The sequence below is a fragment of the Microcoleus sp. T3_D1 genome, from assembly GCF_036700405.1.
Classification (GTDB): domain Bacteria; phylum Cyanobacteriota; class Cyanobacteriia; order Cyanobacteriales; family Microcoleaceae; genus Microcoleus.
Genome location: NZ_JAUBOV010000037.1, coordinates 1 through 56715, shown reverse-complemented (window position 1 = coordinate 56715; position 56715 = coordinate 1). Strand labels below are relative to the sequence as shown.

Sequence of the window (56715 nt, the reverse complement as noted above, 5' to 3'; positions counted from 1 at the left end):
GGCTTTCCCACCCGGCTTTTTTCATGAGGGTGCGAATCACGATCGTCCGACGTTCCCGTTGGTTTTCTAGAGCGTCGATCGCATTGCTGATAATATTTAGGAATACCTGGTTTAACTGACCCGCACAACAGTAAACTTTGGATATTTTTCCGTATTCTTTAATAATTTCAATCCCGTTTTTTATACTTCCCTGATGCAATCTGTGCTGCAATATTAACAGTGTACTGTCAATTCCTTCATGAACATCTACCAACTTCATTTCAGATTCATCCAGTCGCGAAAAGTTCCGCAGCGACAACACAATCTTACTGATTCTTTCTACTCCTACTCTCATGGAATTTAGCATTTTTGGCAAGTCTTCCTTCAGAAAATCCAACTCTAACTCCTTGACTTTTTCAGCAATCTGAGGCACTGGAGACGGGTAGCATTCCTGGTAGAGACTTAACAGTTCAATTAAATCGTGAAAATAGGTGTAAGTGTGAGAAATATTGCCGTTAATAAAAGTGGCAGGATTGTTTATTTCGTGGGCAATCCCAGCCACCATCTGACCGAGACTCGACATCTTTTCGGATTGAACTAATTGGATTTGAGCGTTTTGTAGCTGTTCGTAGGCTTCTTGCAATTGGGCGGCTTGTTTTCTTAATTGAGATTCGGAAGCTTGGAGTGCGGCGGCGGAAATTTTGCGGTTGGTTATATTTTCAATCATCCCTAAATTGTAAATGGGTTTTCCTTCGCCGTCTCGAATCAAAGTAGCTGTCACGTTTACCCAAACAATTTTACCGATAGCGGTAATCTGGCGGAGTTCGATTTGATAGTGAGTAATTTCTCCCCGCTCCAGAGAATCGGCAACTTGGAGATTTTTTGGAGAATCTTCGGGATGTCCAAGTTCAATAAATGTTTTGGCGAGCAATTCGGCTGCGGTATATCCCAGCATATCGCAGTAAGTTTTATTGACTCGCACTAACTTGTTATCATCTAAATTAGCTAAGTAGATAGCGATGGGTGCATCTTCAAAAATTGTGCGAAATAGTTCCTCGCTGGCCCGGACTTTAGCTGCTAGGGAAAGCCTATCGGTGATGTCTTCAAACGTAGACAAAATGCCGACAACATTGCCGGAATTGTCGTGTAAAGGTATTTTATTTGTATCCAGACAGCACTGCGTGCCGTCGGCTTGCATTTTGGATTCTATGATGTGATATTCCGGGGTGTTGGTTGCCATGATGCGGCGGTCGCAGGCTCGAAAAAATTCTGTTTCTTCGGGCTTCCAGGGCATATCGAAGTCGGTGAGACCGGCGATTTCACTGGGGTGATTGAAACCTGCAACTTTGGCAAAGTTTTTGTTGCCTCCCAAGTAAACTAAATCTCGATCTTTCCAGGCGATTAACTGAGGGATGTTATTGATTACCAACCACAGCATATTTTGGGATGTTTCCAAGGCTTCCGTGCGTTCTAGGACGCGCTTTTCAAGTTCTTGATTGGCTTGTTGCAGGGCGATTTTTGACTGGCCCAGGGCGATTTCTGCTAGCTTGCGATCGCTGATGTCGATTGTCACTCCCTCCCACAGTATATCGCCCCCCGGCTGCATTTCGGGGCGGGCAATGCCGCGAATCCATTTCAGTTTTCCCGATCGGGTTACGATCCGCCCTTCATATATCCAAGGTTTTAAAGTTTGGCCGGAAATTGCGATTGATTCTAGCATGGGTTTTAGGTCTTCTGGATGCACCGTTGCCCAAATTAAAGCGGAGTTTTGTTGAAGTTTTTCTGGCTCTAATTCGTAGAGTTCCCAACAGCCTGAACTCACATAAATCAATTCATCGGAACCGTCGGGATGCAGCAAGTATTGATAAATCATTCCCGGCAGGTTGGCGGCCATTTTTTGGAATCTAGCTTCGCTTTGGATCAGTGCTGATTCTGCAAGTTTGCGATCGCTAATGTCAATCAACAAGCCGTCCCAAATAATGTTATCTTTTTCGCCCGGTTCTGGTCGGGAAGCCCCGCTAATCCACTTAATCCGATCGCCCGGAAAAACAAATCTGCCTTCCCACCGCAAAGGTTCTAAAGTTTTAGCTGAGATAGCAACTGATTCATGGAAGCTGGGCGCATCGTCTGGATGAATCATTTCGATCGCGGGCATAGCTGAATTTTGGAGTACAAGAGGTTCTAATTCCCAGAGTTCGCGGCAGCCGGAACTGACGTAGGGGAATGACATAGTGCCGTCTGCTGCTAACTGAAATTGATAAATCATTCCCGGAACGTTGGCTGCTAGTTTTTGAAACCTCGCTTCGCTTTGCCGTAGTGCGGTTTCTACTTCTACGCGATCGGTAATATCGTAAAATGCCGATAAAATTGCTGCTTCGCCGTTAAAATTAATCGCTCGCATCGACATTTTTACCCAAAACAAACTGCCATTTGCTTTCTTGAGACAGATTTGTTCGCTGTCGCTAAAGCCGTTTTGTTTTACTAATTCTATCAATTGACGGCGGTCATTGATATTGGCATAAAGTTCATTTTTTTTGCGTCCTATAAGTTGTTCGTAACTCACACCTAAACTTTCTCCGAGGGCTGGATTTGCATACAAAATTACGCTATCTTGTAGGCGCGTAATTGACAGGGGAACGGGAGTCACAGTGGCGATCGCCCGCAATCTTTCTTCGCTTTCTTCCCTGGCTGTTTCGGCTGCTACTCTTTTGCTAATATCGTTCTGAACTCCGATAAAATGAGTTAATTTTCCCTCATTGTCTAGGATGGGGGAAACCATTAATTCGTTCCAAAAAGGAGTTTTGTCTTTGCGATAATTTTTGAGAACTACCTGAATTTCCGTTCCCGATCGTAAACTGCTGCGGAGTTTATCTAATTCGCTCCGATCGGTATCGGGGCCCTGCAAAAACCGGCAGTTGCGTCCAATAACTTCTTGGGTACTGTAACCGGTCAGTTTCTCAAAAGCAGGATTGCAGTAGATTATAGGTGTGTCAGGCTTGCGAGCATCCGCGATGAGGATGCTGTTGCTCGACGCTGCGATCGCCCGTTCTAGGAGAGTCAGGTTGAAAGAGTCTGTTGTCATCGGTGGCAATATTCACGCTCCTGCGGAGCGGACAGAAGAATAAAAAACTATACACACCTTAAGCTATTCTTATTCTATAATCTTATTTTTAATTTAGCTTTGTTAACAAAGTCAGCAGCCCAAAAAAGTCGGCGAGGGAGACGACTAATACCATTTTAGATGTTAGATTTTGGATTGGCAATGACTGATTCCATCATGGTTTAGATGATGGGTCTACAGTTGCCTTCTTTTGGGAAATTAGTATCACCGAAGGCATTAGGCACTTATCCAGAAAACAGAAGGTAAAAATACCGAATTCCCAAAGAAAATAGAAGGTGAAAATACTGATATGTTAAACTTTTTTTCTTCTCCTCCTTCCATCCGGTTCGTCAACCCTTTTAAATAGACAAGCTGATGCAAGAACCCTGAGCAGTTTTGCTTACTTCAATCCTGGCTTGAAAAGCTTCTTTCAGGTGGGGCATATGGGTAACGGTGAGAATGCAGGCGAAGTCGGAGGCGATCGCATTAATTGCAGCAATCAGCCGATCGCACCCTTCAGCATCCTGAGTGCCGAACCCCTCATCAATAATCAACATTTGCAAAGCCGTGCCCGCCCGCTGAGACAGCAGTCTCGCCAGCGCCAGCCGAATCGCAAAATTAATCCGAAAAGCTTCACCGCCAGAGTAAGTTTCGTAGGCGCGAGTACCGCGAGCATCAGCAATTAAAATATCTAAAGTGTCAATCAATTTAGTTGCTTTTTTAGAAGCAGCAGCCCGCTGAGTAATAAATTGAACGTGCAATTGATTCGCGCTCAATCTCGACAATATCTGATTTGTTTCAGCTTCGAGTTGAGGCAAAACATTTTCAATCATTAAAGCTTGAATGCCGTTTTTACCAAAGGCTTGACCCAACTCTTGATAAACTCGCTGCTGGCGTTTAGCAACTTGCATTTGCTCTTTTTGAGCTACTAGCTGAACTTGCAGATTTTCCAGATTTTGCTGCTGCTGCTGGAGGCGTCCGAGACTTCCCAAATGTTGGTCTAGCTGCTGGCGGCGGCGACTGATTTGCTGTTCGATCGCACTTATGCGGGCTGTGGGATCGGGATGTTCTTGCAACTGCTGGTTCATCGCGGAAGTTTGAGCGCTGACAGCTTGCAAATCTCGATCGCGCACTGCGATGGAATTTGCTATTTCATTAACCCGCTGCTGCACTTGCGGGTACTGCACAGTTGCCGATCGCAATTTTTCGGCGCGGGCGATCCACAACTGCGATCGGCGCATTTCGCTCCGCACGTGTTCGTGCTGTTCCAAATTATAGCCAATTTCCGCAATGTATCTATCTAAAGATAGAATTTCCTGCTGTATTTCCGAGCTATTTTTTTGCTGTTCTAACTGTTGCTGTACGGTGGCTAATTGAGTTTGCAAATCCGGGCGGCGGGCATTAATTTTATTCAGTTTCTGCTGAGCGTCTTTGATTTGAGCTTGCTTAATTTCCGCCCACCGCAAGCGCTTTTCATCGCTGCGGGCGAGGGAGTGGCTGCGATCGCTATAATTGAGCTGTTGCAGTTGCTGTTCGATTTGCTGGAGTTCGCCCAAATCCTCGGCTGCATACTCGCCAGTCCGTAGCAACCGCTCTATTTCTGCAGCGTCTTGACGCATACTTTGCAGTCGGTTTTCATCTTGGCTCAGACTATCTAATTGTGCTTGTAAATGACTGCGACGTTCCCGCAATTCTTGATAGGGCGCTAATTCCTCTTCTAGTTCGCGGTATTCATGTCTGAGAACTTGAATTTCGCGCTCAGAGACGGCCAACTGTTCGCGGACAACCCACAGTTGGTTCCAGATTTCCTGCTGTTGGGAGTGGTGTTTTGTGACTACCAAATTCCAGTAGTGTTCGTCTAAAGGTCGATCGCACAAAGGACAATTGCCAAAATTTGCATCCCGCACCATTAAATGCGAATTCGATGGCTCGTTTTCCGCAAAATTCGAGGATTTACCTTCGCCTGCGGTTTTTTCTCCTTCATGTTTCCGCAGCAGTTGCAGTTTTTGGTCGATTTCAGCGAGTCTGGTTTGATAGTCGCGGCTTTTGGCTTGCAGGTTTCCTAGAAAGTCGTGCCTTTCTTGACCTTTTTCGCGGACTCGCTGCTGATAAACTCGCTTGTTTTCCAACTGCAAAATTTGATTGGCGATGGCCGAGATTTCCTGCTGTAATTGCGGCTGTCGCTGCTGCTGCTGAACTTGCACCTGTCGGTTGATTTCCTCTAAGCGGGCGGTTAAACCGGCGCGGGCGCGATCGAGCTTTTGTTGCTTTTGCTGCTGCTGTTGTAGCAGCGGCGAAACTTGCAGTTGCAGTTGCTCTAGTTCGTTGAGGCGCGATCGAACTGCTTGCAACTGTGCGAGTCCTTTGTCAACATCCGGCTGCTGTTTGAGAATTTCCAGAACATCTTTTTCATCTTGTTCTAAAACCTCTAATTGAGCTTGCAACTGCTGAATTTTGCTTTGCAAAAAGCTCAGTTCTTGCCGCTGCTGTTCTTGCAATTGCTGGCGCTGATTTTGGGCTTGTTGGTTAGCTTTGAATTTGCCAGCCAGACTTTCTTCTGTGGCTTGCAAGCTGTGGAAATACGCGATGCCTGCTGTTATTTCCTTTTCTTGTTCTAGGAGGGCTTGCAGCTCATTTTGCTGCTGTTTGGCTGCGCTGAGTTCTTGCTGCAAGCGGCGGCATTCTTGAGTGATATTGTAGTGCTGTTGCTGGTGGCCGGCGAGGAGTTTTTGCCAAGTTTGGCGGTTGTGGTGCTGGAGTTGCAGTTGCTGTAACTCGGTTGTGTCGGCTTGCTGCTGCTGCTGAAGCAAATCGGTTGCTTGCTGCAATTGAGTTTGTTCTGAGGCGAGAGCCTCTTTTTGTTGGAGTTGCTCTTGTACGGTTAGCAAACTCTGTTTGAGCACTTCGACTTGAGCTTTAAACTGTTTGGAGGTATCCTTGGCTTGGTCGGATAAAGTATCGTAGGAGTCGAGTTTGAGCAGGTTGGCTAAAACTTGTTTGCGTTCGATCGGCTTTTTGAGCATAAATTCATCAGCTCGCCCCTGCCGCAAATACGCCGAGTTGATGAAAGTATCGTAATCTAGTTTGATGTGTTCGAGGATTTTTTGCTGAGTTGTTCTCAGCCCCTTGTCTGTGAGCGTGCGAAAATTAAGTTTTTCCTCACTCTCGGCAGAATTCAAGCTGACTTGAAATTCCAAACTTCCCGATTGTCCGCGTCGGCGGTTGCGAATCACCCGGTAGATTTGGCCGCCGGTGGAGAAAGTGAAATCAACGCGCACATCAATTTCGCCGATATGGATGATATCGTCTTCCGTATCGCTGCGGCAACAGCCCCAAAGTGCCCAGGATATGGCTTCTAAGAGGGAGGATTTGCCAGCACCGTTAGGCCCGCAAATGCAAGCGGTGTGCAGGCCGCGAAAGTCTAAAGCAGCTTCGCGATAGCTGAGAAAATTTTTGAGTGTAAGTTGTATAGGAATCATTTAGGCCGCCGCGCCGTACAATCTATCTATAAATAACATTATTTGTACGCTGTTGCCTAGTTATTCAATCTAGATCCAGAACTATTGTCAGTGCTTCGGAAATGTCTTCCATAATTTTCTCGGACAGGGTTCCGAGTTGTCGGACAAATCTTTGTTGGGAGACGGAACGGACTTGAAAAGTATCGGCGGCGGAGAGTTTCGCCAAGCCATTTTCTGATGTCGGTTCGAGCTGCACCATCCAATCAAGCGGGGAAAAAAGATCGTTCCATGCTGTAATTGGAACAATTACTTTGAGCCGCAAATTTCCCACTTCATCATCGCTGACAACCACAACAGGTCTAGTTTTGCCAATTTCATCTCCCACCGTTGGATCTAGTCTGACAAGCCAAATTTCGCCCTTACGCATTAGTTTCTACCCCTGCGCTCAGATATTCTTCCTCTGAATCGAAATACGGTTCGCTGTCGGGCGACCACAAATCGTGCAGCGGCCCTCCTGGTTCATACAAAGGAACTGCTGCTTCTGCTGCGGCTCTGAGTCTCCGCTTTCTCTCAACTTTGCGCTGGGCTTTTTCTTCTATTTCTTCGCGCATCATCCGCGAAGCTGTTTCGATGATTTCTAGGCGTTCTTCTGCTGTCAGATTTTTGAGTGCTGCTAAGATTTCTGTTTTGGTCACGGTTTTTTCGGGTGGTTGGTGAGAAAGTGCGATCGATCTCATATGTTGCACCATTTTCAAGAACAGGCTTTTCGGCCTGTTCCACAAAGAGTGAATTTGATTGTGGGATGGGCATCCTGCCCGTCCATAAAAAGCTTATTGAAAATGGTGCAAGATATAAGATCGATCGCACCATCATTATATCTTTCACAAAAATCAATATCGCCGCTCTGTGCTGATGACGCACCCTACATTACCGGTCTGTGCTTATGGCGCACCCTACATATCGCATAGGCAGATTTTCCATCATCAAAAAGGGTTGACTGTATTCCTACAGCCAACCCCGCGCTTATTTATTTGTCCTGCGTTTGCTCAAACAGCAACACTACCGGGCAATATTCGGGAACGTATAGCCGACACCGACCAACAATCCCACTTCAGCTCCGTCTACAAAACCAATATTCAGTCCGGCTGTGGCTGTAAAATTTCTCGTCAGCGGCACATCTACACCCCCCGAAATCAGGAAGCCCAAAGTACCGTCATCCCCGGTAGAAATTATCACGCCAGCACCTGCATAAGGAGCAGCAGTAATCACAAAATCCTCGCTGACTTCGACGGTATTTTGAGATACAAAATCGAAGGTAACGGGAACTAGAAAAGCTAAGTCGTCCTGGAACAAAACAGTCGGTCTCACCGACAAATTGTTTGTCAAACCGATTTTGCTAATGATGGCAAATGAACCGTCGCCTAAGGCTGAATCTCCGCCAAAACCTAGATTGCCGCCAATCCCGATGTAGCTGGGCCCAGAACGGGTAGCTCGGCCTGGTCGGATTTGAGTTCCTTGAGCTACTTTTTCAGTTTGTTCCGAGACAGTTGCCGGTTTTTCAGCAACTTTCGGTTGGTTTGTCAAAGCTGAGGCGGAAGTGCTGACAGGATTGCTCAACAATTCTTGTGCTGTTTGGACTTCTTTTTCTTCCTTCGTTGCTGTTACTTCCAGATTATTGGTCTGGGCAACAATTGAGGTAGGTCGATCGCTCTTTTTGGCAGCCTCGACTTTTGGCTGCACTTTGACACCATTATCAGCAATTTTAGCGGTTTCTTCCGACTTTTGGGTCTCAGCAGCAATGGATGTATTTTGCGCTGTTTCTGTCTCAGCAATTTCAGATGTTGCTGCTTCCGATTTTTCGGGTGCAGCCATAGATACTTGCGAGTTGCCGGCCGGTTCAGAGGCTGCTGGCTCTGCCGCTTCTGTTAGTTCGCTCCAAGTGATTGAATCAATTTTTTTATTACTAGCCGTTGTTTCGGCGTCGGGTTTAACTGCTGAAGTTGCCGTCGGCTCAGAAATTTGGTCAATATTTTGAGCAGCTATTGTTGCAGTTGTAGCGACATCGGGCAAGTTGCCAGTTTCAGCTTTCGCTGACATGGTACTGCAACAAACAGCTAAAGCTGCAAGATTTATTAACGCAAAAGTAGACTTGGAAAATAGACTATTCATAGAAACTCCTCAATGAAGGGGGTGTTAAAAGTGTAAGTGTTTGAGGGCGAACATCGAGAGCTTTGCTCAAAAAAGACACAAATATGAGTTGTGTTGTTCCTAGATTCCCATTTTACTGTTGAATAGTCAACTCTCAAGCTGATTAGATTCAAGAACGGACGGCGGGTTTAGAGGCTAATTTTAATTTACCGATCGAGCGCCAAAAAATCAATCCTAGGGATGATTTCATCCTTAATCCTGTTTAATTGATGGGTCGATCGCGCGTCTCGCTTGCATTCTACAATACTGTACTTGGGGGCGCTGCACTCGCAGCCACGCCGGAAAAACCCGGTTTTTGAGGGCGCACCAGCTCGAAACCAAGAGACAGCAAGCTTTCAAAACAGTTTTGGCAACCCCGCCGTCCCAAGCAAGTGCAGTTAATACAACGCGATCGGCTGCTGCAGGGTTTATGACAATTAATGTAGAATAATACCACCGATCCGAGAAATATTTGTGGCTCGATCGTGTCAAAATTACTGAATATTGTCAGGAACCTCAGCCCTGACGGCATGAGGCTTGAAAGAGAAATCTAACAAGCCATCCTGACGGGCTTAAGTCTTTACTGACTACGTTTTTTGGGTCACGATACCGGAGAATGCGAAGCTAGTTTTCCGCTCTATCGCTTGCAACTAAACAGTCTTAAGGTCACGCTCGACGGTGTTGCTAGCTGGCGCAAGCTCACTAAACATTAGCGAAGCTAACTTTACCCCAGAAATGGGAGTTTGAGGCAACCATACCTCATGGGAGGGGCAACCATACCCCTCCACCCCGCGAGGGGATTCAAATTAAATGTAAAGCCGTGCTAAAAGCACGGGGTTTCTACCCATTTTTAGGATGAAAATTGTGTAAAATTTAGTCTTCTATTCGTAAAGTTTAGCCTTCGCTTTCGCTCAGGGTCTGACCATCTCACAACAGCACGCAACTAAACAAGTAAAAAAATACAAATTATCTCATCTCAACCTGACTTTATGAGCAAAGTTCTAGTCATATTAGGCGAATTGAGCGATCGCGACATCGATTGGATGCTCGCCAACGGCACCCGCACCCAAGTCCTCCCCGGCACAACCCTGATCACCGAAGGTAAGCCCTTAGACGCCCTCTATATAGTTCTGGAGGGAACTTTGAGCGTTTCTGTATCATCTTTAGGCGACAAAGAAATTGGAAAAATTATTTCCGGGGAAGTGTTAGGCGAAATGTCTTTTGTAGACGGGAGACTTCCTTCTGCTAGCGTCACGGCAATTGAAGAGTGCCTCATCCTGTCAATTCCCCGCCGGCTGCTAACGGAAAAACTCGAGAAAGACGTGCTTTTTTCCCTGCGGTTTTATCGGGCGATTACCAAATTTTTGTCGTCGAGACTGCGAGGTACAGTCAAACGCTTCGGCGATGATAGTGAGGGTTTAATATATGAAGATCCCGACGGCGAGGACGGCAGCCCGCAAAATGTCGAAAATCCAGATTTGGCGGCATCGAGATTTCAATGGCTGTTGGAGCGTTTGAAGGGGAGTTGAAGTTGGGAGCATCTCAATGAAAGCAGGCAAGCTAGAAGTTGGAGGCAGGAGGCAGGAGGCAGGAGGCAGGAGGCAGGAGGCAGGAGGCAGGAGGAAACAGGCAGAAGGAAGGGGGCAGAAGAACTGTTTTTACAACTATGAGATGCTCGCTTGAAGTTCGGCAACAAGCAGTGTACAGGACTTAATGGATTTAACACCAATTCCCAGTTACCAATTTCTAGTTACCATTTCCCAATTACAATTAGAAAACATATTTTTCAGCGACGCGCCAATAGCGAGAAAAACGCTTCAAATCAATGTAACCATCGTAGCGGACAAAGGGTTCGGGTGGCAAAACTTCTACGGGGTGCGATCGCTTAATTTCCCGGCAAATATCCTGAAACCGAGGACTGGGACTTTCGGTAGTTACCACTTGATTAGCGCCGGATTCGATCGCAAAAGCGATAACTTCTGCCGCCACATCGCCCCGCCGAATAACTACCGGCAACTCCAGCAAACATTCGTAAATAAACACCATTCGTTTGAGACTCAACTGCCATTCATCAATGAGCGCATCATCCCAAACCCAGATTGCCGGTGCCTCTGGGTGCGCTTGAAAAGCCGGGCCTTCAGGACTCAAGCAGTCACCGTGCAGCCAAATAATCGGATTGTTCATAAATTGCGAATTGTTGACTGTTAACTGTTGACTGTTGACGGTTGACGGTTGATTGTTGACGGTTGATTGTTGACTGTTAACTGTTGATAACTAATGACTAATGACTACTGACTAATGACTACTGACAACTGACTTTTTAATTTCTGCTACCTTTTTTAGGCCGATCCCAACTTTTAGAACCGCCGCTACGATCGACCTTTTCTCCATGAGGAAACAACTTCCCTTCCAAATATTCGTAAGTTCCCTCAAAATCGCATTGCCCATACAGAGGACAATCGCGACAATAAACCGCCTTCGTGTAACGCTCCAAATTTTCCCGATTAAAAAAATAAGGTTTGTGACTAAAAGTGCTAGCTACCCACTGCCAAGAAAGATTATTGCTCGCCGGATCTCCATCTAGCAAATGTTGCAAAAACCAGCGAGCTCCGGCTTGCCAGCGCACGCGGCGCCAGTGTACGAGATAAGCAGCAGTCCACATCCGCTGGTGATTGTGCAAATAACCAGTTTCTCGCAACTCGCGGCTGAAACTGTCGATGCAAACCAAACCAGTCGTGCCCTCGACGACATCCTGCGGCAGAGTTTCGCTGTAATATGAAGCAGTGTAACCAGTTTTGTAGGCTTCCCGGTCTTGCCAAATCCCGTTGCCCAATTCGGCGTACAGTCGCTGCCAATAATCCCGCCAACCCAACTCGTTGACGAGTTTTACTGCCTCTTCTCGATGCCGCACCTTCTCCAGTACGGCATCCCGGACTTCGGCAAGACTCAAAACGCCGTAGCGCAAATAGGGCGACAAGCGCGTTACCGCACCGTTGAGGAAATTGCGGGTTGATGCGTACTTGCCGGGGTCAATTTGTTGCAGGGCTGTCTCGGCTGCTTTCCGCCCGCCTAGGATCGGGGGTACGCTGCTGTCCCCGGCGGCGGCTTCGGGGAACTGTTCGCGCACGTAGGCTATTAATTCGTCGCGGCTGGCAAATTCCCGCTTCATGTCCTGACTCATTGTTTTTTCAAGCGCCTGCTATTCTTTCCTCATGTTAAAGCTATTTTTTTGGGCGTGCGGGGTCGATCGCCCTACATTGCCCTGAGTTCCTGGTAACTCACATGGTGCACCATTGTCAGCAACAGGCAAGATGCCTGTTCCATAAAAGATAAATTTTCTTGTGGAACAGGCATCTTGCCTGTTCATAAAAGGCTAATTGAGAATGGTGCAATATCTCAGTGGTAACGTACAGTTTGCCCCAGCAGCAATTGATCGTCGGTTCGCCGCCAAAATTAGCATCAAACTCAGTACACTCAGGGATAGATATCATACCAAAATCTCATGGAAACTTTTCCGGCGGACGCTCAAGCGATCGCCAGCTTAGCTAACGGACAGCAGCAAGGTACAAAACAACTGGAAAACAGCGAAGTTCAAGAGTTCGATCGAGCCATGATGCGCCGCTGCATAGAATTGGCTCGCCGTGCTCTGGGCAAAACCGCACCCAACCCCCTTGTCGGTTCTGTAATTGTCCGAGACGGCAAGATTGTCGGCGAAGGGTTTCATCCCGGTGCCGGTCAACCTCACGCCGAAGTTTTTGCGCTCCGGGAAGCGGGGGAACTCGCCGAAGGAGCGACCGTCTACGTGAACCTGGAACCCTGCAACCACTACGGCCGGACTCCTCCGTGTTCTGAAGCTTTAGTTAAGGCCAAGGTGGCAAAAGTAGTGGCTGGCATGGTCGATCCGAATCCTTTGGTAGCTGGAACTGGGCTAGCCCGGTTGCGAGAGGCTGGCATTGAAGTGGTGGCGGGAGTGGAAGGGGAAGCTTGCCAGAAACTCAACGAGGCGTTTGTTCACCGGATTTTGCACCGCCGGCCTTTTGGAATTTTGAAATATGCAATGACTTTGGACGGTAAAATTGCTACCAGTAGCGGCCACAGCGCTTGGGTGACAGGCGAGGAGGCTCGGAGCGAGGTACACCGGGTGCGCGTCGGCTGCGATGCTGTGATTGTTGGGGGAAATACGGTGCGTCTAGACAATCCCCTACTGACGAGTCACCAGCCTGATAGGAATAATCCCCTGCGGGTGGTGATGAGCCGCACTTTGGATTTGCCGAAGTCGGCTTGGTTGTGGGAAACCTCTGTGGCGGCTACTTTGGTGCTGACTGAGCCTGGGGTTAACCCGGAATTTCAGGAATTTTTGATCGCCAAAGGGGTGGAAGTTGTGGAGCTCTCGCCTCTGACACCGACTAATGTTATGGCTTATTTGTACGATCGATCTTTTCTTTCTGTACTCTGGGAGTGCGGCGGCACTTTGGCCGCGAGGGCAATTGCTGAGGGTGCAGTTCAAAAAATTATGGCTTTTATTGCTCCTAAAATTGTCGGTGGCCAAGGAGCTCCAACTCCTGTGGGAGATTTGGGCTTTTCGGCAATGACTGAGGCTTTGACTTTAGAGCGGGTTTCTTGGCGCGCGGTGGGTGCAGATTGTGTGGTAGAAGGCTATTTAAAAATTAAAGATTGAAAGTTAAAAGCGAGTCTTTTGAGTTTTTGATTTTTAACTTTTAACTCCTTTTATGGTTGAAATTCTGATTTGGAGTTTGATGATTGGCAGTCTCGGCTTGGAGGCTGCGCTTGTGGGTCTTTTGGTGAACCACGAGCAATTGGATGCGGGGCAAAAATGCGATGAGGAGGAGGAAGTTTTGACTCGGTACGAATCTCAAGAGGATAATTTTAATGCGCCTGAAAATGCGCGCTCCAATGGCACTCCCCCATCTGATCCCAATTCTGTTGATTTGACGGTTTGGGAGTACAAGATTGTGCGGGCTAGCAACGATTTGTTCCGCAATCCGGCGATTTTTCACAAGCTATGCCAGGAAGAGGCGGAAGTTGGCTGGATTTTGCTCGAAAAGCTAGACGACAGGCGGGTGCGGTTCAAACGTCCGATCGCGCTGCGGGACGCCCCGATGCCTAATTTACCAACGTTTGACCCTTACCGCACTCATTACGGCCCAATCTCGACTGCGATGAATTGGGCTGTGGCGATCGTGTTTATGAGTGCGATCGTCCTTCCTGCTGTTTTGGGCTATGCTTTGGTGTCTACTACTCTAAGCAGAAGTCGCTCTAATTGGCCTCCGGCACCTGTTCAATCTTTGCCCTCTCCCAGCGGGCCAGCAACTAATAAGTGAAACCTTGGCAAATTGTCGATCGTCCTTTTTGCAGCCTGTTTTATAGCAAGTCTAAATCATTTGTCAACTCGATGTTTTTTTACGAACCGCGAAGGCGCAAATACCGCGAAGGAAGAGAGGAGAAGTGATATCGTTTCCGGTTGCATCGGAATGATTTAACCGCAGAGGGCGCTCCAGAACGCAGAGGGAGAGAATACAGAGATGAATACAGGACGATGCTACCGGATTTGATATGAGGAGAAGTCTGGGTTGGTTTGACTGATTTAGGCTTGCTATATGCGTTATTTTGATTTTAAATTTGGGGCGGTATTACTGAGGGAGCAGCTAGCAATCTCAAGTTATAATTTGTATCGCCTTGAAATTGAGAAACGCGGACAAAATAAGTCCCCGCAGGTAAAGCCCCATTGCTGACAATTGTTTCTGATGCCGTGCCTAAATTGTTAGACGAAGCAATAATATCGTCTAATCCAACTGCGCCGTTGCCGTTGAGATCCTGAATTAATTCTACATCAACATCTGCACTCAAGCCGTCAACAGTTACACTGAAAAGGCTGGGAGTATTGAGGATGAAACTGTAAATGTCGGCGGGTTCAGCAGATCCCACAAAATCGCTCGCAGTTTGAATTTCAGTCAGAATGCCCAGGCTTTTTGCTGCGTTCAAATTGTCGGCGGGATCGGGGAGAGTGCTCAACAGTCCTTCTTGTTGACCGAATTGAATGTAATGGTCGATCGCACTTTTAACTGCGCCGCTTTGGACGGCGGCTGCTACCAGCGGATATTTTTCTAGATAAAAGCTGGGATCGAAGAAAACGCTGGGTTTGCGGTTTTCTAATTGACCGGCTTTCAAGTAGTGTTCAAATGGGGTAAATTGATTTGTTTGGACTGCTATCTGAACGTCTGGGTTGCTTCCTAGATAGAAACCAATATCAAAGAAAGGGTTGGGGTTGCGTCGTTCAAATTGACCGAATCTAATAAAGTGATCCGCTCCTGAAAAGCCGTTGAGTTTGGCTGATACCGCTACATCTGTATTGGTGTCTAAATAATAGCTGGCGTCGAACAGGGCATTCGGGTCGCGATTTTCAAATTTGCCAATTTTTCGGTAGTGATCGAAGGGACTCGATACCGTGCCTCTGGCAACTGCTACGGCGACATCTGAGTTGTTTTCGAGATAAAATTTGCTGTCGAACAGTGTTCTAAGGGTTAGCATTATTAAAAAAATCTCTCTGGACTTTAGTCTGGAAAGTGCACGATCGAAAATCCAGTTTACATCAAAGTTTTGTTTTGTGAGGATGTCTTAATTATGGCTAAATCTGCACTGATGGCAATGCTGCGCCGCGCTGCGAGTATTGCCCAGAAATCAAGGGAAACGGGCATTCCGGCTGATGAACTGCTGGGGATGCTGAGCGATCGCATTCCTAATTCTGCCATATCTCGTCGCCAGTTGCTGCACGGGGGTTTAGCTGCTGCGGGGGCGGCCGCTGCTGCGACTTTTACCAGGGATGGAGGGGGAGCTTTTGCTCAACAGGGCGGACGATCGCCGATTTTGGTTGTGGGTGCGGGAATTGCGGGTTTGACGGCCGCTTATCGCTTGCGCCAAGCGGGCGTGCGCGCCGATATAATCGAGGCAACTAACCGCGTGGGGGGGCGGATACGCACGGTTCCCAAGGTGGCTGGAACGCTAATTCCGGCGGATTTGGGAGGAGAATTTATTGACACCGGTCATACTAATTTAATCTCGCTGGCGACGGAATTGGGTTTGCGGGCGATCGACTTAGCCCAGGTGCAGAGTGGATTTGTGAAGGATACTTTTTTCTTTCAAGGGCGACGACTTCCTCTTGAGCAAATAATCGCGGATTTTGCGCCGCTAGCGACTAAAATTAATGGAGATTTGGGCGCTATCGGAGATAACATTAGCTATCAAGATTTTACGGAAGCAGCGGAAAGATTGGACAATCTTTCGATCGCTGAATATCTAGACCAAGCTGATACTAGCACGCTACTGCGACAATTGTTGCGGGTTGCTTATACGGTATTCTACGGTCGAGATCCCGAAGAACAGTCGGCGTTAAATCTACTGTTTTTAATCGGTTCTGAATCGGGCAGTTTTGAATTGTACGGCAACAGCGACGAGCGTTATCAAATTGACGGCGGCAACAGTCAAATTATCAACAGTTTGGCGGGTCAATTGTCGGGTTCGATCGAGGCGGGGACGGTTTTGGAAGCGATTACTCTTTTGCCGGATGGCCGCTATCGGGTAAATTTGCGATCGGGACTAAGCGCGTTCGAGCGTACTTACGAGCGAGTTTTGTTAACTTTACCGTTCAGCACTCTGCGAGACGTTAAAATTAACGTACCTTTGCCCCAACCAAAGCGGCGGGCGATCGAGCAGTTGGGTTACGGTACTAATTCTAAGTTAATTACTGGCTACCGCAGCCGAATTTGGCGGGAACTTTATCGATCGACTGCTTCTGTTTATAGCGATTTAGAATTCCAGAGTACCTGGGAAGCTACACCTTTCGCTCCTACTCCTAACGGTTTAGTTACTAATTTTACAGGCGGAAAGCAGGGTTTGTCGATCGGTGCCGGAACTCCAGAAGACCAAGCACAAAGATTTTTGAACCAATTTGAAAGAGTTTTTCCCGGAGTGAGAAATTTGCGATCGGGCAAAGCTGTGCGAGCTTATTGGCCGGGAGAACGCTTTTTCAAAGGTTCTTATTCCTGCTATTTAGTCGGACAGTGGACGCAAATGTACGGTGTTGAAGGCGAACGAGTTGGCAATTTATATTTTGCCGGAGAACACACTTCGCTGGAAAATCAAGGTTACATGGAAGGCGCTTGCGAAACTGGACAAAGGGCGGCTGTTGAAATTTTGCAAGACTTGGGTTTGATACCTTCTGCTAATGCTTTGAATACTCGAACTGCGAGCAGTTTGAACAATCCCCGTCCCAGCCGGAAAGTTCCCGGAGCCCGGAATCTTAGGAATAGAAAGCCGAGTATTAGATAATCTCGTAAGGTGGGCATCTAATTCTTGTGGGCCGTTGCTCCTAGCCCGTGCATCTAATTCTTGTGGGGAGTAGGGGTTGGGCTTCTAGCCCGCCCAAAAATACAATTTAGATGCCCAACAGCTTAAAGCCATTTTACTGATTTTGACACTCCTCGCGCTGAAGCGACGAGGATTCTTAAGACCACAATTTCTGTCTTAAAGGTGCTGTCAATTCACCCCTACTGATTCCGCTTAGAGCGAGTCCAAGCATCACCGCTACTTTTCTACCAATATTTCCGCAGGCATTACAATCTGCATTAATTAGCCAGCCCTGTGCAGTTCGGTACAAGCCACGCTTAATTCGTTTGCCACTTGGAAGCCACCCTTCGGGTTTCTCGCCGATTGTAGGTAGCAAATCATTATCGACAAACGAAGCCTTCGACGAATAAGACTCCTCAGTCTCAACAAATCTCAGACCGTATTGCTCGCACAGTTGAGCAATCCTATCTTTCAATCTGCCCGTAGGGATTTGCACAAACTTTTGATTAGTTTTGCGAACCATATTGGCAGAATTTTTTTGTCCTTTATTCCATCCGAATACAACCGTTCCTATTTGATTGTTTAAACAATGATTAATTACCTTCCGGGCTGCCTTGTTGACGGCATCTCTCATCTGACGATTTCGTTTCTCGGTTATACTGGCAAGTCTTTTAGACCAAAACCCGTTAGCTTTCCCATTCATCAGAAATGCAACTTGCTTGTTGTAACCTTGGTTGAGAGATTTTAAATGCTTACCATCGACAATAAAACTTGTACCAACGTTGCTCACACAAGTTAGCCAATTATCGATACCGTGGTCAATCATCAAGCATCTGGCAGGGTCTACATCTGATTGGACTTCAGTAGTTTTGTAGACAAATTCTAGGTAGAAGCAGCCGTTTCGAGGAAGAATGCGATATTCTCGAATCTCCTTGAAATCAAGATTAGAAGGCATAGGCAAGTAAAACGCATCTAAACCAAACCACGCTTTAACCTTACTGCCTAGGGGAAATCTCAACATTCCGTCTTTAAGCTTTACCGACCTGCCTGTAAACGTCACTACAGCCATTGGGCCTTGACGATATTTTGGTAATTTAGGGCGGTCTGCAATTACCCCATTCTTAAACGCATTCATTAGTCCCAGAAAGGACTTGAAAGATTCTGCTACGCCCGTTAATATTTGCTGAGCAGTATCAGAGTAAAATGCTTGATAGTGTCGATTCCGATTTTCTGTTCCTAAAACCTTGTGTAACTGAGCGCGATTCGGAACTTTGCCAGTTTTAAAATATAGCTGGCGGGCGTAATAAGTTCCGCAATTAGAAAGCTTTGCAGATTCAGAACACAGGTATTCCAGAATTGCCTTAATCTCTGAATCTGCTCTAATTAAGTTTTGTTGACAGCCAAACATGAGTTATCCTCCTTGCTATACCATAGTACAGCAAAACACCGGATAATATCATGAAGAAACGTTTAGATTTTCGGATTCAAGAATCTGAATTTAAAATTCTTGAAGAGCATTGCAAAGCTGTAGGCAGGACTAAAACCGACGTACTTAGGGAGTTAATCAGGAGCCTCAAAGTCAAAGAAAAGCCGTCAAGCGAAGGACGGGGCTTCAGACCCAGTTTTTTTGGTGAACTACCAGACGCTGACCACTTAAGTGGTACAGCGCTGGCTTCCTGATTCAACGGGGCGGCGCGTCCAACAAAACCGAAGTTTTGCCAGATCGACTTACATCCCCTCCACAGGCAGAAGCGCTAGTTCCTAACGCCAAAATCCGCAAGGCTTCATTTCTAATGTTGATGGCGGCGTTGACATCACGATCGTGGTGAGTACCACAATTCTGGCAACTCCATGCTCTAACATCAAGAGTGAGAATATCAACTCGATTTAGGCATACATGACAAGTCTTAGAGCTAGGAAACCATCTATCGATTTCGACATATTGTTTTCCTTCACTCTCCGACTTGTACTTGAGCATTGTGCAGAAAATACCCCAGCCAACGTCACTAATGGATGAAGCTAAATTATGATTCTTTACCATGCCTTTGATGTTGAGATTTTCCACTGCAATAACTTGGTTTTCGTTAACTATCTTGCGGGATAGCTTTTGTAGAAAATCTTCGCGGTCTCGGGCAATTATAGCGCACAAAAAAACGATATTGATTCGCTGTCGCTCAATTTATTTTCGGGCTGCGTTTTCATCCCGACGCTCACCTTCGGTAGAGCGCGGGACTTCCCATTCGCATTAGTTAAATCGGAACTTACCCCCTGCGGGGGTAGTTCTGGGGGCTGTATTTTTTGTCCCGTCTCGGTTTTAGCGACTTGACTGCCGACAAACCGTAGTCATGTATTTAAGATTTTCTCAATATTTAGGGCGAGAGTATTGTTCTATGATGAATTTAAGCAAAAACCCAGCCACATAAGGGTTGTAAGAGATTGTAGTCATCTAAAAGACTTAGAGGCTCCGGGCAAGTCTCACCTCGCAATGGTTTCAGACGGAACTTACCCCGTGTGCGGGGTAAGTTCCGCTTCATCAGTAAATTACTGATGTTCAAGATGTGTCATCTACCTTAAGATAGAAATCCTGAAGTGATCCGAGCATCATTAGGGAAGTACCACGGGATCATCACCCATATCAGGTGTCGCTGATGGACAAGAACGATGAGAATTGCCCCATCCGCTACAGATAGTTTCCACCAAAGCACAATTTTTTTTACCCATAAGAAAAGATGAATCAATTGAAGCAGTCGGTAAAGCAGTTTTGGTCGATCGCAAACCCCTACTTCTTTTCCAGAGAAAAATGGGGAGCTAGGGGGTTGTTCGCCCTCGTAATGTTATTAATGCTAGGTTTCAATGGTGTAAGCATAGTCCAGAGCTATATTATGCGGGACTTGATGAATGCAGTCACGGGAAAGAATGTTTCAGACTTCTATAAGATGTGGCTGATGCTATTGGGTGTGTTTGCCATATTCACGCCCCTTATGGTTTCCTTCTTCTATTCGCAAAATGTACTGCAACTCTACTGGCGAAAGTGGCTAACGAATCACTTACTGAAGAAATATTTTAGCAATCAAGGTTTCTACAAAATTAAGTTCAATGATAAGGTTGATAATCCCGATCAGCGTTTAGCTGAAGACGTTAATTTGTTTGTTAAGCAAAATATTGATATTTGGGGATTATTATTCAACCAAGTTGTCACAATAATTTCTTTTCTCGGCGTTCTCTTTACAATTGACAAGACCCTGACTTTAGTTGTATTTATACTGGCTGCTTTTAGAACTGTTTTCACTATCTTTATAGGTAAGAGGTTAAGTAGATTAAAGTTCAATCAGTTACAACGAGAAGCAAATTTTCGCTATAGTTTGGTTCATCTTCGAGACAATAGTGAATCCATTGCATTTTACCGAGGTGAAGAGCGTGAATTTAGTGCAGTATCACAGCGATTTAATGAAGTTTTGAATAATTTTAATAACCTGATTGTCTTGCAGCGTAATCTTGGTTTCTTTACCAAAGGAACCGAGATGATATTTACAAATTTACCTATAGTTTTTTTAGCTCCTCGATACTTTGCGGGTCAGATAGATTTTGGGCAGGTAACGCAAGCTTCTGGAGCGTTTGTGTCTATTTTAGGTGCCCTGGGCTTTATTGCCGAGAATTTTGATATGCTAACTAACTTTACCACTCAGATTAATCGTTTAGGAACATTTGATCGGGTTCTGTCCGAGCAAATGGCAGCACCTCAAGCCGGCATGGCAACGATTGATGTTGTGGAACAGCACTATCTAGCCCTCCAACGGGTTACCTTAGAGACGCCTAACTATGAGCGAATCTTAGTTAGAGATTTATCTTTCAAGGTGGGGCAGGGTGAAAGCGTCTTGATTGTTGGACCTTCGGGCGCTGGCAAGAGTTCGTTAATGCGAGCGATCGCAGGATTGTGGAATGCGGGTACGGGTTGCATTGTCCGTCCTAAACCGGAGGAAACGCTGTTTTTGCCCCAACGGCCTTATATGCTGCTAGGGGACTTACGCAGCCAATTGCTATATCCCAACACCAGCGGTCAAGTTACTGATGAACAACTGCACGAAGTGCTCGAACAAGTCAATCTTTCCCATTTGCCAGAACGGGTAGGTGGATTTGATGTGGAATTGGAATGGGCTGATGTTTTGTCACTAGGAGAACAACAACGGTTAGCATTTGCACGCCTACTGCTGACTAAACCTCGCTACGCTATTTTGGATGAATCAACGAGTGCATTGGATGTGGCTAACGAGAGACGGCTCTATCAGTTGCTCAAAGAAACAGGAACTGCCTTTATCAGTGTCGGTCACCGTCCGACTTTGGTACAGTATCACGAGCAGGTCTTAAGGCTAGTTGGTAATACCAATTGGCATCTGATATCGGCTAAAGATTACAGCCCAGATCTCGCCGAGTTTGCTTGAAAAATGCAATTGCCGAACTGCAAGTAATGGTCTTTACCGTATCCGCCTCAAAATTCCCGGCGTGCGATCGGGTAGAACAGAGTAACTTTTGACCGTACCCGTCCATCACGTCATGGTGAGAACTTGCTATTTTCTCACCTTTGTTGTTAAAAATTGGTTTAGTAACTGGGAAATCAGGCGTTCCAGTATCTTTATCTTCGCTAGTTACAGTATAAAAAATTCCATTTTTAGCAAATTCGGGATGCAAGACAAAATAGGAAAAGCTTTGTTGTCCGGACTGCTCATGAAACCCTCTACCTACTTGACTTTTAACATCCATGTAAACAGCGGCAGTACGGTCAACAATGACATAGAGCTTGCCGCGCATATCATTAACAAATAAACGTCCGCTACCGTCACCTGGGGTAATAAGCAGGTTCAATCGAGCTGCCTTGTTTTCATCTTTGTCACTCCCGCTATCAGGAATCCTTACAATTTCTTCCAACCCGACAGAGAGTTTCGACTTGGCGATCGGTTCGGGAATAAGATTTTTTGTGATCCGAGCTGAGGAAATACTGGTAAATGCTAACACCGAAAAAAAAACACTACAAATCCAATAAGGAAAGGTAGATTTATTGATAATGCTCAATTTTTTACTATAGTAAAATTTGTCAGAGTAATTCTTGTTCAGAGCCAATTGATTCAGTTTATGCAGCCTTTACACAAAGAGAATTTGGTCAATGTATGACTGGCGTGAGAATGCCTTAGCCAGTGCGGCGAAACTTTCCCCTCAACCTCGGCCCGCTTGCCGGCAGTCGCTACAATTTTGAGAACGTGGGATGGGGTGCAGTGCCCTCCTTTCCTGCTCAAGAACAACACGATCAGTTCTAACGTTTTTTGTCCTGGGTTATCTTAAGTAACGACCATGACTTTAGTTTACTTTCTAAAGTTTGATGTCTGATCGTAGCACAATGCAGCGTGAGCGCGACGCGCCATACATATAGATATGCTAGCATAAATTTTAGCTGCATTATATTGTAGAATTTATTTCATAAATGGTAGAAACAAGCATGATTTATTTACATTTAACAGTAGCTTTATCGATTTTGCTAATGGTCCCGATTTCAGCTAGCCCTTTGCTGGCAAATGCTACAAATACACTTGCTCAAAATTTACCCGTTGACGAGCCGTTTTGCTACATGAAAACCCCCGACGGCAAAACAGTAGACTTGGGCAAATTGTGCGAGAAACAGCCAGCTTTAGGAACTGCCAAAACTTGCATTCCCAGTTCCAACATTGCTGCGAAGGTGTCAATTGCGGCGACTAATTATGACGGCAACTTTTTTAGCGGTCAAGTGCTTAATCGAGGCTGCAAAACAATCAAAAATGTCAAAGTCAATTATGAAGTTTTGGACGAGTCAGGCAATTTAATTGACAACGGATTTATCTTCGCTCAACCAGTTACTCTTGCACCCGGACAGTCAGCCGCCTTTCGGGGCGCAGTTGTCGCGGGGGCTAAGGTAGTAGCTACTCATGCCGACGGTCAGGAATAATTTTAGATTTTAGATTTTAGATTAAAGAATTGAAGAATTGGACAATTAACCCACGGATTAATCCGGGGGCTTTGTATCCCGGATGTTTTTGGTGAAGAATGGTGGTTGAGATTTGTCCGATCGCTGTTATCATATTCTGGCTCAGATATCTCTATGACTTACGCAGAGATCCCCCTAAATCCCCCTAAAAAAGGGAAACTTGGAATAATAATCTTGTCCCCCCCTTATTAAGGGGGGTTAGGGGGGATCGAAGTTTGAATATTCTTGCAGAGATCCCCAAAAACAGAATTTGCGAGGGCAAAATATCTTGAAAACTCGATCGACATACTGGCAAATCTTACCCTACCTCCGTCCCCAAAAACAAACCATCGGTAAAGCATTAGCTTGTACCGTAGTATTTACCATATTTTGGCCGATTATAGCGTGGCTAGTGGGCGAAACAGCCAAATTTATAGGCAAAGGAGATTTACAAGGGTTCGCTCAAATTGCGGCACTCAGCGCCATTATATTTCTAATTCGCGGTACAGCCCAGTACGGTCAAGATACGCTGATGGCAAAAGCTGCTTTGACTATTGCTTTAGAAATTCGCAAAAAAGTCTACTCCCATCTTCAAACTCTCAATCTCGGCTACTTTGAAACTGCCAAAACCGGAGACTTATCCTACCGCCTCACTGAAGATATTGACCGCATTGGCGAAGTAGTAAATAAATTTTTTCATCAGTTTATCCCTTGTGTTTTGCAGCTAATTGCGGTTCTGGGATATATGATTTATCTCAACTGGCAATTAACCTTGGGTGCATTAATTATTGCACCGCTGATGGCTATCTTAATTGGTTGGTTTGGCGAGAGACTGCTGAGTTACTCGCGCCAAAGTCAAAATCGCATTTCTGATTTATCCGCTTTGCTGACAGAAGTATTCAGCGGCATTCGTTTAATCAAAGCATTTGTGGCTGAAGACTACGAAATAGCCCGCTTTGCAGAAGAAGCAGAACAAAACCGCCGCGCTAAGTATTTGTCAGAAAGAGTAAAAGCACTTCAGTTCGTTGTAGTTGGCTTTCTGGAAGCGATGAGTGTGATTTTGCTCTTTTTCCTGGGAGGTTGGCAAATTTCTCAAGGAAATCTCACAGGTACTCAATTTATCAGTTATATCGCAGGGGTGGCACTTTTAATTGATCCGATCGCTATCACAACTGCTAATTACGGGGATTTTAAGCAGGGAGAAGCTTCTAGCGATCGCATTTTTGAATTATTAGCAATTCAACCAACAGTAGTCGAAAAGCCTGGGGCGATCGAACTTCCCCATGTTACCGGAAAAGTCGAATACCGCAACATTAATTTTGCCTACCCCCCTCAACCCCCCCTTGATAAGGGGGGGCAAGGGGGGGTTCCCATTCTGCAAAACATGAGTTTGTTGGTGCTTCCGGGAGAAATGATTGCTCTCGTGGGTGCATCCGGTGCGGGTAAAACTACTTTAGTAAACTTGTTACCGAGATTTTACGATCCGCAAGCGGGACAGATTTTAATTGACGGTATTGATATTCAAGATGTCACCTTAAATACTCTGCGGCGGCAAATTGGAATTGTACCGCAAGAAACGATTTTATTTTCCGGTACGATCGCTCAAAATATCGCTTTCGGTCAATCTTATTATGAACTGAAAGATGTGCAAAAAGCTGCGGAAATTGCTAACGCTCATCAATTCATTAGTCAGTTTCCTGACGGCTATCAAACTTGGGTAGGAGAAAGGGGTGTAAATTTGTCTGGGGGACAAAAACAAAGAATTGCGATCGCCCGTGCAGTTTTGCTTGATCCCAGAATATTGATTTTGGATGAAGCTACATCGGCGCTAGATTCGGAATCCGAAGGTTTAGTGCAGGAAGCGCTGGAAAGATTGATGCGCGATCGCACGGTGTTTATTATAGCGCACCGCTTGGCTACTGTGCGGAGAGCCGATCGCATTTTAGTTTTGGAAAAAGGCAGAATTGTCGAATCTGGGACGCACGAGGAGTTGCTGGAAAAGGGCGATCGCTATGCTGGCTACTACGCTCAACAGTTTAGTCAGTAGGCTACGTTAGAAACCGGGTTTTTAGCCGTTTCTGCTGGCCTCCACGAAGTATTCTCGAAAAAAACCCGGTTTCTGACTACCCGCGCGCACTTCGACAAGAAACCGGGTTTTTGGCCGAATCTGCTGGCTTCAACGAAGTATTGTCGAAAAAACCCGGTTTCTGACTACCCGTGCGTAAGTCCTATCAAGAATGATACAATAAATTATCCAACTGGATATTTACTGATTCCAGTTAAAAAGAAGAGGCCGTGCCAACATGATTCAAACCACAGCCAAACTACTAACATTTGAAGAATTCCTAGAGTGGTATCCCGATGGCAAAGGACGTTTCGAGCTACGCAATGGAGTGATAGTTGAGATGAATCCAAACGGAGACCATGAGGAAGTTACAAGTTTTCTCATCCGCAAAATTAACGTAGAAATCGATCGCCTAAATCTTCCTTATATAACACCATCAACCTATTTCGTCAGACCTCCAGCAGCGACTACAGGGTTTCAGCCAGACATCATAATATTAGACAAGCCAGCCTTGATTTCGGAGCCACTTTGGAAAAAATCATCGATTATTACGCAAGGTGATTCTGTTAAACTTGCTGTGGAGGTAGTTAGCACCAACTGGCAAGATGATTACCTGGTAAAAGTAGCTGATTATGAAAGATTGGGTATCCCAGAATATTGGGTTGTGGATTATGCTGCTTTGGGTGGGCGACGCTTCATTGGCAATCCGAAACAATCTACTATCTCAGTTTATCAGTTAGTTGAGGGCGAGTATCAGGTTAGCCAGTTTCGAGAGGGCGATCGAATTTTGTCGTCTGCTTTCCCCGAACTAAATCTGACTGTTGAACAGGTTTTCGGATCTATCCAAAGGGAAGAAGGGATATAACTATACGATCGCTAATCAACCCAATTTTCTAAGGTTAATCCTGGGATACGCGACAATTCTCTCACATTATTCGTCACGAGTGTCAGCCCCAAACTGATTGCTTGGGAAGCTATTAGCAAATCCATTGGGCCTACGACAATACCTTGACGTTCTAATCCTGCTCTAATTTGTCCATAAGTTTGGGTGCTTCTTTCATCAAAAGGAACTACTGGTAAAGTTATTAAAAACTGAATGAGTGCAGCCCGATTTTGCTCTTGACGCTGACTTTTGTAAACCCCATACTCAAGTTCGGCAATAGTAACAGATGAAATGCCAATATCAAAAATTTCAAGTGTTTGGAATTTCTCGAATACTTTTTGTGGTTTGCGCTTGATGATGTATATGCAGATATTAGTATCTAGTAAAAATCTCATTCAAAATCCTCTCTCGTCTCCAAAGGAAGCTGCTCCCTGACTAGCATAAAGTCGTCAGAAAACATATTTAAACTATCAAAAAAAGTTTTCCAAGGATTTTCTTTGGAGATTAGGACAAGAACATCTCCTATTTTTTTAACATACACTTCATTTCCTGCAAAATGAAATTCTTTAGGTAATATGACTGTCTGGTAGTCATCCGCGATCGATAATTTAGCCGTATTCATTGTTTTGCCTCCAGAGTGGTTCAACTCATATTTTAGATTGACCGTCCACTTGCTCCAATTAAATTGTAGCAGAGGATGGTAGGTTTAGTTGTCCCATGAGTTTCTTTCTTCTTCTAGTTCCCGATCAATTTCTTCAACAGTTCTGGAAACGTGACGGCTGCGGATTTCTGTAAGCAATTCCAACACTTTACGCCGCCCGCCTTCAGGCTTTTCTGGTATAATCACAAAAACTTCAACCTCTTCGCCCACAGATCCAGGCGGCACTTGAATTTCCAGTTTATTTCCTGCAAGAACTTTGGTTGTAATCCGTATTGCTGACTGCATAATTCCTCCTTTGCGATGATTAATTTTCAACAGCCCCTAAAGCTTTGATCGTCGCTTTCTCAACTTCCGTTAAACCCGTAACTCCAGCAATATTCATGTTTTCATAAGGTCTGTCACTTTTGAGGATTTTGAGGCACTCACCAGTCTCAATCTCCCACATCATAATTGTGCCATCACGACTGCAAGCAGCAAGAATTTTTCCATTTGAACTGAAGGCAACTGAGTTAATTCTACTGGTATGACCTTGCAAAATTTTTAGACATTCACCTGTACGGATATCCCATATTCTTACCGTTCCATCTACACTTCCAGTAGCAACTATTTCACCAGAATAACTAAAAGCAACTGAACGTATCCAATCAGTATGCCCTTGCAAGATTTGGAGACATTCACCACTGCGGACATCCCATAGTCTTATTGTTCGATCGACACTGCCACTAGCAAGTATTTCACCGTTATAGCTAAAGGCGATCGCGCGCGCCCAACCCGTATGCCCCTGCAAGATTTGGAGGCATTCACCAGTATGGATATCCCACAGCCTCACCGTTCCGTCAAAACCTGCACTGGCAAATATCTCGCCCAAAGGACTGAAGGCAGTCGAGTGTACAGAATTGTTATGCCCCTGCAACGTTTTGAGGCATTCGCCAGTACCGATATCCCACAACCTCACCGTTTGGTTATAACCTGCACTCGCAAGTATTTCACCCGAAGGACTGAAGGCGATCGATCGTGTTTCATTGCCAAATTCTGGCAAAGTATGAAGGCATTCACCACTGCGAATATCCCACAGTTTCAGTGTTCCGTCATAACTAGCGCTGGCAAGTATTTGACCCGAAGGATTGAAGGCAACTAAGTTTACCCGATCGAGATGCCCGTGCAAAATTTGGAGGCACTTACTGCTGCTGACATCCCACAGCTTGACTGTTTTTTCGTCATCGCCGCTGGCAAACATTTCACCGTTTGGACTGAAGGCGATCGACCTTACTTGATTGCTATGCCCTTGCAGCGTATTCAAACATTCACCGCTGTTGATATCCCACAGCCTCAGCGTTTTATCATAACTGCCACTAACAAGTATTTCACCGTTTGAACTGAAGGCGACTGACCCTACTCGATCGTTATGCCCTTGCAAAGTATTCAAGCATTCACCGCTGTTGATATCCCACAGCTTTGCTGTGCGATCGAAACTTCCACTTGCGAGTATTTCCCCCGAAGGACTAAAGGCGATCGACCGTACTCGATCGAAATGTCCCTCCAAAGTTTTGAGACATTCACCAGTACCGACATTCCACAGCCTCACTGTTGTGTCGCCGCTTCCACTAGCAAGTATTTCACCCGCAGAATTGAAAGCAACTGAATACAGGTTTTTAGTATGTCCCTCCAAAGTTTTGAGACATTCACCACTGTTGATATTCCACAGCCTTACTGTGTTGTCGCCGCTGCCACTGGCCAACATCTGACCAGCAGGATGGAAAGCGACTGAAAACACATTTTCAGTATGACCGTGCAAAATTTGCAGGCATTTACCCGTGCGGATATCCCATAACCTTATCGCGCGATCGAAACTCCCACTAGCGAGTATATTTGCATCAGGATGGAAGGCGACTGACATTACTGATTCGGTATGTCCCTGCAAAACTTTTAAACATTCACCAGTCTTGACATCCCATAACTTGATTGTATTTTCATAACTGCCACTAGCAAGTATCTTACCGTCAGAACTAAAGGCGACTGACTCCACCACGTTGGTATGTCCTTTACAGGTCAATATTTCTCTGCAACTGCCAGCTTCCCACAAGCGAACTATGCCATCGCTATCACCTGTAGCTAACAGTTGGCCATCAGGACTAAATGTTACTGACCTAACACTGCCGAAGATTTTAGTAAAAACAGAATTATCCAAATTCGCTTCAGCAAAATTGACGTGGCGCAGCGTCGCATTTGTAAAATCTGCACCTAAAATAACGGCATGAGAAAGGTCTTTTCCTTCTAACGCAGTCTTATCGATTGTCACCAACAGCGTCGCCGCATTGCCTCCCACGTAGCCTACTTCGGTTTCAGTTTTACCTCGCGTTGCTTCTATAATTGCGAGTAGGGGCAATCCCCCCGTGGTTGCCCCTAAACCTTGGTCGGGCGGGCACGGGGGCACCGCCCCTACTAGCATCGGCAACAACAAATCCATGACTGCTTTTGTTAGCGGCGCGTGTCCGAAACTCTGAAGAAGTTGACCTAAATCTTCAGCAACAAATCCCTTCAAAGGCGCGATAAGTTCGTTGTTATTTCTCTTCTGCGCCTGAAGCCGACAATAATTTGACCAAGTGTATTCTTGAGGCGCTGCATTAGCATCTAAACAAGACTGTTCCGGCGCAACTAATTCGGTAAAATCTGCCGCCAAAACTCCCAATTCTGCTGCAAATTTATAAGCGACAAAAAACTCTAACAACGAACGGTGCGCCGGAGTATAATCCCCATCTGCATTGCGGATCAGCATCGTTTGACCCATCATGTCATAGTGCCAGTGGTCTAAGTCTTTTTCCTCTTGCACGACGGAACCAAACAGGCTGCGAATGCGATCGGGAAAACCGCGATAATTGAGACTCATTTGGTCGGTAGACAGCATTTCCCAAGACAGTTCGCACAAAAAGTAAAGCTTATCTGCTAACGAAGTAAAAGTCCGTTCTGCTTTGATATCTCTCTCTATCTTCCGCCGCACCGCATACAGATAAATCCGCGACATATCGACGGGTTTTCCAGCTTCAATATCGGGCAATGCTTCCAAAATTAACTCGGTCATCACCGGGCGACGCGCTAAATCCAATAGTTGCGGGTTTCCCATCACTTTTTCGACAGTCGTCGCTTCTGTTTGAAATGACAGCGCTTGCCCAATTTGCTCGTCGTTAAATTTCTCTAATTCTAAGACTTCAAATTGGGGAGTTTCGCCTGTTAAAATGGTTGTTGATGCTTGCAGTTCTGCATTGAACAATGCCCGTCCTTCCTTGCCTTCAGGAAAGTGTTCGGTACGGCAAGTCAGGATGACTTTTGCGCCGGGAACCACGGCTTTTGCTAGTTCCCAGAAGTTGTTGATGGTTTCTTGCCGATCGCACTTAGCGGCCATTTCATCAAAACCATCGAAAATTAGCAGAAATTTGCCCATGCGATTGAGTTGTTCAAAGGCCGAATAACCCGCCAGAGGTATCTCGTGTTTACGAAAGAAAAACTCGGAAAATAGCGACTCGACACTAACTGCTTTGGCGTAATCTCGCAAAGGAATTACTAACGGCAAACGCGGACGTTCTAAGCCGCGCTTTTGAGCATTTCGGTAGCGTTGCAGCGCCATCCAAGCATAGTGCATCGCAAACCAAGTTTTCCCAGTCCCAAATTCTCCTAAAACTGAAATATGTTCTTTAACTGGGTCATTTAACCACAGGTCAATATAACCTTCAATCCACCCATCTCGCTCTCCATAATGACTCACGCCTATCTTGCGGTGAGTATCGGGGTCAATTTCTTCTTTTGTACAAGCTAGCGGCACATATTTGGTATCAATTCTCCGGCTGGTAATTTCAGTTTCCAGCCAGTTGAGATAAGCGGAAAAATCGGCATCTTGGTCGAGCAATTCATCGAAGGTATAACAAGCTAAATCGCGATTTTCATCTTTTTCTACTTCATCCCGCGCGGCGCGACTGATGCGGCGGGCAGTGACTAACCAACCTTCATCGGTGCGCTGTTTTTCCACCGACTCGCGCAAAGCTGAGATATCCCTGAGTCCCGCTTCTCCGGCTATTCCGCGCACTAAAATGCGATCGTACCGATTGCGTCTGACGGGAACATTGATAATCCATTCAAAATAGTTATCTTCCAAGATTTGATAGGTTTCAAACTTATAACTTAATGTTTCAAACCAACCGCGAACTTGTTGTGACAAAATAAAAGCTTGAGACTTTTGAATATTACTTGATGCTGCGGCGGGAAGTGCGGGATAATCTTCGGGTTCCAAGCGCGCAAACTCGGTGCGAATTCCTTCCAGCGTGGGAAGGCGTTCGATGCGATCCATTACCATAGATAGGCGTTTTTGCAAAGAGGCGATCGCATTTCCCACCATCACATCTCCCAGCGTCCGCGTCCGCTTTGCTACTTCCATAAACACGGCGGCAAATGCCATGAATTCCCGTCTGGGGTCAATGCCTAAATCTCGAATTTCTTTGCCTAAAGCACTTTCATTCAGATATTCATCGCCTGCTTTAATTAAAATGGCTGGGCTGTCGGACTCGAAGGCTTTGCGAAATGCTGATTCAATCTCTTTTTGGCGAAACAGTTCTAAAATCTGCTTGGGTTTGCCAGCGCCGTATTCTACTAAAGTGTAAACATAAACTCCGCTAAACTCTGCCGGCGGTGCATCGGGGTCGAGGTTAAATTTTTTTAAGAGTTTGATGACAGTTTCGTTGCGCTGAAACTTGTCTTTGATAGTGCCGAAGGGAATTGCTGTCAGGAGGCTGATAACTAAGTCGAGACTAATTAACATGATTTAGGCTTTCCTGTTTTTCCGTGGAAGTAATGCTCAAATCTCGAATCGGTAGGCTGTGTCCCTGAAATGCGCTGCGGGCGATCGCAAACTGCTCTATTTTTATGGTAACAGGATTTACGCGCTCCGACCAAAGAAACCGGGTTTTTACCGAATCTGCTGGTTCGAGTGCGGCTTTTCGTAAAAAACCCGGTTTCTGACCCACCGTTTGTAAGTTATATCCATTTAATTAACTTAGCACTTTTTAGAAAAATTGACAACTATAAAAGACCCAAAATACCGCCACCTATTGTAGTAGAAACAGCTAGCATATTAGTTGTCATATCCGAGTTGGCAAAGTTAAAATATAGATAACTAACAAATAAAACTTGCTATCTATGAAAATACAATCTTCTGTCTTAGTCCACCTGGGATTTGGCAAATATGTACGCTCCGATCGAGTAACAGCAGTAATACCAATTGAAGAAGAACGGGGGCCTGGTCGGCGCACTTTCGTGCACGTAGACGGCGAAGCAGACCCGATCGTTGCTTCGCGCGCGGAAGATACAATTGTTCGCGATTTGGTGCAGGAACCCCGCGAAATAACTCAAGCTCGGCAGCAACAAGAAATCCTGCAAGATTTGCTGGCAGATTTGAGCAATGTTAACGTCACCGTGCGCCGCATCAGCCGCGATGAAGGCGGACTCGATCTCGAACGTTTGGAGCGCCGCATTCGCCAAATTTTAGACGCCTAAAAAAGAAAGACCGCTCCTGCGGTCTCCCTCCCAGTCCCCCTCTGCTGGGACGAGAGTTTGTGTAGATGCGGTTTCTAACCGCCGAAATTGATTTTTGCAGACGCAAATTTTAACTGCCCGCAGAGATTACGGGAGAAGCTAATTCTACTTCAATGTAACTTCGATGTCTGCTAAACCAGTGAGTTTTTCCACCACTGGCTCTTCTTCAATTCGCGGTACAAAAATAGTTAAACCTCCCGGAACGCACTCAATAGAAACCGGAGTCATGCCGATGATTTCCCCGTCTAAAACCACTTTTTGAGGCGGATCGGTAGTAATTTTTATTTTTTTTGCCCGCAAATAACCGATGTCGTCGCGATCGGTAGGATTGCCACTCAAAGCTGTTTGCAATAGGTGATAAGAAGCTGCGATCGCCCCAGCTTTATTCTCAGGCGCAACCAGCGTCACGTCCAGCAAGCCGTCATCAAAAACAATCCCCGCCGGGCCTTGAGCTAAAATGGAAGTAGGCGGCGCTGCATTCGCCACTGTCACGGCCACAGCAGTAAGGTGGATAATTTTATCTTCGGTTTCGATTTCCGCTTCAAATCTTTCTAAATTGTTTAACTGTTTAATTCCTGACAGAATGTAAGCGAGCATTCCCCAGCGATTCTTCATTTCGCGATCGGCAAGTTCGACAGTTTCCGCCTCAAAACCCACTCCCGCTAACAACACCATCGGCATTTCACCGTTGCAAAGCGCCGCATCCACCACCCGCGTCAACCCTCCCAAAATATTTTCGCAGGCGGCTTCAATTGTATTCGGAATGTCTAAAGCATTAGCAAAAGCATTAGCAGTTCCCCGCGAAATAATTCCTAAAGGAATATTTGTGCTGACAACCGCCCCAGCAACTGCGGATAATGTGCCGTCGCCCCCGCAAGCAATAATTGCCTCAACTCCTCTATCAACTGCTTCGCGGGCGATTTGATCGGCGTCTAATTCTGGGGTTGTCTGCCGAATGTCTAAGTCAATAAAAGGCTCTAAAAGTTCCTGAATTTTAGCTAAGTCTTGGTCGGGGTCGCTGTTGCCGGCGACGGGATTGAAAATTAGGCAAGCTGAACGTTTCATAGTTGGTAATAGGTAATAGGTAATGGCGGAACTCAAACCATCGATTTTTTTTGTTTGTATCCAAGTTTCGATCCCCCTAAATCCCCCTTAATAATACCCACTTTGAGTGTTCTTTTCCCCCCTTATTAAGGGGGGTTAGGGGGGATCGAGACTCAACTATAACCCTGATATAGACATGGTTGTAACCTTAAGTTTACACACATGCAAGGCCCACCAAACTCCGACAACAACCCTCACCTATTTTTCAATGTTTAATTAAGACTTCACAAAAGTCCACTCTAAGACTTCGCGGGGAGCTTTGTGCAGCGCTTCCTTGATTTCCTTGTTGCTGTCGAACTTGACTTTATCCAAAAGGCACGCTTCGACGTTCACAGTAAACTTATCGTCTTCAAAAGGCCAAGGAGTTACAGTCACGAGTTCGTTGCTGTGCTGTACAATATCGTAGCGCTTGCCGTCCGGGCCGACACTAATTTCTAAAGCTCGTTCTCCGGCGGGTAACTCGCGGCTGCAAAGAATTAATGATAGCCGATCGCACCACTGGAAAAAAGCATAAGCTGCCTTAGCATCTTCCTCGGAAACTTGCAACTCTTTGCGCCATTTTTTTTGATTTTCCAGTTGCTCGTCCAAAAACTCATCGAGTTCCTTCGACTCTCCCCGCTTTCCTTCATTGAGAAAGCTCATGTGCATAGAAATCAGCATGGCTACCCACCTACCGCGATATAGGGAATTCTGCGCCATAGCTTTAATTTTCGGCATAGAAGTTTCCGTCTGCAACGTAAAATCAAAGGGCGCGCCCGCTTCTGTCAAAATATTTTCTTCCCACTCTTTCTCCAAATCATCGTGATGCGAAATCGCGGCTATGGTTTCGTACAAGCGAAGCGGAGATTTCGAGCGCTTCCACTGTCCGCCAAGTTGGGCGGCGAGCAAAGCATGGGCGCGGTGGTAAATAATTTCCCAGCCGGTGGCGGTTAAGTTAGCAATCATTGATTTTTTCTCCTGAATTAAGTGAGGTTGGTTTTGTGGAACAGGCCGGAAAGCCTGTTTGGGCGGGCTCGCGTGCCCAACCCACAATCAAATTGAATTTTTGTGGAACAGGCCGGAAAGCCTGTTTGGGCGGGCTAGGAGCAACGGCCCACAATCAAATTGAATGACTGATGCTAAATCACAAAAGGTTCGATCGAGATATCCTGCCATTTCCCCTCAAATCGTTCGACAACAATAGGTCGGATGCGGAACTTGGGGGGACACCCATCGAGAACATCAATCCGCAAACACGAATAAGGACGGCGTTTGTGGGAACCTTGGCCGCTGCGGCCGACAAATAGCAAAGATTCCGCTACCCGCCGGCTGGCTGTTTCGGAACCAGACTGCCGCGCCAACCGATAAGCTTCAGGACTCAATGCTTCCTGCAACATCGGCCCTTCCGGGCGCTGGCGGCGGAGACTGTGGCCGCTTCCCCCGCAGACAATCCAATTAATCCCAGAGTCGCCGTGTCCGGTATTCCCTGTCCGCAGGTATTCCAAACAGTGAGCGTGGCCAGTCAGCACCAAATCTACAAGCGGACGCCCCTGCGCCGCATCCCCAACTGCATCGGCCACCCCATCGAGTACCTCGCGCAATCGCCACCGAACCGCCAAAGTTTGAGCTTGATTCCACTTTGTCGCCTCAGTCACGTAGGGGGGATGGTGCAGGTAAATTACCCGCCCCCGCACTTCGGAATCAGCCCAAGACGCAATCAGCCTTTTTTTCAGCCATTCGAGCTGTTCAACGTCCGTGGCGGCTGTTTTGTCGGGGGACAGTTGTTTGTCAATATCCATCAACATTTCGTCAACTTGCTCTAATTTGGCGGTCAAGTCGTCTAGCTGTTCGTCTTCCTCGGGAATCTCCGGCTTGAGCCGATCGCACATTTCGAGCATTGCCAATTTTTCTTGTTCCAACTTCTGGCGATCGAGTTCCAAATTCTGGCGGCGAATGTCGCCCTGTTTGGTTTTCGGGATCGGTAATGGTTCGTTGAAGGTGTTGGAGTCGAGGGCGAAGAAGTCGATGCCGCCGCTGCAGAAGGTGTAGTAGCGGTTGGGTAAGCGGGTAAAGCGTCCGGGTTGGTAGCGGATGCAGCGGCCTGTGCTGGTGCTGGCGGTGTAGTGGGCGTCTAGGTGGCGATCGAGCTCTCCCGGCATTTTGTGAGATTGCAGGTAGTCGAGAAAGGCTTTGGCGTAGGTGTTTCCGCGATCGGAACCGTGCCAGCCGACATCTAGATCCAACTTGGAACCCAACAGCCGGCGCAGCGGCAAAGCTGTCGCCGACAGAATGCCGTAGACTATCGGCAAGTCGTAATAGTCGTGGTTTCCCGGTACGGGCAAAAACGGAAAGTTAAACACCATGCGATCGTAGGCAATCCGAGAGGGATGCTCGCCGCCGACTATAAATTCTCGGTAGGGGCGAATAAAGTTTTGCAAGTAATATTCGCTGGAACCTACGAGATAAACTACATCGCCCGTGTGGAGGACGAAACGGCAGGTTTCGCGCTCCGAGACCATCTGTTCGGCAATCTGCCGCTGGGGATTGTAGCCGCGGTGATTGCCCGTGCCGCTGTCGCCTACGACTAAAAACGAAAACTCTGGAGAGTCGGTGGTTTGAGATTCTAAAACCATCCGAGTTTGGTCGATTCCCCGATGGACGATCGACTGTTCTTGCCACCGCACCCGCTCGTTCATTTTGCGGATTTTGACTTTTATTTGCGGGTCGGAAACGAATTTCAATTCACCTCTTCTCCAAAATTGCTGAGTTCCTAGTTAATAGTGTAGCGATCGGGCGAGTTTTTACATCTCTCTAAAAGCTGAAAATCGAGGTGCGGGTACTCAGAAACCGGGTTTTTAGGAGAATACTGCCTGACAACTCACATCTTGTCGCATTCTCAATAAGCTTTTTAGGAACAGGCAAGATGCCTGTTCCACAAAGAGTGAATTTTCTTGTGGAACAGGCATCTTGCCTGTTAAGCGAGAATGGTGCAACATCTCAGTTACAACTCACATCTTGTCGCATTCTCAATAAGCCTTTTATGGGCGGGTTCTGGGGCCCAACCCCTACTCCCCACAAGAAAATTGACTCTTTGTGGAACAGGTCGGAAAGCCTGTTAAGCGAGAATGGTGCAATATGTGAGACGATCGCACTCTCCGACTCCAAGTGCGATCGAGCCCTACACCCTGCCCCAAGTGGGCAACATCAGATAGAATTCAGTAAACAAATATAAAATGGAAGCAATACAACTGTCTTTATTCTCAAACGAGTCAGAACCAATTCCTGCCAAAAAGCAGAAGAAAGCAAAATTAGGGCGTTACGAACGCATCCAACGCGAACTAGAAGCAAATGACTGCGACCCCTACAAGATATTCATTGATGTTGAATCTCAGTCACGGCCCAAATCAGACTATACATTTGTCGATCTTTTTTGCGGTGCTGGCGGCATGACCCAAGGTTTATTGCAAGCAGGTTTTCGACCAGTAGCAAGTGTTGAAATTAATTCCATCGCCTCGGCAACTCATACAAAAAACTTTCCTGATTGCCATCACTTGTGCGACGATATAAAAAACTTAAATCCCCAAAAGTTGCTCGCTGAAATTGGTTCGCCAGAAGTTCATCTTGTTGTAGGCGGGCCGCCGTGTCAAGGCTTCTCAGTTGCAGGAAAACGCGACCCCAACGACCCTCGAAATCGCCTCTTTAGAGAGTTTGTCCGCGTTGTCTCTGAAATACGTCCTTGGTATGTTGTCATGGAAAACGTACCCGGAATATTGACTATACAAAAAGGAGCTGTTAAGCAAGCCATTTGCGAGGCTTTTCAGGAAATTGGCTATCCCTATATGTCCGTTGCTGTTCTTGAATCAGCCGCCTATGGAGTCCCGCAAATCCGCCCGCGAGCCATTTTTATTGCCAATAGATTTGGGATGCAAAATCCCTATCCCAAACCGCAATTGTTTCCAGAACAATACCAAGCGATTGAGTCAGCAATTGATGATTTACCAGAGTATACTCGCATACCGGAAATTAACCACGAATGGACTCGTCATTCTGTTGAGTACATGGAAAGACTTGCTAAAGTTCCACCAGGCGGTTCTTTGTATGAAAGCTACGCCGATGCTTTCAAGCGACAGTATCCGGGAAAACCGAGTATGACTGTTAAATAAAATCACGGCGGCACTCATATTCATCCTTATCTTAATCGCGTGATTTCAGCTCGCGAAATGGCTAGATTGCAAAGTTTCCCGGATTCATTTATTTTTGAAGGTTCAATGAAAAAGGCAATGTGGCAAATTGGAAATGCCGTGCCGCCCCGTTTAGCAGAGTGTATCGGTTTTGCACTTATTCCATATTTGAATGATATTGCTTTGAACAAATTTAAGCAGCCTGAAATAATCCTTCTAGCTTCTTAGTTGCTGGCAATGGTTTACCTTCAGCTTGACAGCTATCGATTAGTAACTCTAGTACCTCTCGCGCATTGTAGATAGCTTCTTCATAAGAATCTCCGTGAGTTACCGGTTGCATGACATTCTCAAACTCCGGCAAAAATACGACAAAGCATCGATCTTCTTCTGACCATTGGATCACAATTGTATATTTCATGGCTAGTTAACTAATCGCATCTTTTGTTCTACTTCTTCTAGGGACAAATCGAGAGCTTGGGCAATTTGTTCTGCCGTTAAGCCAATTTTTACTAATCGCGGTATCGTTTCTAGTTTAGCTAGCTTTCGCTCAGTTTCAATACTGTCATCCCTATCGTTAACCGGTGTAGGAGTTTCCCTAACTATAGATTCAAATTTTTCCAATTCATATTTTTCGTTATTTTGGGAAGGATTACGACAGAGGTTAATATTACCACCCACCACAGAATTTCCAATGATTTGATAGTGAGAGTTATCTAATCCCAATCTTTCAATAGAACCACGAAAATTTGACTTATTCAAATCTTCTCCCAACGCTTCAGAAAGAATTTGCCAAAGTGCGTAAGCTTCATCTTTTGCATGACCTCGCGTACATTGATATTCTTTCGCAATATCGGCGTATTTATGACCGTTGATAACGCCTTTAATAATTGCTCTTTGCAGACTATCGAGGTGTTTACCTGTTTGAGCGAAAACCAGTTCGTCTAAATATCTTAACACCTCTGTTGCGTCCATAGTTTGCTACTTAAATCCTACTCTATCCGTCATTATCCGCTAAAATCCGCCCGTTGTAAATATTCTTAATAAAACTCCCGTCTTTTTCCGCCATTTTCCGCCACTCCAAAATGCTGATACCTTTGAGATTCGGGAAATAATAAAGTATAAAAAATGACTCCATCTTATATTACGGGTCAGTCTTAACTAAGGCGATCGGGGTGGGTTATTAATTATTAGACCTCATTCAAGGATAAAACAATGAAGTTGAAGATTCTTGGCTCAGCGGCCATCGCAACCATAACTGGAGTATTTATGTCCTCTCTAGGTTTAGTGTTTACTGCTCCAGCGCGTGCAGATTTTATGGTATGTAACAGGGCGGCTAAGAAAGCTTTTGTAGCAGTGTCGTGGACCGATACACAAGGACAAACGTGGTCTAGAGGATGGTTACAGCTTCAACCAGGAGCTTGTGGTTCAGCTTTGAATGGAAGAGTTAGCAATGCAGAAATTGGAGTTTATGCAGAAACTTTGGGTGGAGGGCTCGTATCAGGCAATACTCGTAGATGCGTAATCTGGGTGCAGGTTGAACCTTCATGGAATATACGGGATGCTGGTAATCCCACTCGCTGTCAAGGAAGAGGAAGAGAAATGAAGGCTTTCGAGATGATCCGGACTGGTAGCAGCTCGGACTATACGTTTGAAGTGTTTGATTAGTAAAGTAGGGTGCGTTATCAGCGGAGTACGGCATCTTGAAAAATACTGCGATCGCTCCTCACTTACTTCACCAACAAAGGAGGCGATCGCACTTATTTTACCAGTCATCCAACTAACTCAAGGAACGCGATCGCTCAGTAAAAATGAAATAGTATGCGTTTGGATTGATAATTCTTGGTATTAACAACTTTAAGCAATTTGTAGTCGTTTCCCCAACCTGTAAGCTTCTGGTAGAGGTTTGCCATCTTCTTGATAGAGTTCAATCAATGTTTCTAAGAATTCTTGTCCGTGTTTTGCCGCTTCCTCGTAAGTGTGTCCGTGAGTGCAAGGCTGCATGACATCGGTAAACTCAGGCCAACTGACAACAAAAAGTCGATCTTCTTCTGACCACTGGATGATGAGACTGTAAGGGCTATTCATTCTTCTATCTCCTTCAGCTTCGGCAAATCGGTTATTTTAATCCGCTTGTTGCTCCTAAACCCTATTTATTGTTAATTCTCAATCCCAGCTTTGAGCAAATATTTTTAAGGCTTTGACATCCTCTGATGAGATATTCCCCTCAATTTCCTGATTCTGAAATCGCAGAATTTCACCTCTACCATCTTTCGCAGTAATTGTAAGTGTTTTTTCTTGCTGCCAAATACGATACCGCTCTCCCTCAAGAAATTTACCGCCTTCGGGTGTTTTTCTGCCGTAGTTCCTTAAGACTGTTTCCGCAGTTTGCACCATATCTAGACTATATTCATATAACAAAATATCACTAGCAAATTTGGGCATACCTGCTTTTTTTTCCAAAAATTCAAGTAATTCAGCAACAGTCTTCGGAGGTTTTTTGTACCTTTGCGACTGTTGCCGTAATAATCTCACTATTAAGTCCGGGTATTCGTCAAATAGCTCGCTCATAAACTCATCAGGTGACAGCGATTTGATGTTCCAAGGAGCTAAATCCTTTGCTTTGAAATCCGCTAGATTGCTGGTAACAATGACATCAGCCTTGGCTGTTACAGCAGCAGCAAGAACATGACGGTCTTTAGGGTCATTTTTCATGATTTGCTCTAAGCCGACAGGTACTTCAATTATTGCTTCGGGAAAGGCTGCATTGATTTCCGCTTCAAGATTGATTGCTTTCTCCTGGCATAATATCCCTTGGCGGACAAGGTTGCTCATTGCTTCATCAAGGATTTTCTGCGACCAATACGGTAAATACAGACCAGCCTCGGCGGTGGAAAGCAGAGTATCGCGCAGATACATAGGAAACAGGACACAAGCATCGAGGACAACACTAAGCTTAGACATATTAATGTTGGAATTATTTCTATGCCTCGTACAAACCAGCTTCTTCGGTCATCTCGATTAGCCGATCCAAGTGTTTGCGACGTTTGTTGTCTCGATGTTCTTTATATAAAGTTAAATCCTCCAAACGAATACGTCTATGCTTTCCTACTTTGATACAAGGAATTTCTCCCTGGTCTAGTAACTTGACCAGAAATGGTCGGGATACATTCAGAATATCAGCAGCTTCTTGTGTTGTCAGTTCGTGATTGTGAGGTACTAGAGAGATAGCTTGACCTGATGCCATTGCACGCACGACCTGACGCAAAATGCTGTAGACTGATTCAGGAATTACTATCTCTTCTCCGTTACTTCCGACTAATTTTGGTTGTGCAAATTCGTGGCTGAGAATCCGATATAATTTTGCTATTTCTTCTTGTTTTTGTTCAGGAATCAAAACTGACTCAAGCGATGCTTTTTGGTTCAACATAATTAATATCTTTTTTGATGTGATTGTTTTTGAAGCAAAGAGCCAATATTTTATGCCTCAGCAGACAGAGGCCGCGATCGGGGAAAACCTGTGCAGCCATTGCTGGAAGGGTATGTAAGTATTTGGCCTGCATATACTTGGTTGTTTCCTTCACGATAACACTTACTCTGCCATAAACGCAATATCCGAAACAAACGAAATATTCAAATCCAGAAATCGGAAAGTTTGATCGCCCGATCGCCCGAAATTCCCCCTCCCGACTCAAGACGGATGCCTCGCAGATGTACAATAGGGCGATCGCACTCTCTGACTCCAAGCGCGATAGGGCGCTACACTCTGCCCGAAATGGGTAACATCAGATAAAAAGCAGTAAAAAACTAGAAAAAGGTTTATTGCAAGCTGGTTTTCGGCCAGTAGCAAGTGTTGAAATCAATGGTGCTTTTGTTTCAAGATGAGCATCGATCCCCAAAGAATAACGTATAATGAGACTATCGCTAACATTGAGGGAAGATGACTTCTCAAACGATCAAACTTTTGGAAGAGTTGCTAGGCAAGTTACAGCACTTACTCCCGGAAAATCAGCAGCTTTTGTTAACTTTTGCAGAGTTTCTGCTGGAACGACAGATGCGATCGATCCCCGAAAACACTTCAGTTGAAGCTGCACCTCCTCTTGGGCAACAACGGGTTTTGGGTCTGCATCAAGGGATGGGCTGGATGAGTGAGGATTTTAACGAGCCACTTCCTGATGCGTTTTGGTTGGGTGAAGCATGAATATTTTGCTGGATACCCACGTCTTGATTTGGCTAGCGATCTCTCCCCAAAACTTATCGCAACCAGCGACGAATATTATCACCGATCCAACTCATACTTTATTTACGAGCTTGGTTAGTATTTGGGAAATGCAAATTAAGCTTCAGCTTGGGAAGTTAACACTGAACGTGTCCTTAACTGAATTGATAGAACGCCAGCAGCAAGTCAATGGATTGCAAATTTTGCCGATCGAGCTAGCTCATATTTTTGCATTAGACACATTGCCAAATGCTCATCGCGATCCATTCGATAGACTCTTAATTGCTCAAGCCGTTGTGACTCAAATGCCTATCTTAAGTATTGATGCTGTATTTGACAGCTACCCAGTACAAAGATTGTGGTAAAGCGATCGGTTGAATAGGCTTTAACTTATAATCGGCGATTCTTGGTATTAATAACTTTACGCAATCTGCAATCGTTTTCCCAAAGTTTGAGGTTCTGGTAGAGGTTTACCATCTTCTTGATAGAGTTCTATCAATGTTTCTAGCAATTCTTGTCCGTGTTTTGCCGCTTCTTCGTAAGTGTGTCCGTGAGTGCAAGGCTGCATGACATCGGTAAACTCAGGCAAGCTGACAACAAAAAGTCGATCTTCTTCTGACCACTCGATGATGAGACTGTAATGGCTATTCATTCTTCTATTTCCTTCAGCTTCAGTAAATCAGAAATTAAGCTGTTCTACATCTAAATTGTATTTTTGTGCGGGCGAGACGCCCACCCCACAAGAACTTTATCAAATTTTGACTGTACAGTTTAAATGTCCAACAGCTTACTCTTTTTTCGTGATAATTTGGCGCATCATCCCCATCATTACCTGATAGTGTAATTTTTTCAGGTAATAAAGGGTGTTCCCATACTGTGTGACTGCCCTTTCCCTGTCTGTAAGTAAACCCTGCTTTTAGCAATAGGCTTTTCAATTCTCGAATCTTTTTAGGCATGAGTGATGCCAGCTAACGGGGTTTAGGATATTGTAGCCGATCGCCCAAACTACAAAAACCGAGTTGATTTGAGAAACCGGGTTTTTACCAAATCTGCGGGCTATAACAAAGTATTATCGCAAAAAACCCGGTTTCTGGACCCATGTGTAAGTCCTATGGCTCTTGCACCCCCACACAGATGTACAATGGTTGGATCGCATTCCCCAACTCCCACCGTGATAGAGCGCTACACTTTGCCCGAAATGGGCAACATCTGGACTGAAACCGCCAAACTGAAAAGCTGGCTGCAAGTAGAAATCGCTGTCTGCGAAGCTCAAGCCGAACTCGGCTACATCCCCGCCGCCGCAGTCGAAGAAATCAAAGCTAAGGCTAATTTTGACCCCAAACGAGTCCTCGAAATAGAAGCGGAAGTCCGCCACGACATGATCGCATTCTTGACAAATGTCAACGAATATGTAGGCGATGCTGGCCGCTACATCCACCTCGGCTTAACCAGTTCCGATGTGCTCGATACTGCTTTGGCGCTGCAATTAGTCGCCAGCGTCAATATCTTGTTAGAACGTGTCGAAGAATTGAGTCAAGCTATTCGCTATCAGGCCCAACAACATCGCAATACCGTCATGGTTGGCCGATCGCACGGAATTCACGCCGAACCCATCACCTTTGGCTTTAAACTAGCAGGATGGCTGGCCGAAGTCTTTCGCAGCCGAGAAAGATTGGTGAATTTGCGATCGTCGATTGCAGTCGGCAAAATCTCCGGCGCAGTCGGAACCTATGCTAATATCGATCCGCGAATTGAAGCGATCGCCTGTCAAAACCTCGGACTCGAACCCGATACCGCATCGACTCAAGTCATTTCGCGCGATCGACACGCCGAATATGTCCAAACCTTAGCACTTTTAGCAGCATCGATCGAGCGTTTTGCAGTAGAAATTCGCAACCTGCAACGCACCGACGTTCTCGAAGTTGAAGAATTCTTTTCTAAAGGGCAAAAAGGCTCATCCGCCATGCCCCACAAACGCAACCCGATTCGATCGGAAAGACTCACAGGGATGGCGAGAATCGTCCGCGCCAACGCCGTCGCAGCCTTAGAAAACGTTGCACTTTGGCACGAAAGAGACATCTCTCACAGTTCCGTAGAACGGATGATTTTGCCCGACAGTTCTACAGTAACTCATTTCATGTTAGTAGAAACTACAGACTTAGTAAAACACCTGCTAGTCTATCCCGAAAACATGAAACAAAACATGAACCTTTACGGCGGAGTCATCTTCAGCCAGCGCGTGATGTTAGCCTTAGTAGAAAAAGGCACCAGTCGCGAAGACGCCTACAAAATTGTGCAATCTTGTGCTCACGAAGCCTGGAACAAACCGGGCGGCAATTTCTACAATTTAATTGCTAAGGACGATCGGGTAACAGCTAAGATGACGACCAAAGAGATTGATGATTGTTTCGATCCGCAGTATCAATTGAGGCACTTAGATTTAGTGTATCAGCGCTTGGGAATTTAAAAATCTTTTGAATTTCCTACTAAAGATACAAGATGGAGCGTAATCCTTCATCTATTTCTTCCTGTAAATCCTGTGGGATTGTGCCAATGCACTCAATTAAAAACGTTTTGTCCACAGTAAAAAGCTGAGAAATATTAGCCACAGAATCCTTGGGTAAACCTGTGGCTTTACTCGGTAACGAGACATTACCTGGTGCTTCCGCTAACCGCAGATTAGAAGTAATGATGACGACGATTACAGTGCTAATCCGACTCTGAGTAAAAGTATCATCCTGAACAATTAAGACGGGACGACGATATCCAGGTTCTGAAGCAACTGGAGAGGGCAAGTTTGCCCACCAAATTTCTCCGCGATACATTACCAATCCTCATGGGGTAAGGACATAAATTGCATCTGTGCCAAGACAGGATCTAGTTCAGAGGACTCTTCAGAATAGACTTGATTTAGTTTGCTCAAAATTCGCTCGCGGTTGTGTCGCCGCAGATACGCCTGCAATGCTTTTGTATAAAGCTCACTGCGCGATAACCCTAACTGACTAGCCAAAGCCTCGGCTTCTTCAAAAACTAAATCTGGAAGTGAAATTGCAGTTTTCATAGCTCCCCTTGCTGTCACGGTGACATCATAATATTGGTTATAGCATAGAACAACGACCTCAATCTACTTTTTAACACTCACAATCCCAACAACTATGAAATTTAATCGTTTTGGAAAATACTTAATCGCATTTATGCTAATGTTGCTATGTGCGCTCGGTCTGCACCATACAACATTTGTCCGCGCCCAGGAGCCGCCACAAGTGCAAATTACCCAACCAGAACCAAACCCCGTAGTACCTGAAAGTATTTTCATGAGTCAACTTCCCAGTGGGGCGCGACTGGTTGACATCCGCAGCGTAAATCCCAACATTCGCCTCGATATCCGATACGCCACTACTAACAATTTCTTGAAACGAAAACTTTACCCTATATCGAAATGCGCTTTGAGAAGTTCTGTTGCTCAACAGTTAGGGCTAGTTCAAACAGATTTGGAAAAAATTGGATTGGGTTTGAAAGTTTACGATTGCTACAGGCCTTTCTCTGTGACTAAGCAAATGTGGCAAGCTTGGCCTGATCCGCGCTATGTTGCTAATCCTGCTAGGGGTTCGCGGCACAATCGCGGTGCTGCTATTGATTTGACTTTAGTCGATCGCACGGGCAAAGAATTAGAAATGCCCACACCTTACGATGATTTTACCGAAAAAGCTCACGGAGATTATCAAGGCGGCAGCGCCGAATCTCGGAAAAATCGTCAAGTGCTTAAGGATGCGATGAAAAAACACGGATTTATGGGTATCACAACTGAATGGTGGCACTTTGATTCGGAAGATTGGCAGAAGTTTGCGATTCTTGATATATCGCTTTCCGAGATTCCTTAATTACTAGAGTAGCGTCTACGAGGCACTACAAGATACAAGGGCCCGATCGTTCATCGGTTAATGAAGCTCTACATCGCACCAATCCCGCCGTCAGAAAGAATTGTGTTAGCAGGCGATCGCACCCGGAAAGTCGAGACCGCTTGCCAAAACCCTTCAATAACGTATTTAATACGCTGTAAAAATAAGTCGCGCTTCGGAATTTGTTCGGCAGTTAGCGTGGCATTGAAATATTGAATAAATGGATATTTTTCTCTGGTTAAGACGATTTCCGATACTTCTGCTGTCCTGCTCTTTTTTTACGAGCGATCGCTTCATAGGGATCTTCATCCCCTTCCGCATATTGCATCAACTCTGTCATAGACCAACCGATAGCATAGGCAAACTGAACTAACTTTTGCAATCTGGGATCGGCTTTGCCCTCGTTCCAGTTCACCAGCGTGTTGAATGAAACTCCTGTAATCCTTCCTAGTTCCCTAGAACTACCAACGCGCTCATCCTCCACCAACGCCTCTATTAACTGACCGAGACGTTTATGGATTCCAGTATCGAGTGCTAGATTTTCCTCTACTTTTGTTGACATTCCTGTTTTCTACTAGCTAAGGAGTTACCGCAGGCATAATTGTATCGCCTCTATTATACCAGAATAACTCGTTTTACAGTCAATCAACGCAGCCAAAAATACAAACAAAGTCGGGATAGGGCATTGCCACGACTCGCTTGACTGACGACGCAGAGGGGACGTAAGACTACCGAAGGTAGCAGACCCCAAAAAAGCGTCAAGAATCATAGTTCGACTACGCTCACTAACCACCGCAAATGAAAGGGCGGTGAGTATGTCAACGCACCTGTACCGAAAATTCGTATTCGTATCCCCGGAAGTTTGAGTCTAGTTGAAATGTATAATTGCCAGTAACAGGGATTTTTCCAGTCCACTCAGTTAGATTTTCTTCATAAGGATTTCCTGCTAAAAGTTTGCCACCCGGAGCTATAATTTGCGGGAAAACATCTTTCCGACTCCTAACAGTCATTGTTTGACCTTTTATAGCGCGAATCCGGTAAGAGTGGGTGCCGCCGCCGATGATTCGACCTTTGACAATTGCTTCATCTCCTCCCGGTAGAAAATTAATCTGCTCGTTGACGTTAGAACAACTGCTTTCGGTGCGGTTTTTGGCAATCCAACCGGGCGGAGCCTTAATTCGCAGCCAACCGTTTTGTTCTTCGGCGACTGAAACAAAGGTATTATTTTTAAGTTTTCCTACTATTTGGCTGCCGCTTACTTGCGGGATCGATCGCACATTTAGCGGTGGATTCGGATCGCTGACAACAGCTTGGGTGATTTTGCAACCAGAATTGGGCGGTGTGACAACTACTGGCTCAACTTTTTGCCCAGAGACTCCTGCAACTAGCGAGGATTGAAGTCCTGGTGTTTTGGCTGGTTGAGATTGAGATGGGGGAGATTCAGCAGCCTGGGTTTGTGCTTGCAGAGGTTCTGGTTGCCGAGATTCAGGGTTGTTCGTCGGCCCTGCAATCTGGTTTCTGGTGGATGCGGGCGATTCTGCAAGGGGAGGATTGGATTGTTTCATCGCACCCGACTGTATAGTGGCAACAGCTACTCCCACCGCTGTTGCCACTCCTGCTAAGCTTACTGTGATGATTTGACCCTTCGTAAATGACATAAAAAACCCTCTCTGTATCTATACTAATAATTTTTGTTTAGGAGTTGGGGCGATCGCCAGTTAATTTATAGTGGAAATACCTAGTGCGGGTCACTGGGTCATGATTTTTAGATAAAATTTCAGATCCATAATTGTCGCAATAATTTGAGTCAATATATACTGGACGCCTGTACTGATGGTAATCTTGCTCTGGGGTATTTGCGCGCAAATTTGCGAAGGTAAGCGTTCAGCGCGAGGTACATAAAATGTCAAAATTGATTCCTCTGAGATTACAACCGCCTCGCGATCGATTGTTGGAGGAGGTGAAGCAGGAAGTCCAAGCAGGCCTCGCGCAGTCTTTGCACGCTGCTGTGCTCGCTAACCTCAGCCAAGACTCGTCGCCTGTTGGTGTTAACCGCTGTTGGGATGTGGAAGTGAAAGCGGGCAACCGTCCGAGTTTTCGGCTTCCTCCCAAAGCAAGCATTGCCAAAGTGTTCGATCGCACCGGTGGCAAATTGGTAATTTTGGGAGCGACGGGTGCAGGCAAAACTACGACGCTGCTAGAATTAGCTCGCGTGTTAATTTCCCGCGCCCAAAAAGATGCTAGTTTTCCAGTACCAGTGCTGTTTGAACTCGGATCGTGGAAAGCAGAATCTGGGGCGATCGCAGATTGGTTAATTGCTCAACTTCAGTTCAAATACCGCATCTCTCCTGCTGTCGGCAAAAAATGGCTTGCCGAACAACAATTGCTGCCTCTACTCGACGGCTTGGACGAAGTAGAAACCCACCGCCAAAATATCTGCATTCAAGCAATTAATCAATTTGTTGAAAGCGAATTTAAACCCAAACATTTAGTAGCTTGCAGCAGTTTTGAAGCTTACAAAAACTGCGAGACTAGATTTCGCCTACAAGCAGCGGTTTTATTGAAACCTTTAACAGAAACTAAAATTCAAAATTATCTGCTAGAAGCCCGAAGTCGCGAACTTTGGTACAGCATTGAACACGAGCCGGAGTTGTTGAAATTGGCAAAAGCTCCCTTGCTTCTGAGCATGATGGCTCTGGCTTACGACGATATTTTAATTGAAGCTTGGAAGCGCATTACTTCCGCAGAAGAACAACGCAAATATCTGTTAACTGCCTATATTCGCCACCAAATCACCGGGGAAGTCAAGCAGTATCCCAGAGGTAAGGAACTGCGGCCCGAACAAATTCGCCACTGGCTGGGATGGTTGGCGAGAAGGATGGAACAGGAAGGAATTCAAGAATTTTACCTCGATCGCATACCCTCTAGCTGGCTGCAAACCGCCGATGAACGGCGCAAGTATCAGTTGGGAGTTAAGGTGGTTGGCGGGCTGATTTGGGTGATTTTGGGACTAATTGCCACCCTCGTTTCCGGGTCGATTTGGGGATTAATTGGGGGTGTTGTTGCTGCGGTAATTAGTGCTTTTTTGCCGGGAATTCCGGGGATTGAAAGGTTTATATTGCACCTCGTGCTGTGGTCGAAGGGCTGCATTCCTTGGGATTACAAGCGTTTTCTCGATGCTGCAACCGATCGCTTGTTGCTGCAAAAAACTGGCTCGCGGCGCTACCGATTTATTCACGATTTGTTGCAAAAACATTTTTCAGAAATCTAAAGACCGGAGGTTTACAAAAACAAATATAATGGATGTAACTGTGAAGGAGATTCCAATATTCGACAAGCAAAAGGAAACTCAATGACTGTAAAATTCATTCTCAGCGAATACGTTGACAAAGCAATGGCTGAGGCTATGTATGACAAACTTGAAGATCGTAGCTTTGTTGGGAAAATTCCGGTTTGCAAAGGAGTCATCGCCTTTGGTTCAACTTTAAAGGAGTGTCAAAATGAGTTGCGATCAACTTTGGAAGACTGGATTTTGCTAGGGTTGAACTTGCGACATCGAATGCCCGTCATTGACAATATTGATTTAAATAGGGAATAGCTTGTCAACTACCACACACTCATTATAAAAAAAGTTTATGGTATTTTTGCCATTTGAAATAGCTGTGAGGCCGTAAATTCTAATCCATCAAAAAGTGGATCTGTTAATAGCGTATCTCCCCTATAAGTCTGCGGTGCTGCATCGGGGTAAAAAACTGTAATGCTTCTCGCCTTGCTATCTACTATCCAAACCCGCAATACCTTAGCATCTAAATAATCTCTCGCTTTAGCAGCTAACTGACCGAAAGTTTGTTCGGGTGAAATAATTTCTATGACTAATTCTGGGACTACAGGACAGGCTTCATCTTGATTCCAGTCAGGAGATAAGCGTTCGTAAGAAACATATAAAAGATCGGGTACTGGCACCCAGTCTCGCCCCAGTCTGGTTAATCTTACCGCCCATTCTACACCAATTTCTCCCCGTTCCTCACCCCACTGTTCGAGGATTTTTATTAGGCTTCTGGTGAGGCGAGAATGAAATTTTTTAGGTGACATCTTCGGTACTGCTTGCTCGTCAATAAGTTCGTAGGTAATATCGCCTTCTCCTTCGGGAAGAGCGAAAAACTCTTCCAGAGTTAGTTGAGTTTTTGTCTGGAGCATAATATTCCTCTGCTGTGGGCAGGCAAGTTAGTATTATTTTAACTTAAATATTCATTGACATAATACAAATGTTATGATAAAGATTGGCAAAATCTCAGGTTTTAACTGCCGAATTTGCGATCGACTCCTAGATCGACACCCCCAAAAGGTTAATATTCTAGTCTGACCCTCCTGCAATCATTGCTTAACCTCCTATGGCAGAAACCTTACTTTTCAACGCCCTCCGCGAGGCGTTAGACGAAGAAATGGCCCGCGACTCCGCCGTATTCGTACTCGGCGAAGACGTAGGTCAATACGGCGGTTCCTATAAAGTCACCAAAGACCTCTACAACAAATACGGCGAACTTAGAGTGCTCGACACCCCGATCGCCGAAAATAGCTTTACAGGCCTAGCAGTAGGCGCAGCAATGACGGGACTGCGGCCGGTCATCGAAGGCATGAACATGGGCTTTTTGCTGCTGGCATTCAACCAAATTTCCAACAATGCCGGAATGCTGCGCTACACATCGGGCGGCAACTTCAAAATGCCAATGGTAATTCGCGGGCCCGGCGGCGTGGGCCGGCAACTCGGCGCGGAACACTCCCAGCGCTTAGAAGCATATTTCCAAGCAGTACCGGGTTTGAAAATAGTCGCCTGTTCGACTCCCTACAACGCCAAAGGACTCTTAAAATCAGCCATCCGCGACGATAACCCCGTTCTGTTTTTCGAGCACGTTCTTCTTTACAACCTCAAAGAAAATTTGCCAGAAACAGAATATTTAGTGCCGCTGGACAAAGCAGAAATTGTGCGATCGGGTAAAGATGTCACAATCGTGACATATTCGAGGATGCGGCACCACGTCATGCAAGCCGTGCCAGCCCTGATAAAAGAAGGTTACGATCCAGAAGTAATCGACCTCATTTCTCTCAAACCCCTAGACATGGAGACCATCGGCGCATCCATTCGCAAAACTCACAAAGTAATTATTGTAGAGGAGTGCATGAAAACAGGAGGCATCGGTGCCGAACTAATTGCCTCAATCAGCGATCGATTTTTTGACGAACTCGACGCACCGGTTTTGCGCCTGTCTTCACAAGATATTCCCACACCTTACAACGGCAATTTGGAAAGACTGACCATTGTCCAGCCCAATCAAATTGTTGAGGCAGTCCAAAAAATGGTAGCTTTGCGAGTATAAATAGTGATTAGTCAGCTAATCTGTAGGTTGGGTTGAGGAACGAAACCCAACACTCATTAAATTGGATGTTGGGTTTCGTGGCTCAACCCAACCTACTACTAACTCAACCCAACCTACTAATAATGACTAATAAATAAATATGCAAAAACAACGTTCCCTATTAGCCCTAATTTTTGTTTTAATCATCGCCGCTATTACTGTAATAGTAACTATTCCGACGCGGCTGGGATTAGACTTGCAAGGAGGGTCGCAACTCACAATTCAAGTAAAAACTACCCCCACAATTCCCAAAATTGACCAGGGAATGTTAGAAGCAGTGCGGCGGATTGTCGAAAACCGGGTTAACGGTTTGGGTGTTTCCGAAGCATTAGTCCAAACAGTAGGAGAAGACCAAATTCTCGTGCAGTTGCCCGGAGTAAATGACCCGCAGCAAGCAGAACGAGTTTTGGGCGGCACCGCCAAGCTAGAATTTCTGGAACAACTGCCCGGAACAGAAACACAATTAGCCATTGAGAGGCAGTTGCAACAGGAATTGCTGGTCAAACAAGAAGAATTGAAAACTCGCCCGAATGAGGCAGCAATTAAAGAAAATCAGGCTGCTTTGAAAAGAAGCAATGAGGCGATCGCCAAACTATTCAAAAGCAGCGGCCTCGGCGGCGAAAACCTCAAAGATGCTCAACCTCAACCCTTGGCGGCTGGGAACAACTGGAACGTTGCCCTTGTTTTCGATACCAAAGGAGGCGAACTCTTTGCCCAACTCACTAAAAATTTAGCAGGAACCGGACGCAGTATCGGTATTTTCCTAGACGAAAGAATGATCAGTTCTCCAGTCGTCGGCGTTGAATTTGCCCAAACAGGAATTACTGGTGGGAGTGCCGTAATTCAAGGCAACTTTACAACGCAAGAAGCCAACGATTTAGCAGTGCAATTGCGGGGCGGGGCTTTGCCGGTGCCGGTCGAAATTGTAGAAAACCGCACGATCGGCGCTAGCTTGGGTAAAGACAGCATTCAAAGCAGTATTAACGCAGGTATCGGCGGCTTAGTTTTAGTCTTGATTTTCATGGTTGCCTACTATCGACTCCCCGGCGTAATTGCTAATATTGCGCTGTTAATTTATGCTCTGTTAACTTGGGCAGCTTTCGTGCTTTTGGGAGTGACATTAACGCTGCCGGGAATAGCTGGTTTTGTGCTCAGCATCGGGATGGCTGTGGATGCTAACGTGCTGATTTTTGAGCGCACGCGGGAAGAGTTGCGGGCGGGGAAATCGCTTTATCGATCTGTAGAATCGGGTTTTTACCGCGCTTTTTCCAGCATTTTAGACGGCAACGTCACAACAGTTATTGCTTGTGCTGCTTTGTTCTGGTTGGGCGCAGGTTTAGTTAAAGGGTTTGCTGTAACTCTGGCATTGGGGGTGGCAGTGAGTATGTTTACTGCGCTCACTTGCAGCCGCACTCTGCTGTTCGTAGTATTGAGCTTTCCAGCATTGCGGAAACCTCAGTGGTTCTGTCCCGATTTGTCGAAAACTGCTAATAGTTAACTGTTGACTGTTGACTGTTGACTGTTGACTGTTGACTGTTGACTGGTGGTAATTTTTTAACTAACTTCTTCCTTCCTTCTTACATCCGTTACATCTTGTACACTGCTTCGTTGCCGAACTTCCTTCTTCCTTCAAATTATGAAATTCAGTGTAATCAAATATCGATCGCTCTGGTGGAGTATTTCCGCCGCTATAATCCTTGCAGGTATAGTGTCGATGGCGATTTCTTGGACTCGTCCCGACATCCGCGCACCGCTGCGCCCCAGTTTGGACTTTATCGGCGGCACTCGCCTGCAATTTGAACTTGACTGCACGAAACCGGAAAATTGTAAACCCATCGATCTTGCTGCTGTCCGTGAAGTCCTGGACACCCAAGGTTTAGGTGGCAGCAGCATTCAAGTTATCGGCCAAGAACAGCGCGGTTTGTCGCTGCGAACAAAAACTTTGGATGTCGAACAGCGGACTAATTTGCAAACAGCTTTGAGCGAAAAGATAGGCGCTTTTTCTCCTCAATCTACTCAAATTGATACGGTTGGGCCTACCCTCGGCAAACAGTTGTTTACTTCTGGTTTGCTGGCTTTGTTGGTTTCTTTTGCTGGAATTACTGCTTATCTGACATTCCGATTTCAGTTGGATTATGCCTTTTTTGCTTTTGTGGCTGTGTTTCACGACGTGTTGGTCACGCTTGGGGTTTTCTCGTTTTTGGGTTTAGTTCAAGGAGTGGAAGTTGACAGCTTATTTGTGGTAGCGCTCTTGACACTTATCGGTTTTTCTGTTAACGATACCGTGGTAATTTACGATCGCGTGCGCGAAGTAATCAAGCTAAATCCCGGACAGTCGATCGATCAAATTGTCGATGATGCTGTCATGCAGACCCTGGGAAGGTCAATTAACACAACGTTTACCACCCTGCTGACATTGTTTTCAATCTTTTTGTTTGGCGGCGAAACCCTCAAATACTTTGCTTTAGCTTTGATTGTTGGTTTTATTGCTGGTTCGTATTCGAGTATTTTCGTTGCCAGCACGCTGCTAGCTTGGTGGCGCAGTCGCACCGGTCACTCTATTCCCGTGCCCGCAGAAGGAATCAACCAGTCAGAGGAAGTTTAATTGACTGTTGACGGTTAACTGGTGACGGTTAACTGTTGACGGTTAACTGTTGACTGACTAATAATAAATCATCAATAACTAATGACAAATGACAAATGACAAATAACAAATAACAAATGACTACTGACCAAACTTTTGAAATTGAAGTCCAAAGGCTTCACAAACTAACAGTTTACGGCCGCTGGTTAACAGTGATATTGCTGTGGATTAGCGTCGGTTCTTTGAGCATTTGGGGTTTGCGCCGCGAAATCGCTTTGTGGTTAGAACACTTCACTTGGGCGGCAGTGCGCTACGGTTTATCTTTTCATCGCTGGCCCACTCTCGGTTTGGGTTTGTGCTTGGGAATGACTTTAGCTGTGCTAACTTGGCAAAGTCGCAATATGGTGCGAGGATTGCCCCTGCGGGAAAAACAGGGTTTGGAACAACAAGTTCGCCGCATTCGCCAACAGGGGCCGAGTCATCCTTTGTGGAAGTGGGTTTGCAAAGGTTCGCGGTAGCTGACGGGCTTTATTCTTTAGTCTCAAGCCAGAGGAACGAAAGTTTGACCCGAAGCGGTTTCAACAGCCGAGTCCCTAACTTTAGATTGCTTCTTCCATCTGCCTTCTGCCTTCTATCCTTTACATCCGTTACATCCGTTACATCTGAAATGTTGCACCATTCTCAATAAGCTTTTTATGAACAGGCAAGATGCCTGTTCCACAAAGAGTGAATTTTCTTGTGGAACAGGCATCTTGCCTGTTCTTGAGAATGGTGCAAGATTTCAGTTACATCCGTTACATCCGTTACAGAATCCGTTGCCGAACTTCCTTCTTCTATATCATGCAAAGCGAGGCAAAATCTGTGCTATGGAAGACTGTTGAAGTGGAATTTCGATCGCAAATTCTGCTCCTTTTCCCGGTTCCGAAAAGCACTTCAATGCGCCGCCGTGTTGGTTGACAACAATTTCATAGCTAATCGACAGTCCCAAACCCGTTCCTTGGCCGACCGGCTTAGTAGTAAAGAAAGGGTCAAACAACCGCTTCCGAACATCTTCTGCCATCCCCGGCCCGTTGTCAGAAATTTTAATTATTACCTTTTTTTTCTCAATTAACTCGGTGCGAATGCGAATCACAGGAATCAGGCGGGTAGAGTTAGAAAGTGATAATTGAGTCGTTGTACAAGACTGCTTTTGGTCGCCTAAGTGCGACTTTTGAGGGGTGTTTTTCTCAACAATTTCGTATTTATTAGACTCAACAAGAACGTAAATTGCATTAAGTAAAATATTCATAAATACCTGATTGAGCTGTCCGGGATAGCACTGCACCAGTGGCAAGTCGCTGTATTCTTTGTGAATTTCGATCGCCTCGTGCCCCGGTTTCGCTTTAAGCTGGCTTTGCAACAGCATAATCGTGTTGTTGATACCGTCGTGAATGTTGACCTGCTTCATTTCAGCTTCGTCTAATCTGCAAAAATTCCGCAGCGACAAAACGATGTCGCGCACTCTTTCTGCACCTTGCTGCATAGAATTTAAGACTTTCGGCAAGTCTTCTAGCAAATAATCGAGTTCGATTTTTTCTGCTTCCGCTTCAATTGCTGCGATGGGTTCGGGACAGTGCTGTCGGTAGATGTCAAGCATCTGCATTAAAGCTTGCGTGTAGTCTTTAGCGTGGTGCAAATTGCTGTAGATAAAGCCGATCGGATTGTTGATTTCGTGAGCTACTCCTGCTACTAACTGCCCCAAAGAAGACATTTTTTCTGTTTGAATTAGTTGAGTTTGAGTGCGCTGAAGTTCCAGCAGGGCCAGTTCGAGCTGTTGGGCTTGATGTCTCAATTGCGCTTGCGACTCTCGCATCGCCACGGTTGATAACTCGTGAATTTGCAACTGAGAAAGCAGCAGTTGGTGTACGTCTAAAAGTTTGTAAGTTTCCGGTTCTACTTGTACTACAATTGGTTCGTGGATGAGTTCGGGCGATCGCTCCAAAGACTGTCGCACTGCCGTCATAATTGAGGTTTCGCGATCGAGAACCAACATATCAGTTTTAGTAAAGCGGTAGAGTATGAACAAAGGCTGTTGAGAAAATAACTCCAAGCTGTAGGGGCGGCTCATGTGTTCAAAATAACGCCGCCGCGAAATCATCCCTATAAACTTTCCTTGCTGAGTGATGATGATGCCCGGAACTAAAGGGTTTGCTTGAAAAACTTTAGCAACTTCGTCCCCCGGACACTCAGATTCTAGGAGAAAGTCATACAGGGTTAATTCCTGTAGAGTCGATCGCAAACCAAGCGGCGATTTTAGGGGACTCAACCCGTCAGTTTCATACACTGCTCCCTCCTTTGGTAATTGGCAGATGCGGTTGGCTGCTGGAGTCTTGCCTACTATTTAGACGGCCTTTTCAACTCTTTTTATAGCTTAGTTATCAACTTCCCTCTGCTCCCTGGAATCCAGTTAATTCAGCAGGATTATTTTTTGCCTTAAATCGTGCTGGTGTCCCCCGAAACGATATTGCAGGTTAGATTGATTTAACAGCAAACACCCCTTTGAAACCTGACTATGTAGGAAATTTTATATATCCAAGATTTTACTAATCCGAATATAACAGTCATAACTATTTTTAATGTTTGATGACATTAATTTGGTTCAGATGGATAGACATCTGCGACCTGTGGCAGTACATTTCGTATTACCCCTTGCGTAAAATTATATTACCATAAGACAAGAATAGCGACAAATCGGCCGCCGATCGCCCGATTTTTAAATTCAGGCAAAACAGGTTTCCGGCAATTGCCAATAAATCTCAATTGTCAGTTTTTTTGCATAAATGCCGATCGCACTCAACCCGAAGATTGTATTGTAGGTAGTCTCCGAGCCAGGGACAGCCGATGGCGAGCAATTTGTCAAGTTCGGCAGCTTATACTTTAGCCGCATGGACACTCCAAAGTTTCACCGACGAAATTTTTCCCGGCAGATGCTAAAGTTGTGCGATCGCAACTAAAACTCACCAAAAAACTGGGTCTGAAGCCCCGTCGTTCTACGACGGCTTTTTATTGATTTTCCAGTTTCCTAATCAACCC

57 protein-coding genes and 2 pseudogenes (1 of these 59 only partly in view) are annotated in these 56715 nt (G+C 45.7%); 24 read left to right on the top strand and 35 right to left on the bottom strand.

Annotated features, from left to right (window positions below):
• The 6 genes from QT992_RS17900 to QT992_RS17875 all read right to left on the bottom strand — a co-directional run.
• On the bottom strand, nucleotides 1–3061 hold the 5' portion of the coding sequence (locus QT992_RS17900; protein ID WP_333336752.1) for a PAS domain S-box protein. The gene continues 248 nt to the left of window position 1, outside the view; the window shows 3061 of its 3309 coding nt (coding positions 1–3061); the start codon lies at nucleotides 3059–3061; the stop codon falls past the left edge of the window.
• Between the two features lie 377 nt (nucleotides 3062–3438).
• On the bottom strand, nucleotides 3439–6558 hold the full coding sequence (locus QT992_RS17895; RefSeq protein ID WP_333315183.1) for an AAA family ATPase: 3120 nt from the start codon (nucleotides 6556–6558) through the stop codon (nucleotides 3439–3441).
• 64 nt (nucleotides 6559–6622) lie between these two features.
• Nucleotides 6623–6964, bottom strand: a complete 342-nt coding sequence (locus tag QT992_RS17890; protein WP_333315185.1) for a type II toxin-antitoxin system PemK/MazF family toxin — start codon at nucleotides 6962–6964, stop codon at nucleotides 6623–6625.
• Nucleotides 6957–7286, bottom strand: coding sequence for a hypothetical protein (locus QT992_RS17885; RefSeq protein WP_333315186.1), 330 nt, complete (start codon nucleotides 7284–7286; stop codon nucleotides 6957–6959). The genes QT992_RS17890 and QT992_RS17885 overlap by 8 nt, the downstream gene beginning before the upstream one ends.
• Before the next feature lie 310 nt (nucleotides 7287–7596).
• Nucleotides 7597–8706: a hypothetical protein gene (locus QT992_RS17880; RefSeq protein WP_333336749.1), complete on the bottom strand. Its 1110-nt coding sequence runs from the start codon at nucleotides 8704–8706 to the stop codon at nucleotides 7597–7599.
• A gap of 231 nt (nucleotides 8707–8937) precedes the next feature.
• Nucleotides 8938–9216 (bottom strand): hypothetical protein, encoded by a 279-nt coding sequence (locus QT992_RS17875; RefSeq protein WP_333315188.1) that lies wholly within the window; start codon nucleotides 9214–9216, stop codon nucleotides 8938–8940.
• A 497-nt stretch (nucleotides 9217–9713) separates the two neighbouring features.
• On the opposite strand from QT992_RS17875, the gene QT992_RS17870 reads away from it, so the two are divergent.
• On the top strand, nucleotides 9714–10253 hold the full coding sequence (locus QT992_RS17870; protein ID WP_333315189.1) for a cyclic nucleotide-binding domain-containing protein: 540 nt from the start codon (nucleotides 9714–9716) through the stop codon (nucleotides 10251–10253).
• Nucleotides 10254–10494: 241 nt separating this feature from the next.
• Here QT992_RS17870 and QT992_RS17865 read toward each other — a convergent pair whose 3' ends face one another.
• Nucleotides 10495–10908 carry a hypothetical protein gene (locus tag QT992_RS17865; protein ID WP_333247610.1) on the bottom strand — a complete coding sequence of 138 codons (414 nt, stop codon included), beginning with the start codon at nucleotides 10906–10908 and terminating at the stop codon, nucleotides 10495–10497.
• A 136-nt stretch (nucleotides 10909–11044) separates the two neighbouring features.
• Nucleotides 11045–11905, bottom strand: coding sequence for an FAD-binding domain-containing protein (locus QT992_RS17860; RefSeq protein ID WP_333336747.1), 861 nt, complete (start codon nucleotides 11903–11905; stop codon nucleotides 11045–11047).
• 321 nt (nucleotides 11906–12226) lie between these two features.
• On the opposite strand from QT992_RS17860, the gene ribD reads away from it, so the two are divergent.
• Nucleotides 12227–13402, top strand: coding sequence for a bifunctional diaminohydroxyphosphoribosylaminopyrimidine deaminase/5-amino-6-(5-phosphoribosylamino)uracil reductase RibD (gene ribD / locus QT992_RS17855; protein WP_333315195.1), 1176 nt, complete (start codon nucleotides 12227–12229; stop codon nucleotides 13400–13402).
• Nucleotides 13403–13454: 52 nt separating this feature from the next.
• Nucleotides 13455–14066, top strand: coding sequence for a hypothetical protein (locus tag QT992_RS17850; protein WP_333336745.1), 612 nt, complete (start codon nucleotides 13455–13457; stop codon nucleotides 14064–14066).
• 292 nt (nucleotides 14067–14358) lie between these two features.
• On the opposite strand, the gene QT992_RS17845 is transcribed toward QT992_RS17850, so the two are convergent.
• Nucleotides 14359–15273: a PPC domain-containing protein gene (locus QT992_RS17845; RefSeq protein WP_333336743.1), complete on the bottom strand. Its 915-nt coding sequence runs from the start codon at nucleotides 15271–15273 to the stop codon at nucleotides 14359–14361.
• A 93-nt stretch (nucleotides 15274–15366) separates the two neighbouring features.
• On the opposite strand from QT992_RS17845, the gene QT992_RS17840 reads away from it, so the two are divergent.
• Entirely contained in the window at nucleotides 15367–17070 is a 1704-nt protein-coding gene (locus QT992_RS17840; RefSeq protein WP_333315199.1) for an NAD(P)/FAD-dependent oxidoreductase, read from the top strand.
• A 175-nt stretch (nucleotides 17071–17245) separates the two neighbouring features.
• On the opposite strand, the gene QT992_RS17835 is transcribed toward QT992_RS17840, so the two are convergent.
• Complete coding sequence (locus QT992_RS17835; RefSeq protein ID WP_333315200.1) at nucleotides 17246–18496, bottom strand: transposase; 1251 nt, start codon at nucleotides 18494–18496, stop codon at nucleotides 17246–17248.
• Between the two features lie 50 nt (nucleotides 18497–18546).
• Here QT992_RS17835 and QT992_RS17830 point away from each other — a divergent pair, with 50 nt between their 5' ends.
• Nucleotides 18547–18768, top strand: coding sequence for a ribbon-helix-helix protein, CopG family (locus QT992_RS17830; RefSeq protein WP_333291848.1), 222 nt, complete (start codon nucleotides 18547–18549; stop codon nucleotides 18766–18768).
• Here QT992_RS17830 and QT992_RS17825 read toward each other — a convergent pair.
• Nucleotides 18742–19225, bottom strand: a pseudogene (locus tag QT992_RS17825) (RNA-guided endonuclease TnpB family protein); the annotation flags it as partial. The gene QT992_RS17830 and the pseudogene QT992_RS17825 sit on opposite strands and share 27 nt — an antisense overlap.
• A 592-nt stretch (nucleotides 19226–19817) precedes the next feature.
• Here QT992_RS17825 and QT992_RS17820 point away from each other — a divergent pair.
• On the top strand, nucleotides 19818–21527 hold the full coding sequence (locus QT992_RS17820) for an ABC transporter ATP-binding protein/permease (RefSeq protein WP_333336741.1): 1710 nt from the start codon (nucleotides 19818–19820) through the stop codon (nucleotides 21525–21527).
• Here QT992_RS17820 and QT992_RS17815 read toward each other — a convergent pair.
• Nucleotides 21490–22155 carry a hypothetical protein gene (locus tag QT992_RS17815; protein WP_333336740.1) on the bottom strand — a complete coding sequence of 222 codons (666 nt, stop codon included), beginning with the start codon at nucleotides 22153–22155 and terminating at the stop codon, nucleotides 21490–21492. The two genes, QT992_RS17820 and QT992_RS17815, sit on opposite strands and share 38 nt — an antisense overlap.
• 53 nt (nucleotides 22156–22208) lie before the next feature.
• Nucleotides 22209–22385, bottom strand: a complete 177-nt coding sequence (locus QT992_RS17810) for a tyrosine-type recombinase/integrase (RefSeq protein ID WP_333336738.1) — start codon at nucleotides 22383–22385, stop codon at nucleotides 22209–22211.
• A 191-nt stretch (nucleotides 22386–22576) separates the two neighbouring features.
• On the opposite strand from QT992_RS17810, the gene QT992_RS17805 reads away from it, so the two are divergent.
• From QT992_RS17805 to QT992_RS17795, 3 genes are all read left to right on the top strand, one after another.
• Complete coding sequence (locus QT992_RS17805; RefSeq protein ID WP_333336736.1) at nucleotides 22577–23059, top strand: FxLYD domain-containing protein; 483 nt, start codon at nucleotides 22577–22579, stop codon at nucleotides 23057–23059.
• A gap of 307 nt (nucleotides 23060–23366) precedes the next feature.
• Entirely contained in the window at nucleotides 23367–25124 is a 1758-nt protein-coding gene (locus QT992_RS17800; RefSeq protein ID WP_333377411.1) for an ABC transporter ATP-binding protein, read from the top strand.
• Between the two features lie 256 nt (nucleotides 25125–25380).
• On the top strand, nucleotides 25381–26007 hold the full coding sequence (locus tag QT992_RS17795) for a Uma2 family endonuclease (protein ID WP_333315209.1): 627 nt from the start codon (nucleotides 25381–25383) through the stop codon (nucleotides 26005–26007).
• Nucleotides 26008–26018: 11 nt separating this feature from the next.
• Here the strand turns inward: QT992_RS17795 and vapC are convergent, their stop codons facing one another.
• The 5 genes from vapC to QT992_RS17770 form a co-directional block, all read right to left on the bottom strand.
• Nucleotides 26019–26420, bottom strand: coding sequence for a type II toxin-antitoxin system tRNA(fMet)-specific endonuclease VapC (gene vapC / locus QT992_RS17790; protein ID WP_333315210.1), 402 nt, complete (start codon nucleotides 26418–26420; stop codon nucleotides 26019–26021).
• A complete protein-coding gene (locus QT992_RS17785; RefSeq protein ID WP_333336732.1) occupies nucleotides 26417–26647 on the bottom strand; it encodes a type II toxin-antitoxin system VapB family antitoxin in 231 nt (76 codons plus the stop codon). The genes vapC and QT992_RS17785 overlap by 4 nt, the downstream gene beginning before the upstream one ends.
• Nucleotides 26648–26731: 84 nt before the next feature.
• Nucleotides 26732–26971: a hypothetical protein gene (locus tag QT992_RS17780; protein ID WP_333236608.1), complete on the bottom strand. Its 240-nt coding sequence runs from the start codon at nucleotides 26969–26971 to the stop codon at nucleotides 26732–26734.
• A 19-nt stretch (nucleotides 26972–26990) separates the two neighbouring features.
• Nucleotides 26991–31493 carry a WD40 domain-containing protein gene (locus QT992_RS17775; protein ID WP_333336730.1) on the bottom strand — a complete coding sequence of 1501 codons (4503 nt, stop codon included), beginning with the start codon at nucleotides 31491–31493 and terminating at the stop codon, nucleotides 26991–26993.
• Nucleotides 31483–31698, bottom strand: coding sequence for a hypothetical protein (locus tag QT992_RS17770; RefSeq protein ID WP_333336728.1), 216 nt, complete (start codon nucleotides 31696–31698; stop codon nucleotides 31483–31485). The genes QT992_RS17775 and QT992_RS17770 overlap by 11 nt, the downstream gene beginning before the upstream one ends.
• 172 nt (nucleotides 31699–31870) lie before the next feature.
• Here QT992_RS17770 and QT992_RS17765 point away from each other — a divergent pair, with 172 nt between their 5' ends.
• Nucleotides 31871–32227: a hypothetical protein gene (locus QT992_RS17765; protein ID WP_006631047.1), complete on the top strand. Its 357-nt coding sequence runs from the start codon at nucleotides 31871–31873 to the stop codon at nucleotides 32225–32227.
• A 144-nt stretch (nucleotides 32228–32371) separates the two neighbouring features.
• Here QT992_RS17765 and QT992_RS17760 read toward each other — a convergent pair whose 3' ends face one another.
• The 3 genes from QT992_RS17760 to QT992_RS17750 form a co-directional block, all read right to left on the bottom strand.
• Nucleotides 32372–33331 carry a YegS/Rv2252/BmrU family lipid kinase gene (locus tag QT992_RS17760; protein WP_333315214.1) on the bottom strand — a complete coding sequence of 320 codons (960 nt, stop codon included), beginning with the start codon at nucleotides 33329–33331 and terminating at the stop codon, nucleotides 32372–32374.
• Nucleotides 33332–33586: 255 nt separating this feature from the next.
• A complete protein-coding gene (locus tag QT992_RS17755) occupies nucleotides 33587–34315 on the bottom strand; it encodes a DUF3891 family protein (protein ID WP_333315215.1) in 729 nt (242 codons plus the stop codon).
• A gap of 173 nt (nucleotides 34316–34488) precedes the next feature.
• Nucleotides 34489–36090 carry a metallophosphoesterase gene (locus tag QT992_RS17750; protein WP_333377409.1) on the bottom strand — a complete coding sequence of 534 codons (1602 nt, stop codon included), beginning with the start codon at nucleotides 36088–36090 and terminating at the stop codon, nucleotides 34489–34491.
• A gap of 182 nt (nucleotides 36091–36272) precedes the next feature.
• Between QT992_RS17750 and QT992_RS17745 the strand changes: the two genes are divergently transcribed.
• Both QT992_RS17745 and QT992_RS17740 read left to right on the top strand, forming a co-directional pair.
• On the top strand, nucleotides 36273–36581 hold the full coding sequence (locus tag QT992_RS17745) for a hypothetical protein (RefSeq protein WP_333336723.1): 309 nt from the start codon (nucleotides 36273–36275) through the stop codon (nucleotides 36579–36581).
• A 1-nt stretch (nucleotide 36582) separates the two neighbouring features.
• A pseudogene (locus QT992_RS17740) lies at nucleotides 36583–37758 on the top strand (DNA cytosine methyltransferase).
• On the opposite strand, the gene QT992_RS17735 reads toward QT992_RS17740, so the two are convergent.
• From QT992_RS17735 to QT992_RS17725, 3 genes are read right to left on the bottom strand one after another with little or no spacing between them, the layout of a single operon-like run.
• The gene (locus QT992_RS17735) at nucleotides 37724–37948 is read right to left on the bottom strand and encodes a type II toxin-antitoxin system HicB family antitoxin (RefSeq protein ID WP_333336721.1); all 225 of its coding nucleotides are present in this window, start codon (nucleotides 37946–37948) and stop codon (nucleotides 37724–37726) included. The pseudogene QT992_RS17740 and the gene QT992_RS17735 overlap by 35 nt on opposite strands.
• A gap of 2 nt (nucleotides 37949–37950) precedes the next feature.
• Nucleotides 37951–38502 (bottom strand): hypothetical protein, encoded by a 552-nt coding sequence (locus tag QT992_RS17730; RefSeq protein WP_333336720.1) that lies wholly within the window; start codon nucleotides 38500–38502, stop codon nucleotides 37951–37953.
• A 22-nt stretch (nucleotides 38503–38524) separates the two neighbouring features.
• Nucleotides 38525–38665 carry a hypothetical protein gene (locus tag QT992_RS17725; protein WP_333336718.1) on the bottom strand — a complete coding sequence of 47 codons (141 nt, stop codon included), beginning with the start codon at nucleotides 38663–38665 and terminating at the stop codon, nucleotides 38525–38527.
• Nucleotides 38666–38742: 77 nt separating this feature from the next.
• On the opposite strand from QT992_RS17725, the gene QT992_RS17720 reads away from it, so the two are divergent.
• Nucleotides 38743–39195: a DUF1036 domain-containing protein gene (locus tag QT992_RS17720; RefSeq protein WP_333377407.1), complete on the top strand. Its 453-nt coding sequence runs from the start codon at nucleotides 38743–38745 to the stop codon at nucleotides 39193–39195.
• Entirely contained in the window at nucleotides 39188–39379 is a 192-nt protein-coding gene (locus QT992_RS17715; RefSeq protein WP_333377405.1) for a hypothetical protein, read from the top strand. The genes QT992_RS17720 and QT992_RS17715 overlap by 8 nt, the downstream gene beginning before the upstream one ends.
• Nucleotides 39380–39384: 5 nt before the next feature.
• On the opposite strand, the gene QT992_RS17710 is transcribed toward QT992_RS17715, so the two are convergent.
• The 3 genes from QT992_RS17710 to QT992_RS17700 form a co-directional block, all read right to left on the bottom strand.
• Entirely contained in the window at nucleotides 39385–39615 is a 231-nt protein-coding gene (locus tag QT992_RS17710) for a type II toxin-antitoxin system HicB family antitoxin (RefSeq protein WP_333377403.1), read from the bottom strand.
• A gap of 78 nt (nucleotides 39616–39693) precedes the next feature.
• Nucleotides 39694–40491 carry a PIN domain-containing protein gene (locus tag QT992_RS17705; RefSeq protein WP_333377401.1) on the bottom strand — a complete coding sequence of 266 codons (798 nt, stop codon included), beginning with the start codon at nucleotides 40489–40491 and terminating at the stop codon, nucleotides 39694–39696.
• A 19-nt stretch (nucleotides 40492–40510) separates the two neighbouring features.
• On the bottom strand, nucleotides 40511–40957 hold the full coding sequence (locus tag QT992_RS17700) for a helix-turn-helix domain-containing protein (protein WP_333141768.1): 447 nt from the start codon (nucleotides 40955–40957) through the stop codon (nucleotides 40511–40513).
• A gap of 510 nt (nucleotides 40958–41467) precedes the next feature.
• On the opposite strand from QT992_RS17700, the gene QT992_RS17695 reads away from it, so the two are divergent.
• Together QT992_RS17695 and QT992_RS17690 are read left to right on the top strand one after the other, a co-directional pair.
• The gene (locus QT992_RS17695; protein ID WP_333377399.1) at nucleotides 41468–41728 is read left to right on the top strand and encodes a DUF2281 domain-containing protein; all 261 of its coding nucleotides are present in this window, start codon (nucleotides 41468–41470) and stop codon (nucleotides 41726–41728) included.
• Nucleotides 41725–42111, top strand: coding sequence for a type II toxin-antitoxin system VapC family toxin (locus QT992_RS17690; protein ID WP_333377397.1), 387 nt, complete (start codon nucleotides 41725–41727; stop codon nucleotides 42109–42111). The genes QT992_RS17695 and QT992_RS17690 overlap by 4 nt, the downstream gene beginning before the upstream one ends.
• 56 nt (nucleotides 42112–42167) lie before the next feature.
• On the opposite strand, the gene QT992_RS17685 is transcribed toward QT992_RS17690, so the two are convergent.
• Together QT992_RS17685 and QT992_RS17680 are read right to left on the bottom strand one after the other, a co-directional pair.
• Nucleotides 42168–42398, bottom strand: coding sequence for a type II toxin-antitoxin system HicB family antitoxin (locus QT992_RS17685; RefSeq protein WP_015175593.1), 231 nt, complete (start codon nucleotides 42396–42398; stop codon nucleotides 42168–42170).
• 34 nt (nucleotides 42399–42432) lie between these two features.
• Nucleotides 42433–42702 carry a type II toxin-antitoxin system HicA family toxin gene (locus QT992_RS17680; protein WP_333377395.1) on the bottom strand — a complete coding sequence of 90 codons (270 nt, stop codon included), beginning with the start codon at nucleotides 42700–42702 and terminating at the stop codon, nucleotides 42433–42435.
• 215 nt (nucleotides 42703–42917) lie between these two features.
• Here QT992_RS17680 and purB point away from each other — a divergent pair, with 215 nt between their 5' ends.
• Nucleotides 42918–44213: an adenylosuccinate lyase gene (purB, locus tag QT992_RS17675; protein WP_333103945.1), complete on the top strand. Its 1296-nt coding sequence runs from the start codon at nucleotides 42918–42920 to the stop codon at nucleotides 44211–44213.
• Nucleotides 44214–44232: 19 nt separating this feature from the next.
• Here the strand turns inward: purB and QT992_RS17670 are convergent, their stop codons facing one another.
• Nucleotides 44233–44571, bottom strand: coding sequence for a type II toxin-antitoxin system PemK/MazF family toxin (locus QT992_RS17670; protein ID WP_333149306.1), 339 nt, complete (start codon nucleotides 44569–44571; stop codon nucleotides 44233–44235).
• Complete coding sequence (locus tag QT992_RS17665) at nucleotides 44571–44807, bottom strand: hypothetical protein (protein ID WP_333336706.1); 237 nt, start codon at nucleotides 44805–44807, stop codon at nucleotides 44571–44573. The genes QT992_RS17670 and QT992_RS17665 overlap by 1 nt, the downstream gene beginning before the upstream one ends.
• 94 nt (nucleotides 44808–44901) lie before the next feature.
• Between QT992_RS17665 and QT992_RS17660 the strand changes: the two genes are divergently transcribed.
• A complete protein-coding gene (locus QT992_RS17660) occupies nucleotides 44902–45627 on the top strand; it encodes a M15 family metallopeptidase (RefSeq protein ID WP_333336704.1) in 726 nt (241 codons plus the stop codon).
• A 256-nt stretch (nucleotides 45628–45883) separates the two neighbouring features.
• On the opposite strand, the gene QT992_RS17655 is transcribed toward QT992_RS17660, so the two are convergent.
• The gene (locus QT992_RS17655) at nucleotides 45884–46207 is read right to left on the bottom strand and encodes a transcriptional regulator (protein WP_333319911.1); all 324 of its coding nucleotides are present in this window, start codon (nucleotides 46205–46207) and stop codon (nucleotides 45884–45886) included.
• A gap of 256 nt (nucleotides 46208–46463) precedes the next feature.
• Nucleotides 46464–47303, bottom strand: coding sequence for an SH3 domain-containing protein (locus QT992_RS17650; protein ID WP_333336702.1), 840 nt, complete (start codon nucleotides 47301–47303; stop codon nucleotides 46464–46466).
• A 245-nt stretch (nucleotides 47304–47548) separates the two neighbouring features.
• Here QT992_RS17650 and QT992_RS17645 point away from each other — a divergent pair, with 245 nt between their 5' ends.
• Complete coding sequence (locus tag QT992_RS17645) at nucleotides 47549–48916, top strand: NACHT domain-containing protein (protein WP_333336700.1); 1368 nt, start codon at nucleotides 47549–47551, stop codon at nucleotides 48914–48916.
• An 81-nt stretch (nucleotides 48917–48997) separates the two neighbouring features.
• A complete protein-coding gene (locus QT992_RS17640; protein WP_333336698.1) occupies nucleotides 48998–49243 on the top strand; it encodes a type II toxin-antitoxin system HicB family antitoxin in 246 nt (81 codons plus the stop codon).
• Between the two features lie 35 nt (nucleotides 49244–49278).
• Here QT992_RS17640 and QT992_RS17635 read toward each other — a convergent pair whose 3' ends face one another.
• Complete coding sequence (locus tag QT992_RS17635) at nucleotides 49279–49842, bottom strand: Uma2 family endonuclease (RefSeq protein ID WP_333336697.1); 564 nt, start codon at nucleotides 49840–49842, stop codon at nucleotides 49279–49281.
• Between the two features lie 194 nt (nucleotides 49843–50036).
• Between QT992_RS17635 and QT992_RS17630 the strand changes: the two genes are divergently transcribed.
• The 4 genes from QT992_RS17630 (at nucleotide 50037) to QT992_RS17615 (ending at nucleotide 54161) form a co-directional block, all read left to right on the top strand.
• On the top strand, nucleotides 50037–51020 hold the full coding sequence (locus QT992_RS17630) for an alpha-ketoacid dehydrogenase subunit beta (RefSeq protein WP_333319901.1): 984 nt from the start codon (nucleotides 50037–50039) through the stop codon (nucleotides 51018–51020).
• Between the two features lie 139 nt (nucleotides 51021–51159).
• The gene (gene secD / locus QT992_RS17625) at nucleotides 51160–52557 is read left to right on the top strand and encodes a protein translocase subunit SecD (protein ID WP_333319900.1); all 1398 of its coding nucleotides are present in this window, start codon (nucleotides 51160–51162) and stop codon (nucleotides 52555–52557) included.
• A gap of 138 nt (nucleotides 52558–52695) precedes the next feature.
• Nucleotides 52696–53664, top strand: coding sequence for a protein translocase subunit SecF (gene secF, locus QT992_RS17620; protein ID WP_333336695.1), 969 nt, complete (start codon nucleotides 52696–52698; stop codon nucleotides 53662–53664).
• A 116-nt stretch (nucleotides 53665–53780) separates the two neighbouring features.
• Nucleotides 53781–54161 (top strand): hypothetical protein, encoded by a 381-nt coding sequence (locus QT992_RS17615; protein ID WP_333295661.1) that lies wholly within the window; start codon nucleotides 53781–53783, stop codon nucleotides 54159–54161.
• A gap of 320 nt (nucleotides 54162–54481) precedes the next feature.
• On the opposite strand, the gene QT992_RS17610 is transcribed toward QT992_RS17615, so the two are convergent.
• Nucleotides 54482–55966, bottom strand: a complete 1485-nt coding sequence (locus tag QT992_RS17610; RefSeq protein ID WP_333336693.1) for an ATP-binding protein — start codon at nucleotides 55964–55966, stop codon at nucleotides 54482–54484.
• Nucleotides 55967–56715: the final 749 nt, after the last annotated feature.

Bases quoted from the DNA above. Each gene is read 5' to 3' on its own strand.
- QT992_RS17895 (WP_333315183.1), bottom strand. From the start codon at position 6,558: ATGATTCCTATACAACTTACACTCAAAAATTTTCTCAGCTATCGCGAA.
- QT992_RS17890 (WP_333315185.1), bottom strand. From the start codon at position 6,964: ATGCGTAAGGGCGAAATTTGGCTTGTCAGACTAGATCCAACGGTGGGA.
- QT992_RS17885 (WP_333315186.1), bottom strand. From the start codon at position 7,286: ATGGTGCAACATATGAGATCGATCGCACTTTCTCACCAACCACCCGAA.
- QT992_RS17880 (WP_333336749.1), bottom strand. From the start codon at position 8,706: ATGAATAGTCTATTTTCCAAGTCTACTTTTGCGTTAATAAATCTTGCA.
- QT992_RS17870 (WP_333315189.1), top strand. From the start codon at position 9,714: ATGAGCAAAGTTCTAGTCATATTAGGCGAATTGAGCGATCGCGACATC.
- QT992_RS17865 (WP_333247610.1), bottom strand. From the start codon at position 10,908: ATGAACAATCCGATTATTTGGCTGCACGGTGACTGCTTGAGTCCTGAA.
- QT992_RS17860 (WP_333336747.1), bottom strand. From the start codon at position 11,905: ATGAGTCAGGACATGAAGCGGGAATTTGCCAGCCGCGACGAATTAATA.
- ribD (WP_333315195.1), top strand. From the start codon at position 12,227: ATGGAAACTTTTCCGGCGGACGCTCAAGCGATCGCCAGCTTAGCTAAC.
- QT992_RS17850 (WP_333336745.1), top strand. From the start codon at position 13,455: ATGGTTGAAATTCTGATTTGGAGTTTGATGATTGGCAGTCTCGGCTTG.
- QT992_RS17845 (WP_333336743.1), bottom strand. From the start codon at position 15,273: ATGCTAACCCTTAGAACACTGTTCGACAGCAAATTTTATCTCGAAAAC.
- QT992_RS17840 (WP_333315199.1), top strand. From the start codon at position 15,367: ATGGCTAAATCTGCACTGATGGCAATGCTGCGCCGCGCTGCGAGTATT.
- QT992_RS17835 (WP_333315200.1), bottom strand. From the start codon at position 18,496: ATGTTTGGCTGTCAACAAAACTTAATTAGAGCAGATTCAGAGATTAAG.
- QT992_RS17830 (WP_333291848.1), top strand. From the start codon at position 18,547: ATGAAGAAACGTTTAGATTTTCGGATTCAAGAATCTGAATTTAAAATT.
- QT992_RS17820 (WP_333336741.1), top strand. From the start codon at position 19,818: ATGAATCAATTGAAGCAGTCGGTAAAGCAGTTTTGGTCGATCGCAAAC.
- QT992_RS17805 (WP_333336736.1), top strand. From the start codon at position 22,577: ATGATTTATTTACATTTAACAGTAGCTTTATCGATTTTGCTAATGGTC.
- QT992_RS17795 (WP_333315209.1), top strand. From the start codon at position 25,381: ATGATTCAAACCACAGCCAAACTACTAACATTTGAAGAATTCCTAGAG.
- vapC (WP_333315210.1), bottom strand. From the start codon at position 26,420: ATGAGATTTTTACTAGATACTAATATCTGCATATACATCATCAAGCGC.
- QT992_RS17785 (WP_333336732.1), bottom strand. From the start codon at position 26,647: ATGAATACGGCTAAATTATCGATCGCGGATGACTACCAGACAGTCATA.
- QT992_RS17780 (WP_333236608.1), bottom strand. From the start codon at position 26,971: ATGCAGTCAGCAATACGGATTACAACCAAAGTTCTTGCAGGAAATAAA.
- QT992_RS17775 (WP_333336730.1), bottom strand. From the start codon at position 31,493: ATGTTAATTAGTCTCGACTTAGTTATCAGCCTCCTGACAGCAATTCCC.
- QT992_RS17765 (WP_006631047.1), top strand. From the start codon at position 31,871: ATGAAAATACAATCTTCTGTCTTAGTCCACCTGGGATTTGGCAAATAT.
- QT992_RS17760 (WP_333315214.1), bottom strand. From the start codon at position 33,331: ATGAAACGTTCAGCTTGCCTAATTTTCAATCCCGTCGCCGGCAACAGC.
- QT992_RS17755 (WP_333315215.1), bottom strand. From the start codon at position 34,315: ATGATTGCTAACTTAACCGCCACCGGCTGGGAAATTATTTACCACCGC.
- QT992_RS17745 (WP_333336723.1), top strand. From the start codon at position 36,273: ATGCCTGTTCCACAAAGAGTGAATTTTCTTGTGGAACAGGCATCTTGC.
- QT992_RS17735 (WP_333336721.1), bottom strand. From the start codon at position 37,948: ATGAAATATACAATTGTGATCCAATGGTCAGAAGAAGATCGATGCTTT.
- QT992_RS17730 (WP_333336720.1), bottom strand. From the start codon at position 38,502: ATGGACGCAACAGAGGTGTTAAGATATTTAGACGAACTGGTTTTCGCT.
- QT992_RS17725 (WP_333336718.1), bottom strand. From the start codon at position 38,665: ATGGAGTCATTTTTTATACTTTATTATTTCCCGAATCTCAAAGGTATC.
- QT992_RS17720 (WP_333377407.1), top strand. From the start codon at position 38,743: ATGAAGTTGAAGATTCTTGGCTCAGCGGCCATCGCAACCATAACTGGA.
- QT992_RS17710 (WP_333377403.1), bottom strand. From the start codon at position 39,615: ATGAATAGCCCTTACAGTCTCATCATCCAGTGGTCAGAAGAAGATCGA.
- QT992_RS17705 (WP_333377401.1), bottom strand. From the start codon at position 40,491: ATGTCTAAGCTTAGTGTTGTCCTCGATGCTTGTGTCCTGTTTCCTATG.
- QT992_RS17700 (WP_333141768.1), bottom strand. From the start codon at position 40,957: ATGTTGAACCAAAAAGCATCGCTTGAGTCAGTTTTGATTCCTGAACAA.
- QT992_RS17695 (WP_333377399.1), top strand. From the start codon at position 41,468: ATGACTTCTCAAACGATCAAACTTTTGGAAGAGTTGCTAGGCAAGTTA.
- QT992_RS17690 (WP_333377397.1), top strand. From the start codon at position 41,725: ATGAATATTTTGCTGGATACCCACGTCTTGATTTGGCTAGCGATCTCT.
- QT992_RS17685 (WP_015175593.1), bottom strand. From the start codon at position 42,398: ATGAATAGCCATTACAGTCTCATCATCGAGTGGTCAGAAGAAGATCGA.
- QT992_RS17680 (WP_333377395.1), bottom strand. From the start codon at position 42,702: ATGCCTAAAAAGATTCGAGAATTGAAAAGCCTATTGCTAAAAGCAGGG.
- QT992_RS17670 (WP_333149306.1), bottom strand. From the start codon at position 44,571: ATGTATCGCGGAGAAATTTGGTGGGCAAACTTGCCCTCTCCAGTTGCT.
- QT992_RS17665 (WP_333336706.1), bottom strand. From the start codon at position 44,807: ATGAAAACTGCAATTTCACTTCCAGATTTAGTTTTTGAAGAAGCCGAG.
- QT992_RS17660 (WP_333336704.1), top strand. From the start codon at position 44,902: ATGAAATTTAATCGTTTTGGAAAATACTTAATCGCATTTATGCTAATG.
- QT992_RS17655 (WP_333319911.1), bottom strand. From the start codon at position 46,207: ATGTCAACAAAAGTAGAGGAAAATCTAGCACTCGATACTGGAATCCAT.
- QT992_RS17650 (WP_333336702.1), bottom strand. From the start codon at position 47,303: ATGTCATTTACGAAGGGTCAAATCATCACAGTAAGCTTAGCAGGAGTG.
- QT992_RS17645 (WP_333336700.1), top strand. From the start codon at position 47,549: ATGTCAAAATTGATTCCTCTGAGATTACAACCGCCTCGCGATCGATTG.
- QT992_RS17640 (WP_333336698.1), top strand. From the start codon at position 48,998: ATGACTGTAAAATTCATTCTCAGCGAATACGTTGACAAAGCAATGGCT.
- QT992_RS17635 (WP_333336697.1), bottom strand. From the start codon at position 49,842: ATGCTCCAGACAAAAACTCAACTAACTCTGGAAGAGTTTTTCGCTCTT.
- QT992_RS17630 (WP_333319901.1), top strand. From the start codon at position 50,037: ATGGCAGAAACCTTACTTTTCAACGCCCTCCGCGAGGCGTTAGACGAA.
- secD (WP_333319900.1), top strand. From the start codon at position 51,160: ATGCAAAAACAACGTTCCCTATTAGCCCTAATTTTTGTTTTAATCATC.
- secF (WP_333336695.1), top strand. From the start codon at position 52,696: ATGAAATTCAGTGTAATCAAATATCGATCGCTCTGGTGGAGTATTTCC.
- QT992_RS17615 (WP_333295661.1), top strand. From the start codon at position 53,781: ATGACTACTGACCAAACTTTTGAAATTGAAGTCCAAAGGCTTCACAAA.